The sequence below is a fragment of the Kitasatospora sp. NPDC056446 genome, from assembly GCF_042796115.1.
Classification (GTDB): domain Bacteria; phylum Actinomycetota; class Actinomycetes; order Streptomycetales; family Streptomycetaceae; genus Kitasatospora.
In genome coordinates, this window is record NZ_JBHTRF010000036.1 from 21,359 (window position 1) to 75,679 (window position 54,321).

Here is a 54,321-nt window from a genome sequence, read left to right on the forward strand (position 1 = left end):
GGGGTGGGGGGGGCCCCCGGGGGGGGGGGGGGGGGGGGGGGGGCCGGGGGGGCGCGCGGGGGGGGGGGCGCGCCCCGCCCCGGGAGGAGGCCGCGGACTACTGGGTGACGGTCGGCAGCTTCGCGGTGAGCGCGGTCGGGACGCTGACGACGTCGTTCAGGTCGAGCTTGCCGGGGCCGAAGTCGCTCGCCGCCAGGGCCTTCTTCCCGCCGCCGTTGACGACCTGCCAGACGGTGTTGCTGTCGGGCGACAGCAGCAGGGTGCCGTCGCTCGGCGCGGCCTTCGCGGCGGCCGAGGCCTCCCAGGCGCCGGGGACCGGACGCAGCGGGCGCTTGTCGTAGCCGAAGGCGGTGAAGTCGGTGGCGCTCAGCGGGACGGCCATGCCGCCGGCCATCACGTACACCACCGGGTCGGTGCCGGACACGTTCTTGACGACGGTGCCATTGGCCAGCGGCCGGGCCGCCAGCTTGCCCTCCCAGACCTCGGGGGCTCCCACGATGGCCCGGCCCGCGTAGGGGCCGGTGAGCTCGACGTTGGTCAGCGGCAGCGCGGAGTTGTTCACGACCACGTAAACGCTCGGGTCGGTGCCGGCCTGGCCCTTGATCAGGGTGCCGTCGGCCGGGGCGGCGGCGGCCGCGCGGCCGAGCCAGGTGCCCGGGACGTCGGTCAGCGGCTTCTTGTCGTAGCCGTCGGCGGTCCACTCGGCGCCGGAGATCGCCGCGGCGGCACCGCCGACCATCACGTAGCGGCTCGAGTCGGTGCCGGACACGTTCTTGACGACGGTGCCGTCGGCGAGCGGGCGGGCGGTCAGGCCGGCCTCCCAGGCCTCGGGGACGGTGACGATGTCCCGGCCCGCGTAGGGCCCGGTGAACTCGACGTCGGTCAGCAGCAGCGCGGTGTTCCTGACCACCACGTAGACGCTCGGGTCGGCACCGGACTGCCCCTTGATCAGGGTGCCGTCGGCCGGGGCGGCTGCCGCCGCGCGGCTCAGCCAGGCGCCGGGCACGGCCATGGCGGGCTGGCTGCTGTAGCCCTCGGCGGACCACTCGGAGGCGGCGATGTGCGCCGCCGCACCGCCGGCCGTCACGTAGCGCTCGGCGGAGCCGTTCTGGTCCATCAGGACGGTGCCGTTCGGCAGCGGCTTGGCGGCGGCGGTCCGCAGCCAGTCGCCGGGGACGCCCATCAGCATCCGCTGGTCGTAGCCGTCGGCCGTCCACTCGGCGCCGGAGATCGGCAGCGCCGTGCCGTTGACCATCACGTAGCGGCCGGAGTCGGCGCCGGACTGGTCCATGACCACCCAGCCGGAGGTCAGGGTGCCCTGGACGGCGTTCTTCAGCCAGCTGGTCGGCACGCCCATGTCGGGTCGGCTGCCGTAGCCGCCGGTGTTCCAGTCCGAGGCGGAGATCGGCAGGGCGACGCCGTTGATCACCACGTAGCGGGGCGCGCCGCCGGCCGCGTCGTGCACCACCGTGCCGGTGGGGGGCGAGGTCGGCAGGCCCTTGAACGCGGCGTCGTCGACCTGGACGATCTTGTTCAGGTCGTAGCCGTCGGCCGCGACGTCCGAGGCGGTGATCGGGACGCCGGAGCCCGAGATGATCACCTTGACGTCCGGGCCGCTCGCCGACTTCACCAGGGTGCCGGTCGGCAACGTGGACGGGTTCGGGTTGGCGGCCGGGGTGTCCTTGGGGACCGGGGAGATGTAGCCGCTGATCCGCTGGCCCCACGGGGCGGAGCCGACGGAGTAGTTGCTGGTGGAGGCCTGCTGGACGCGGCCCTCGCTGAAGCCGGAGCTGTGCCCCTCGTTGCCGCCGAGGATGGTGACGGTGCCGTTGCCGACCCCGACCACCAGCGCCACGTGCTGGGCCCAGTCCCTGGAGTAGTCGTAGTTGTAGACGACCGCGTCGCCGACCCGCGGGTCGTTGTGCAGCGTGCCGTGACGGCGCCCGTAGTCGAAGAAGCTCGCGGCGGCGGGGGTGAGCTCGTTCATGTACGCCGCGCCGTTCCGGCCCCAGACCCAGCCGGCGAAGTCCGCGCACCAGGCCTGGGAGGCCCGGTTGTTTCCGGCACAGGAGTTGCTGGAACCGTCGCCGGGGACGTAACCCCCGTGGGCGCAGGGCCCGTTGTAGAGCTCCGCGTTGGCGGTGGCGGCGATGCCGTTGGCGTCGGCGTGAGCGGGCAGGACGGTCAGGCCGGTCATCGCGGTGGCGGCGATGACGGTCGCGATGCCGGTCTTTCCGAGCTTGCGGGCGACGCTGGACATGGAGGTGCTCCTGTCGGTGTGAAGAGTGAGAAGTCGCTGTGATCGGCTGCGCGGTGGGAGCCGGAAGTTCGCGGGCACGCCCCGGTGGCGGACGGCTGCCCTGCAGGAGCAGCGGTCGACGGCGGACACGGGGACGGCGCAGGCGGTGCGAGAGGCGGTACGGAAGCGGGGCGGGAAGAACGGAGGCCGGTCGGCCGGCTCCGGCCGTGGCCGGCTACTCCCAGATGGTGTTGGCCGGGATGATGACGGCGGCCCGGGTCTCCGGCGCGGCGGAGTGGCCGGCGGTCTGGCCGGCGGTCTGGCCGGCGACGGCGGGGAGCAGCGCGGCGAAGGCGAGGGCGGTGACCGCGGCGGCCTTGCGGAGGTTGGTGCGCAGCATGGTTCGGTTCCTTTGCGAGAGCTGGGACGAAGGGTGGTTCCGGTCTCGCGTCCCGCGGTGACGCGTCGTCCGGTCCTGCCCGCCGGGTGTCTCTCCCGGCCGGCATGAACAAGCTTCGTCGCAGCTCAGGGGTATCGGAAGGGCTACCGGCTGGACGGATTCGGTCCTGGACAGTTCCGTCCAGCCTGGCCGGAAGCGGCACCGGGAACGTCCCCGCGGACGGCACCGGGAACGGCCCCGCCGACGGCACCGGGAGCGGCCCCGGCCGAGGGGTCGTAGGAGGACAGCAGCCACTCGTGGAGCGGGGTGATCAGCGGGGCCTCGGCGCGGGTGACGGTCCAGCCGTCCAGGACCGGCATGGACCCGACGGCACGGAGGCAGGCCTCGCCCGCCCGGCGTTCGGCGTCCGCCAGCCGGTCCGCGATCAGGAAGAGACCCAGCACGGTGGTGGAGTCCGCCCGCGGGTGCACCGAGACGTGTTCGACCGGCTCCCGGGGGTCGGCCGTCGCCCGGATGAACTCGGGGACTCCCGAGGGCAGTTCGACACCGGGTGCGGGCGGGCGGAGGACGGCGTGGACGAGGTACATGGACCCGACACTCCCAAACCGCCCGGGTCGGCGCATAGACACCCAAGGAGGGCTGTTCCGTCCCTGGCCGGAACCGTCCAGAGTGGACCCTGGCCGTACGGACACCGTTCGTGTCATGATCGTTTACAACTACTACACGGAGCCCGCACTGGGGGAACAGCTGTGCTCGCCGCTCTCGGACTGGACACCACCACAGAAACGCTCTACCGCACGATGCTCGCGCACCCCCGGGACGGGGTCGACGCGCTGGCGCGACGACTGTCGGTCCCGCCGGACGAGGTCCGGCGCTCGCTGGACGCCCTCAGCGAACTGGCGCTGATCAGGCCGTCGTACGAGCACGAGGGCGAGCTGCGGGCGGTCTCCCCGGACGTCGGCATGGAGCTGCTGATGGCCCGCCAGCGGACCGAGCTGGCCGCCCAGCAGCTCCGCGTCGAGGCCTCCCGGGCGGCGGCGGCCCAGCTGATCGCCGACTTCGCCGACCTCACGCCCCGCGCCGCCTACCCGGGCGTGGAGCAGCTGACCGGCCTCGACGCGATCCGCGACCGGATCGCCGCCCTGGCCCGCGAACTGACCGACCAGATCATGACCTTCGCCCCGGGCGGCGGGCACAACGAATCGAGCATCGAGGCCTCCAAGCCGCACGACGCGGCCCTGCTGGAGCGCGGGATCCGGATGCGCACCGTCTACCTGGACAGCGTGCGCAACAACCAGCCCACGGTGGCCTACGTCAACTGGCTGACCGAGCTGGGCGGCGAGGTGCGCACCGCCCCGGAGCTGGCCACCCGGATGATCATCTTCGACCGCCGGGCCGCCGTCATCCCGGTGAACAGCGAGGACTCCGGCGCGGCCGCCGTCGTGCTGTCCGGCGACGGCACGCTGACCGCGCTCTGCGCGCTGTTCGAGCACGTCTGGGCGTCGGCCCAGCCGTTGAGCAGCACCGCGGCCAAGGACGAGAGCGGGCTGAGCGCCCAGGAGGCGACGGTCGTCCGGCTGCTGGCCCAGGGGCTCACGGACGACGCCATCGGCAAGCGGCTCGGGGTCTCCCCGCGGACCGCCCGCCGTTCGGCGACGGAGCTGATGGAACGGCTGGGCGCCCGCAGCCGGTTCGAGTTCGGGGTGCGCGCGGTCCAGCACGGCTGGCTGCCCGCGAAGGCCTGATCCTCCCCGCCCACCGGGCCCCAGCCTCAGGACTCCGGCAGCCCCCGCGTCGCGAGGGTCTGGTTCTTGTACCCCCGCACACCGGTGATCTCGACGCCGAACCAGTCCGGCGGGGTGAAGGCCTCGGCCTCGGCCACCGAGCCGAACTCCACCTCGGCGGTCAGCAGGCCCGTCAACTCGCCCTGGTAGACGTCGACATGGATGGTGACACCGGCCGAGGCGAAGGTGTACCGGTCCTTGACCAGCCGGGCCCCGGCGGTGGCCGGCCAGAGCTCGGTGAACTCCTGCTCCCCGAGCTCGCGCTCCACCTCGACCCGGACGGACGCCTCTCCCCCGGTCGCGCGCTTGACGCCGAGGACGCGGCTGCCGCCGATCCGCCGCAGCCGCACCTCGGTCCCGTCGTCCTTGATCGCGATGTAGCCCTGCTCGATGTGCTCCCGCACCGCCGTGCCCGGCGGCTCGAAGGAGGCCGGCCGGAACTTGCGCTCGATTTCCAGTGGCATGCCGCACCCTTCCGACGGGCTTCCCGGCCGCCGACACGGCCGGTCCCGTTACCCGCTACCCGCTACCCGCTACCCGCTACCGGTGGGCGACGATACGCCCGGCCGGACGGCTGCGGCCACAGCCACAGCCACAGCCACAGCCACGGTCAGAACGACCGCCCCTCGCCGTGGTACGGCGGCTGCGGCCCGGTCGGGTCGGGCCGGTCCCGCCGGTCGGCGCACAGGGTGGAGCTGAGCCTGGTCAGCAGTTCGGCGAGGTCGGTGTACTGCCGCTCGTCCCAGTCCCCCAGCAGGTCGGCGAGTTGGGTGCGCCGGGCGGCGACCAGCCGCAGCGCCACCGCCTCCCCCGGTTCGGTGAGCCGCAGCGGCAGCCCGCCGGTCCGCGCGGCCAGCCCACGCCCCTCCACCTCCCGGACGGCCTCCTCGACGACGGCGACCGGCACGATCCGCCGTTCGGCCAGTTCGGCCGGCTCGACCGAGCCGTGCTGGTGCATCTGGAGGAGCAGCCAGCTGGAGGCGGGCAGCAGGTCGAGCCCGGCGGTGGCGGTGATCCGCCGGAAGAGGTCGCGCCGGGCTTCGCGGGTGCCGAGCACCGAGAGCGCGCGGGCGATCTCGTCCAGGGAGGTGCGCTCGACCGGGTTGAGCCCGATGGACTCGCTGAGGTCCGGCGCGGTGACGGTGGAACGAAGCTTCTGTTCGCGCAGGAAGAGCGACAGCACGAAGGCGACCACCGCGACGGGCACCGCGTACAGGAAGACGCGGGTGATCGACTCGGCGTACGCGTGGTAGACCCCCGCCTGGACGGCGGCCGGCAGCCGGGGGACGACCCTCGGGTCGGCGGCGATGGCCTCCGGCCGGAAGCCGGGCGGCAGCGGCACCCCCGCGAGGGCGTCGGCGAGCCGGTCCTTCAGTCCGCTCGCGAAGATCGTCCCGAAGATGGAGACGCCGAAGGAGGCCCCGATGGAGCGGAAGAAGGTCGCGCCGGCGGTCGCCACGCCGAGGTCCTCGTACCCGACCGAGTTCTGCACGATCAGCACCAGCACCTGCATCACCAGGCCGAGCCCGAGGCCGAAGACCAGGAAGTAGGCGCTCATCTCGGCCGTGCCGGTGTGCTCGTCCAGCCGGGAGAGCAGCAGCAGCCCGACCGTGGTGACGGCCGTTCCGGCGATCGGGAAGACCCGGTAGTGGCCGGTGCGGGCGACGATCTGGCCGGAGCCGATGGAGGTGAGCAGCATGCCGAGCACCATCGGCAGCATGTGGATGCCGGACATGGTGGGCGAGACCCGCATGACCACCTGGAGGAAGGTCGGCAGGTAGGTGAGCGCGCCGAACATCGCGAAGCCGATCACGAAGGAGATCACCGCGACCAGGCTGAAGGTCCGCGAGCGGAACAGCCGCAGCGGCAGGACCGGCTCCACGGCGGCCCGCTCGACGAGGACGAAGACGAGCAGCAGGACCAGCCCCAGCACGCCGAGGCCGACGATCTGCCAGGAGTTCCAGGCCCAGGTGGTGCCGCCGAGCGAGGTCATCAGCACCAGGCAGGTGGCGACGGCGGCGATCAGGACGGTGCCCGGGTAGTCGATCCGGTGCTCGCGCCGCACCTCCCGGCTGTGCAGCACCGCCGCGATCACCAGCAGGGCGGCGATGCCGATCGGCAGGTTGATGTAGAAGACCCAGCGCCAGCTGAGGTGGTCGACGAACAGCCCGCCGAGCAGCGGTCCGAGCACGCTGGTGACGCCGAACACCGCGCCGAACAGGCCCTGGTAGCGGCCGCGGTCCCGGGGCGGGACGAGGTCGCCGACGATCGCCTGGGAGAGCACCATGAGCCCGCCGCCGCCCAGGCCCTGCAAGGCCCGGAAGGCGATCAGCTCGCCCATGCCCTGCGCGATCCCGCACAGCACCGAGCCGAGCAGGAAGATCACGATGGAGGCCTGGAAGAAGCGCTTCCGGCCGTACATGTCGCCGAGCTTGCCCCAGAGCGGGGTCGCGGCGGTGGCGGCCAGCATGTAGGCGGTGACCACCCAGGAGAGGTGGTCGAGGCCGCCGAGGTCGCTGACGATGGTGGGCAGCGCGGTGGAGACGATGGTCTGGTCGAGGGCGGCGAGCAGCATCGCCAGCAGCAGCGCGCCGATCGTCAGCCAGAGGTTGGGGACGGCGGCCGTCGGCGGGCCGGGCTCGCCCTCCGGGCTCCGGTCGGACGCGGCGGGCGGCTCCGTCATGGCGTCTCCGTGGGCATGGCGCCTCCGTAGGGGGTCGCGGGTCCCGGTCCGTCGGTGCGCGGGTCCCGGCTGGCGGGTCCGTTCGGACGCGGCGAGCGGATGATCACTCCCAGCTCACCATGCTGGCAGATTCGTCCCGTTTTGTTCCGTCGGGTTGAGCCGAACGTAAGCACCGGGGACTTCCCCGGCGTCCCGGGCGTTCCAGGAGGAGCCAACCGGCACCAACCGGCACAACACCCCCGCCGGGAGCCGGACGCCCCTGTCCACCCCCCGGGCCGTCCTGCATAATCAGGCGCGATCGTGCGCCCGGGATCCGCCCGGAGCCGCCGAGACCGCCCGCGAAACCGTTGCGAAACCGAGGAGGACCGGCCGATGCCGGACCAGCACTGCCCGACGTGCGGCACCGCGCGCTCGACCGGGTGCGGCTGCGTCCCGGACCCGAGCCTCACCGAGACCGCCGTCCTCCCGCACATCGAGGGCCCGCCGCTGGTCCGGCCGTACGTGCCGCAGACCGCCGACCAGGTCGCCGACGAGCCGCCGGCGGGCACCCCGGTCGTCGACCCGTTCGCGACCGCCCTGCTGCCGCCGGTCCCCCCGGGGCACCCGGCCCCGCCGAGACACCCGGCCGCGCCCCCGCTGGGGCCGGACGCGGACGCCTACGCCACCACCGTGCTGCCGCCGGTCCCCACCGGCCGGGCCCCGCTCGGACCGGACGCCGACGCCTACGCCACCACCGTGCTGCCGCCGGTCCCGCCCTCCGGGCCGGGCGCGTACGCGGCGGCCCCGCCGCTGGGCCCCGGCGCGCCGGAGAACCGCCCCGGCGGCGGGACCGAGATCGGGCTCTTCCCCATCGCCACCGGCCCGGACGGGCCGGACGCCGGCGGCCGGGCCGCGCGCCGGGCCGCCGAGCAGGCCGCCCGGAACCCGCTCGCCCGGCGCAAGGGGCTGCTCGTCGGCGTCGGCGCCGCGCTGGTGGCGCTCACCATCGGCGTCGCGTACGCGGTGACGCCCTCCTCCGGGCCGGACGCCAAGCAGGCGCTGCCGCTGCCGAGCACCACCCTGGCGCCCGCGCCGGTCGACCCCGCCCCGGCCGCGCCCACCCCGGTCGCCACGACGCCGGCCGACGAGACGCCGAGCCCGACGGCCACCCCCACCCGCAAGCCGAGCCCGACCAGGACCCCCACCCCGACGCCGACCCCCACGCCCACACCGACGCCGACCCCGGTCCAGACGCCCACCCCGACCCCCACCCCGGTCCAGACGCCGACCGCCACCACCCCGACGCCCGCCGCCACCCCGACCCCCCGGGTGCTGCAGTACGGGATGAGCGGACCGGACGTCACCGCCATGCAGCAGAAGCTCGCCCTGGTGATCTGCTGGGCGTCGGTGCCGGTGACCGGCCAGTTCGACGACACCACCGTGAACACCGTCGGCTACTTCCAGTGGATGCAGGGCGTCCAGGGCGACAAGCGGGGCGTGTTCGGCCCCAACACCCGTGCCGCCCTGGACAAACGCACCACCTGCTGACAGCCGGCCCGCCGTCGGCGGGCCGCTCCGGTTCAGCCCGTGATCGCCCCGACGAGGCTGATGCCCGCCAGCACCACCATGATCCCCGCCGCCACCCGGATGATCAGCTTCATCGGCACGTACTTGAGCAGCTTCTGCCCGCCCACGATGGCGACCCCGCCGACCGCGCAGAGCGCCAGCCAGGAGCCGATGCCGACGGCCAGCGGATCGGCGTACTTGGCGGCCAGGTTGGCGGTCATGATCTGGGTCAGGTCGCCGAACTCGGCGATCGCGACGACCACGAAGCTCGCCCCGGCCACCTTCCAGAAGCTGTTCGAGGACGGCTCCTTGGCGGCGTGCCCGTCATCGTCGCCGCCGCCGTGGAACAGCAGCATCGCCGCGCCGGCCAGGAAGAGCAGGCCGGTGACGCCCTCCACCCAGCGGTGCGGCAGCAGCGACAGCAGGTGTCCGGCGACGAGCGCGATGCCCACCTGGAGGGCGAAGGCGGCGGCGATGCCCGCGAACACGTAGCTCGCCCGGTACTTGGTGCCGAGCACCAGACTGGCCAGCGCGGTCTTGTCCGGCAGTTCGGCCAGGAAGATGATGCCGAAGGTCAACGCGGCAACGGTCAGACTCATCAAAGGGATCCTCGGTCGGGCTGCCCGGCCTCCGCAGCTCCGTCAGGGGACGCTTCGGCCCGACAGCACTGGTCATGGTCACAGCACTGCGGCCGAAGGTCTCGCCGGCACCGCTGTGAGCGGTACCCCGGGCGCCGGGCCCCTGGGGGCCAGTATGTCGACGGTCCGGTGGAGGGCTACTCCCCTTCAACGCCCCCAAGGGTACCCGACGCCGCCGGGTGTCCCCGGCGACGGTCGGCCGTCATCGGCCGTCGCCCGGTTCCCCCGCCGTCACCAGGCCCCGGCCGACCAGTTCCAGTACCACCACGATCGCCACCGACTCCACCGCCAGCAACCCGACCAGCACGAACAGCTGCACCGCCCCCGCCTGGACCGGCGAGGCGCCGCCGAGCAGCATCCCGACGAAGGCCCCGGGCAGCGTGACCAGCCCGACCGTACGGGTCTGGTCCAGGGCCGGGACGAGCGAAGTCGCCGCGGCCGTGCGGCAGATCTCCAGCCGCGCCTCCCGCTCCTCGAAGCCGAGCGCCAGCGCCGCCTCCACCTCGCCGCGCCGCTGCCGCAGCTCGTCCAGGGCGCGCCGCCCGGCCAGCGAGGTGGCGGTGAGGCCGCCGCCGATCAGGATGCCCGCGACCGGGATGACGGACAGGCCCTTCGGTGGCAGCAGTCCGACCGCCAGCAGCAGGACGAGCACCGGCAGCACCCCGGCGCCGATCGGGGCGGCGGCCCACACCCAGCCGGGACCGGGGGTCATCCGCCGCCCGGCGGTGCGCACCGCGACCGTGAACATCAGCAGCACGAACAGCGCCGACCACCAGAGCGAGCTCACCACCCAGCTGATCACCGCGGCGACGGCCGCAAGCTGGACCACCGCCCGCAGCCCGGCCCGCAGCACCGCGTGCCCGTGGCCGAGCAGGCCCCGCCCGGCCACCGCGACGGCCGCCAGCAGCAGCACGGCGGCGACCACCCCGAGCACCGGGGTGACCGGCAGCAGCTGGCCGGCGGCGGCCGCAAGGCCCATCAGATCCAGCTGGTGAACCACATCCGGTCCTGCCAGGACGACATCGGGATCACCTCCGCCGTGTACAGCGGGTAGAAGAAGGCGAAGCAGCCGACGATCGCGAGCACGATCGCCCCCGCCCCGATCGCGCCGACCCGGCGGCGCCGGGGGCCGCAGCCGGGCGGGCCGAGCATCGCGCCGAGCATCTGGGCCACGGCCAGGCACAGGAACGGCACCAGCACGACCATGTAGAACGAGAAGATCGTCCGCTCCTGGTACCGGAACCAGGGCAGGTAGACCGCGGCCACCGCGCACAGCACCGCGCCCGAGCGCCAGTCCCGCCGGAAGAACCAGCGCCACAGCAGGTAGACCAGCGCGAAGCAGGCCGCCCACCACAGGAACGGCGTGCCCAGGCCCAGGATCTGCGCCGAGCAGCCGCCGGAGGAGGTGCAGCCGCGCGTCCCGGCCGGGACCTGCTCCCAGTACATGGAGACGGGGCGGCCGTCGACCAGCCAGGCGAAGGGGTTGGACTGGTACGTGTGCGGGGTGCTCAGGCCGGTGTTGAAGTCGTACATCTGCGAGTGGTAGTGCCACAGGCTGCGCAGCGGAGCAGGCACCCAGCCCATCGGCACCTGCGGCAGCGGGACGCCGAGGAAGCTGTCCGGGGAGAGCCCGGCGCGGCCGTCGGCCCAGTGCCGGTCGTACCCGCCGGCGCCGCCCGCACCGCTCGCCAGCCAGCCGCCCCAGGCACCGACGTACACCACCAGGGCGGAGCCGACCATGGCGAGGAAGGCGGGCCCGGCGTCCCGGCGCAGCATGGCGCGCCAGGGGCGGCGGGCGCCCGCGCCTCGGCGGCCGGCCTGGTCCCACAGGACGGTCAGGATGCCGAAGGCGGCGAGGATCGGGGCACCGTTCCACTTGACCGCGCAGGCGGCGCCGACGAACACCCCGGCGGCGATCCGCCAGGGGCGCGGGCCGAGTCGCACCCGGTCGATGTCCCGGCCGGCCCCGGCAGCCTCCGCCAGCCGGGCGCGGGCGTGGTCGCGGTCGATCAGCAGGGCGCCGAAGGAGGCGAGCACGAAGAACATCTGGATGCCGTCGAGCAGGCCGACCCGGCTCATCACCAGCTGCAGGCCGTCCACCGACATCAGCAGCGCGGCGGTGCAGCCGATCAGGGTGGAGCCGAAGAGCCGGCGGCCGATCCGGGCCAGCATCAGCACGGTGACGGTGCCGAGCAGGGCGGTCATGAACCGCCAGCCGAAGGGGTGCAGGCCGAACAGCTGCTCCCCGACCGCCATCACCCACTTGCCCAGCGGCGGGTGCGCGATGAACTCGGGCGCGGAGCCGAGCGGGACGGACTGCGGGACGGCCAGGATGTCGGCGTTGGCGTGGTCGGGCCAGCTGCCCTCGTAGCCCTGCCGGAGCAGTGACCAGGCGTCCTTGGGGTAGTACGTCTCGTCGAAGACGAAGGCGTTGGGGTAGCCGAGGTTCCAGAACCGCAGCAGGCCGGCGAAGAGCGCGACGCCGATCGGCCCGAGCCAGCCGGAGCGGTCGGCCGCCCAGCGGACCAGGCCCGCGCGCGGGGCCGGTGCGGGGGCGGCTGCGGCCGGGGCCGCCGGGGGGTGCGTGAGCGCCGCTTGCGTCATAGCCTCGCCGATTCGCCTGTCTGCTCTGCCCGGGCCCCGCGGCTGCGGCCGGATCCGGGCGGTCAACAGCCACTGACACTATGTGGCGGTGCCCGTGAAGCCAAGCGCGACGGGCGCCGACCAGGTGACCTGGTCGGCGCCCGTTTCGAACGCTTTTGCGCGCACGCCCCTTACGCGGCGGTCTGGAGCTCCCGGACCGGGACGGCGTGGACCACGGCCGGGGCGGCGTTGTCCTGCTCCGCTGTGAGGTACGGGCGCAGCCGCAGCGCCAGGACGACGATCAGCAGCGTCGAGCCCGCCATGGCCGCCAGGTAGAGCGGCCAGGTGCCGGAGCCGACCAGCAGCACGCCGACGGCCGGGCCGACCGCGATCGCGATCTGCTTCACCAGGGCGTACCCGGCGTTGTAGGTGCCGAGCAGCCGGGCCGGGGCGAGCTCGGCCACCATCGGGCCCATGGTGGGCGCGAGCAGCGACTCGCCGACGCCGAAGAGGGCGTAGATCGAGACGATGGCGACCGTGGCGGCCATCGCCTCGGTCCGGATCAGGCCGGCGACCAGGGCCATCGCCCAGGCGCCGAGCCAGACCAGGCCGGCGGCGGCCATCGCGGTGGTGCGGCGGCGGCGCGCGGTGATCCGCACCATGAACATCTGCAGCACCACGATGGTCAGCGCGTTGGCGCCGATCGCGAAGCCCAGGGTGGAGGGCGCGGTGCCGACGGTGTCGGTGGCGAAGGCCGCGACGCCGGACTCGAACTGGCCGTAGCAGGTGAAGAAGATCAGCCCGGCGAGGACGCAGAGCCGCAGCATCGCCTTGTCGGCGACCAGGGCGCGCAGGCCGGTCGGGCCGTCGCTCTTCTCGTGCAGGACGCTCAGCTGGAGGCGGGGCATCCGGGCGGTGCCGGTGACCAGGGCCAGGCCCAGGAAGGTCGCCGCCTCGATGGTGAACAGCCGGGTCAGGCTGGCCGGGTCGGCGACGTTCACGATCTGCCCGCCGACCAGGGCGCCGATGCCCATGCCCAGGTTGACCAGGGTGAACTGGAGCGCGAAGGCGTGCGAGCGGGTCGCCGCCGTCGAGCAGCGGACGACCATCGTGGCGAGGGCCGGCTGGCAGGTGGTGACACCCGCGCCGAACAGGAAGGAGGAGACCAGCAGGGCCGGGGTGCCGGTGGCGTGGCCGAAGGCGAACGCGCCGGTGGCGGCGAGCGCCGCACCGGCCAGCAGCACCGGCCGGGGCCCGTAGCGGTCGATGCCGCGCCCGGTGAACGGGAGGACGGCGAGGGCCGCCAGCGCGAAGACGGTGAACACCATCCCGGCCGCCAGCGAGCCCAGCCCGCGCACCTGGTCCACGTACACGAACATGTACGGCATCGTGAAGCCGCTGCCGAACGCACTGAGTGCGTTGCCGATCTGGACGCGGCGCAGCGGGCTGCCCGCCCCACGTCGCTGCTGCCTCTGCTGCTTCACCGTGCCGGTCACCGTGCACATCCCTTCCTGGATTTCGACTGGATACTCTTAAGTCCAGAAGATTTCAGAGCTAAAGTTTGACAAGATAAAGTCTTAGCACCGGAAGAGTGCGGAGTCAAAGGCTTAAGGAGTGCACGCCCGTGCGACACTGGTCCGCATGACTACGGACAAGCCGGCGCCGGCTGCCGCCAAGCCCGCCCCGGCCACCCCCCTGGAGTTCGCCGTCGCCGAGCAGGTGGCCGTCTACCAGCGGGAGTTCCCCACCGTCGACCCCCAGGTGGAGACGATCGTCCAGACCCTCAACCGGGTCTCCCGGCGGATGGGCGTGGCGTACGACCGGCAGCTGACTGTGCTCGGAATCACCTCCGCCGAGTGGGAGGTGCTGAAGGCACTGGTGGTCTCCGGCAGCCCCTACCGGCTGGGTCCGGGCGAGCTCGCCAAGCGGCTCGGGCTCACCCCGGCGGCGATGACGCACCGGATCGACCGGATGGTCGCCGACGGCCTGGTCACCCGGGACCGGGACGAGTCCAACCGGGTGCGGGTGATCATCGAGCTGACCGAGGCCGGCCGCGACAAGTGGCTGGAGTCGATGCGGATGGCGGCGGTGTTCGAGGAGGGCCTGCTGCAGGACATCACGGGCGAGGAGCGCACCGTGCTCTCCGGGCTGCTGGCCCGGATGCTGCGGCGGATCGAGGAGAGCCGTCCGGACGCGTCCGGACGCCCCGCCGACCAGGGCTGAGCACCGCCGGGGGCGGACCCGGGCCCGGGAACGGCGAAGTCCGGCCCGCCGGGGGTGCTCCCCCGGCGGGCCGGACTCATGACCGCAGGTGCTGCGAGGGTCCGTCAGGCCCTCGGCGACTCAGCGGGTCAGTGGTTCAGCGCTTCAGCGCTTCAGCAGGGACCGTTGTCGGTCCAGACGCCCCACTGGCCGCTCAGGCTCGGGTCGTCGCCCTTGGTCCACCACTTGTTGGTGTAGTAGTGGCCCTTCCAGGAGACCTTGGTGCCGCCGGCCGCGTAGGTGGTGTTGGTGTCCCAGCTCGGGGCGGCCGAGCAGGTGGCCGGGGTGGTCGGGGTACCGGTGGGGGTGCCGGTCGGCGTACCGGTCGGGGTGCCCGTCGGCGTGCCGGTGGGGGTGCCGGTCGGCGTCTGGGTCGGGGTCGGGGTGCCGGTCGGCGGGGCCGGGCAGCCGGCCGCGGAGCCGTTGGTGGCGTTCACCATCGTGTCGAACAGGCTGGTCTTGGTGCCCAGGTCGTACAGCGAGAAGGCGAAGGAGCCGCCGAGCCCGTTGCAGTGCGCGTAGTCGAGCTTGGCCTGGATGGACTTGGCGTCCTCACCGCTCCAGAAGGTGTTGCCGTCGTAGAAGTACGTGGCCTTGGCGTCGTCGTCCCAGAAGGTCCTGGACGGGTTGTCGACGAAGCCCGCGAGCTCCTTGTACATCTGGATGCCGGGGACGTTGCCGGACATCGCCGCACCGGCCGCCGGGCTGGTGGCGGGCTGGAAGAGGCCGTTCTTGCCGTTGTTCTGGACACCGGTCCAGCCGCGGTAGTAGAACGGCACACCCATGTTGATCTTGTTGGCCGGGAAGCCGCCGGGGATGCCGTAGGCCGCGTCGCCGACCGTCCACGCCTTGATGGCGTTGTCGATCGAGTACTTGCCGTTGCCCGGCTTGGCCGGGGACGACGGGTCGTTCGGGCCCGAGTAGATCGGCGCCTGGTGGTTGGTCGGCCCCTGCGGGTCCCAACCGCCGTGCATGTCGTAGGTCATGACGTCGAGGAAGGTCAGGTACTGACCGATCTTGTCGGTCTCGACGTTCATGATCTTGTCCTGGCCGGCGCCGACCGCCGCCGACAGGGCGTAGGTCTTGTTGTCGGCCTTGCCCTGCGCGTCCAGCTGGGTGCGGAACTCCTTCAGCAGCGCGGTGAAGTTCTGCTTGTCGGCCGGGCTGGAGAGGTTGCCGGCGTGGCCGCCGCCGCCCGGGTACTCCCAGTCGATGTCGATGCCGTCGAAGACGCCGGCGCCCGAGCCCGGGCCGCCGAAGCCGGCGTCCGAGGGCAGGTTGCCCTTGATGAACATGTCGATGCAGGACGACACCAGGTGCTTGCGCGAGGCGTCCGTGGCGGCGGCCGGCGAGAAGTACTTGGAGTAGGTCCAACCGCCCAGCGAGAGCAGGACCTTGAGGTTCGGGTTCTTCGCCTTCAGCTTCTTCAGCTGGTTGAAGTTGCCCGCGATCGGCTGGTTCCAGACGTCGCCGACGCCGTCGACCGAGATGTCCGCGCCGAAGCTCTTCTGGTAGTCGGCGAACGCGTCGCCCGCGCCGTCACCCGCGTTGGGGTTGTTGTCGTTGGTGTCGGCGGCCTTGGTGGCCTCGAAACAGCCCAGGTCGGACGGGTGGATGTTGGCGAAGTCGTAGATCAGGTAGTCCAGCTTCCCGGCCACGCCGGTGTCCTGGATCGTCTTCGGGTAGTACCCGTTGGCGTAGACCGACCACTGGTCGTAGTAGGCGACCTTGATGCCGCCGCTGGTGGCGGGCGCGCCGGTGGCGTTGGTGGTCGCGGCGTTGGCCGCGGCGCCGCCGGACAGCGCGAGGCCCGCGCCGAGCAGCAGGGAGGCGGTGGTGCCGGCCGCGACGGCGGCCAGGCTCTTCGGACGGCGTCGGCGGCCGTCCTGCGGGGCCGGGGCCCCGGCCCTTTCGATGCGTGAGCGCAGCATGGGTGCGTGACTCTCCTGGTTGTGGGGGTTCCCGCCGGTCCGGGGGCGCGCGTCCGGGGTGGGGCCGGACGACCGGGACATGACAGGAATGACGGGGGAATCGAGCGGATCAGGCATGACGGACACCGGGATGTGCCGAACCGGCGCCGACGGCACGAGGCCTTCGGCGCCGGTTCAGGGGCTCCCTGCACCTGGGCATAAAAATGGACTAGACCAACTCGCCCGTCAAGGGGTGCTGTTGGGCCTTGAGACCCGCTTAAGGTTCCGCCCCCGCGCTGAGCTGGGCGTCAGTACCTGACGGCGTTGGCGACCTCGGCCTTGACCGTGCCGGACAGATCCCGGTTGCTGTGCGCGGTGGCCTGGGCGCTCTGCCCGGCGGCCACGTCCTGGACGGTCACCGCGGTCGCGTCGAGCACCTTGCCGGACCCGTCGGTGAAGTCCAACTGGACCACGTACCGGTACGACTGCTGACCGTGGTTGGTGACGGTCAGCTGCACCTGCGCCTTGCCGTCCGAGCCGGTGGTCACCTCGCCCAGGGAGACGTCCGCCTTGGCGTCCAGCCCGCCCTTGATCCCCGACACCGCCGAGGAGGCCGCCGACACCGCCGCCGAGGCCTGCGCCTCCGCCGAGGCGATCGCCGCCCCCGCCCCGCCGGCCGCCGAGGCCAGCGCCGAGGCCGCCGAGGCGGCGGCGCTCGCCCCCTTCTCCACGGCGGCGGCCGCCTCGGAGGCGACACTGCTCGCGCTCTTGCCGGAGGAGCAGCCGGCCAGCGCCACCGCGCCGGCCAGGGCCGCGGCCAGCACCCCGGCCACCGCCCGGTACCGGTGGCGCGACGGCGGCGCGGCCAGGTCCCGCGCGGTGGTCCTGGGCGGGGTCGTGGCCCGGGTGGGCGGCTGGCGGTCCATGCGGTCCCTCGTTTCCGGTCGGCCGTCTCCGGTCGGCGCCGGGCTGCCCGGCACGCCTCCCCGCCCACCCTCCGAGGGCCCGGGGGCAGCCGCCAGCAGGGCTGCTGCCTCCGGGTGAACGGCCGCCGGGCCCCTCAGGACAGCCCCGCGCCGTTCTCCTCGTCCGCCTCCACCGCGGCCCGCTCCTCGCGCAGCCGCACCACGTGCCGGCGCCGCGCCACCACCGCGTACGCCCCGGCCGCACTCCCGACGAAGGACAGCAGGCCGACCCACGACCGGTCGAAGACGTGGCCGGTCAGGTGGTCCAGCGAGTACCGCCCGGGCCCGGCCAGACCGATCGCCAGCCCGGCCGCGCCGAGGAAGGCCGGGTACTCGTAGCCGCCGGACATCGCGAAGAAGCCCGCCGGGGCGTGCACCGCCACCGCGCCCGCCATCGTCCCGGCCACCACCGCGCCGGCCGCCGGCGTGGCCAGCCCGGCCACCAGCAGCGCGCCGCCGCCCGCCTCGCCGAGGCCGGCCGCGATCGCGCTCTCCCGCGCCGGGTGGAAGCCCATGTGGTCCATGGCCTGGGTGGTGCCCTCCAGGCCGCCGCCCCCGAACCAGCCGAACAGCTTCTGGGTGCCGTGCGCGATCAGCACTCCGCCGACCGCGCTGCGCAGGGCCAGCAGGCCCAGGTCCTTACGGTTCAGGCACATGTCGCATCCTCGTTTCCGCGGCGGAGTGGTCCCTGCCGGTCGGTCGTTCCGGTGCGGCCCGCCGGCGCGCGGCGGTCCTGCCTCCATGGCACCCGAGACCGGCCGCCCGTTCGAGCCGGGGCCGCCATCCGGGCGAATTCGCCGCCGCCCGGGAATGGACCGCGCACCGGGCGGGACAGGCGGGCCGGGGAGATCCACGCCACCCCCGGCCGCGGGGCGTGGCGGACCGGCCGCCCCGGGGGGCGCGGTCATGCTTGCCCCATGTTCGTCTTCAACCTGAGCAGCGCCTTCATCACCTTCTTCGCCGTGGTCGGCCCGCCGAAGACCCTGCTGGCCTTCGCCCGGCTCGCCCCCACCCGCACCACCCGCGAACTGCGGCGGCTGGCGGCATGGAGCACGCTCATCTCCGCGGTGATCGGCCTGGTGCTCGGCTTCACGGCGGACGAGGTCAGCACGCTCTTCCACATCAGCGACCAGTCGCTGCAGCTCGCCGGCGGACTGATCTTCTTCGTCTACGCGGTCGCGCTGGTCTTCGGCGTCCACCTCGGCGCCGGAGCCGACGAGGAGGACGAGCACCTGCCGAACCCCCTGGTGGACGGCATCCGCGAGCTGCTGCTGCCCTACATCGCCAGCCCGCTCGCGGTGAGCGCCGTCCTGGTCGCCTCGCTCAACCGGGACGACTGGGGCTGGAAGGCCACCGTCGCCGGGGCGTACGTGGCCGTCGTGGTGATCAACTACGTCTGCGTGGCCGTGCTCGCACCGTTGATGCAGCGCACCCACCGGACCTCGCTGGAGGTGCTGTCCCGGCTGCTCGGACTGCTGCTGGCGGCGGTCGGCGTGGAACTGTTCCTGGCGGGCCTGGCCGGGCTCGGGGTGCACCTGCCCGAGGCCCACTGAGCCCGGCCCACGGCCGGCGCACGGCCGGCGCACGGCCGGGCCCGGTCAGGCTGTGGTCAGGCCGCTGCCAGCAGCGCCAGCACCTCGCCGATCCGCCCCCGCACCAGCGGATCGGCGGCCAGCCCGTCCGGGCCCACCGCCCCGCGCTCCAGCGGGATCCGGACGCAGGCCTCGTCCAGCACGGCCGCGCCGGTGTAGCCGAGGACCGTCCGCAGGGCGGCCTCGGCGCCCCCGCCCCGGCCCGGACCGGCGGCGTTGATCCAGGCAGCCGGCTTGTCCGAGATCTCGACCCCGCCGACCGTCCAGTCCAGCAGGTTCTTGAACGAGCCCGGCAGCGTCCCGGCGTACTCGGGGGTGCAGACCAGCAGTGCGTCGGCCGCCCCGATCGCGGCCCGCAGCTCGGCCACCGGCTCCGGCAGCGGGTCGGTGTCGTGGTCCGGGTTGAAGTGCGGCAGCCCGGCCAGCCCGGTGTAGTACGTGGTCCGCAGGCCGGGGGTGGCGGCGGCCACGGCGGCCGCGGTGCGCAGCACGGTCTCGTTGGTGGAGCCGGCCCGCAGGCTCCCCGGCAGCAGCAGGATGTGGCGCTCGTTCGGCATGCCGCAGAACCTACTCCTTGACGTGCGCGTCAAGGCCCGTCCGACCGGGCCCGCCCGCGGGCCCCGCGACCGGTGCCCGCGACCGGCACCCACGACCGGTGCCCGGTCAGTTCGGCGCCAGCGGCCGCCACGGCACCGGGCTGGAGAGGATCATCGAGCTGGACGGCTGCCCGTAGCCGCCGAGCCGGTCGCACAGCGCCTCGAACTCCGCCATCGTCGGCACCGCGACCAGCAGCACGCAGCAGGCCCCGCCGGTGACCCGGTGCAGCTGGAGCACCTCCGGCCAGGTCGCCACCCCGGGGTCGCGCAGCACGCAGCGCGGTCCGTAGCACTGGATCTGAACCAGCGCGGTGATCGGCAGCCCGGCCCGGGTGGGGTCGACATGGGCGTGGTAGCCGCTGATCACCCCCTCCGCCTCCAGGCGCCGGACCCGTTCGGCCACCGCGGGTGCGGACAGGCTCACCCGGCGGGAGAGTTCGTTGTACGAGAGCCGGGCATCGGCCTGCAGCTCGGCCAGCAGGCGGCGGTCGACGGCGTCCATGGCGACTCCCCGGGTGGTCGGGATCAAGGAATTCTCATTCGTAAAGCGAACCGGCCGAACGCCTCGCGAACGACAGCTCAAACCGCGGTTGCGGTGCCCGTCGACCATTCAAGCGGGGGCCCTCACCACCGCACAATGGGCATCCCGGTGGAACCAGGCAGTCCGTCTGGATCACCCGAGCGGGCGATGGAGCCCGAGGGATCAGGAGGGATCGCGATGGGGCACGACACGGTGGAGACACCCAACCTGTCGTTCGGCCGGGGAGCGACGCCGGATCGGAGCACCCCGTACGCCCGCTACGTGCGCCTGGACGAGCTGCACAGCCTCCAGCACCCGCGCAGCAAAGAGCCCGCCGAACTGTCGTTCATCGTCACCACCCAGGTGATGGAGCTGCTCTTCGACCTGCTGCGGCACGAGTGGACGATCGCCCGGCAGGCGCTGCGCGAGGACGACCTGCCCGCCGCGCTCGCCGCGCTGCGCCGGGGCACCCACGCGCAGGACGTGCTGGTGGACTCCTGGGACCTGCTGGCCACCATGACGCCGCAGGAGTTCAACTCCTTCCGCTCGCTGTTCGGTGAGGCCTCCGGCTTCCAGTCCGCGGCCTTCCTGCACCTGGAGTTCCTGCTCGGCAACAAGAACGCCGCGCTGCTGGCGATGTACGACGGCATGCCGGGGACGCAGGCCGGGCTGACCGAGGCGCTGCGCGCCCCCAGCCTGTACGACGAGGCGCTGGCGCTGCTGGCACGGCGCGGCCTGCTGCCGCCGCAGGAGGCCTCCGAGCAGCGCTACCGCCCGTCCGAGGAGGTCGCGGCGGCCTGGCGGCGGGTCTACACCGAGCCGGAGTCCGCCACGCTGCGGCCGCTCGGCGAGGCGCTGCTGGACGTCGCCGAGCGGGTCACCCGCTGGCGCCAGCGGCACCTGTCGGCGGTCAAGCGGACGATGGGCGGCAAGCCCGGCTCGGGCGGCTCCAGCGGGCTGACCTGGCTGCGCAAGTCGGCCGAGCAGGACGTGTTCCCGGAGCTGTGGACGATCCGGGACGGGCTGTGAGCAGGAACGACGGGGCAAGGAAGACGAGGGAGGAACGGGCATGACCACGCGCGAGGAGTGCGCGGCGCTGGACGCCGTCGACCCGCTGGCGGCGTTCCGCAAGGAGTTCGCCCTGCCGGACGGGGTGATCTACCTGGACGGCAACTCACTGGGCGCGCTGCCGGTGCGCACCCCGGAGCGGGTGCGCCGGGTGGTCGAGGAGGAGTGGGGCCGGGAGCTGATCCGCAGCTGGAACGACGCCGGCTGGTTCGAGCAGCCGTACCGGCTGGGCCGGCGGATCGCGCCACTGGTCGGGGCGGATCCGGCGGAGGTGGTCGTCTGTGACACCACCTCGGTGAACCTGTTCAAGGTGCTGTCGGCCGCGCTGCGGCTGCGTCCGGGGCGGGGCACGGTGCTCGGCGACGCCGAGGCCTTCCCGACCGACCTGTACATCGCCGAGGGCGTGACCGCCCTGGTGGAGGGCGCGCGCAGCGTGCTGGTCCGGCCGGAGGAGCTGGACCGGCACCTGGACGGGGACGTCGCCGCGGTGGTCCTCTCCCACGTGGACTACCGCACCGGCGAGCTGCTGGACATGCCCGGGATCACCGCCCGGGTGCAGGCCGCGGGCGCGCTGATGATCTGGGACGTCTGCCACGCGGTGGGCGCGCTGCCGGTCGGGCTCGGCGCCGCGAACGCGGACTTCGCGATCGGCTGCACCTACAAGTACCTGAACGGCGGCCCCGGTTCGCCGGCCTTCCTGTACGTCGCCGAGCGGCACCTGGCGGCCGGTCCGCTCCAGCCGCTGAGCGGCTGGTTCGGGCACGCCCGCCCGTTCGCCTTCGAGCCCGGGTACGACCCGAAGCCCGGCATCGGCCGGTTCCTGACCAGCTCGCCCTCCCTGCTCGGCCAGGCCGCCCTGGAGGCCTCGCTGGACGTCTGGGAACGGGCCGACCTCGCGCAGGTGCGGGCGAAGAGCCTGGCGCTGACCGACCTGTTCATCGGACTGACCGAAGGCCTGGACGGGATCGAGGTGGTGACCCCGCGCGAGCACGCCCGGCGCGGCAGCCAGGTCGCCCTGCGGCACGCCGACGGCTACCCGGTGGTGCAGGCGCTGATCGAGCGCGGGGTGATCGGCGACTTCCGCGCGCCGGACCTGATGCGCTTCGGCTTCACCCCGCTCTACCTCTCGTACACCGAGGTCTGGGACGCGGCCCGGCAGCTGGCCGAGGTCCTGGAAAGCGGCGAGTGGCGGGCGGAACGCTTCTCCCGCCGGGGCGCGGTGACGTAGGGCGGGGCGACGTAGAGCTCGGTGGCGCAGGGCGGGGCCCGGTGGGGCCCTCCCTTTGCCGTTAATAATGCACAGCATTAATATCGGTCACATGGCAAGGACGTCGGCGGGCCACGAGACCCGCGAGAGGCTGCTGCGAGCGGCGGAGGAACTCTTCGCCACCCGCGGCGTGGAAGCCGCCCTGACCAGGGACATCATCCGACTGGCCGGACAGAGCAACCCGTCCGCCGTGCAGTACCACTTCGGCTCCCGCGAGGGCCTGCTCGACGCGATCATGGCCGGACGCCAGGAGCGCGCCGAGCAGGCCCTCGCGCCGCGTCTGCCCACACTCGCGGACGCGGACCTGCCCGGACTGCTCGGCGCCCTGGTCGCGGCCGAGGCCACCGAGCTGCGCACCGAGCGGGGCCGGCACTGCCTGCGGATCTCCGCGCAGGTCAGCCACAGCAGCGGGGTCCGCACCCGGACACCGCACCCCACCCTCGCGGGCGGCGGCTACTGGCGGCTGATCGAGCTCGTCGAGCAGCGGATCTCCGCGCTGCCGGAGCCGATCCGGCTGGAACGGATCGACCTGGTCCTCACCGTGGTCGGCGCGGCCCTGGCCGACCGGGCCCGGCAGTACCTCACCGGGGCCACCCCCCTCACGGACGAGGAGACCTTCCTCGCCGACCTGGTGACGATGTCCACCGCCATGCTCTCCGCCCCCACCCCCCAGAGGAGCACGTCATGAACGACCTGACCGGCAAGACCGTGGTCATCACCGGAGGCGCCCGCGGCCTGGGCGCCGAGGCCGCCCGGCTCGCCGTCGCGGCCGGCGCCGCCGTGGTGGTCACCGACGTCCTGGAGGAGGACGGCAGGGCCACCGCCGCCGCGCTCGGCGAGCGGGCCCGGTTCGTCCGGCACGACGTGACCTCGGAGGAGGACTGGCAGCGCGTGGTGGACTTCGCGGTGGCGGAGTTCGGCGCGGTGCACGGCCTGGTCAACAACGCCGGGATCTCCACCGGGACGCTGCTCGCCGAGGAGAGCGTCGAGCACTTCCGCAGGGTCCTGGACATCAACCTGACCGGTGTGTTCATCGGGATGAAGACCGTCGTCCCGGCGATGCGCGCGGCCGGCGGCGGCTCGATCGTCAACATCTCCTCGGCGGCCGGCCTGATGGGCCTGGCGCTGACCGCCGGCTACGGCGCCTCCAAGTGGGGCGTACGCGGCCTGAGCAAGATCGGCGCGGTCGAGCTGGGCACCGAGCGGATCCGGGTCAACTCGGTGCACCCGGGCATGACCTACACCCCGATGACCGCCTCGGTCGGCATCCTGCCCGGCGAGGGCAACTACCCCAACACCCCGATGGCCCGGGTCGGCGAGGCCCCCGAGATCGCCACCGCCGTGGTCTACCTGCTCTCCGACGACGCCTCCTACGTCACCGGCGCCGAGCTGGCGGTGGACGGCGGCTGGACCACCGGCCCGACCGTCAAGTACGTGATGGGGCAGTGAGGCCCACCGCCGACGGGCCCTGCCGGACGGTCAGTTCGGCCACCAGTCGCCGGTAGGTGTCGAAGGCCGGCTTGCGCGTGTAGTCGTCGCGCAGCAGGCCGAAGCGGTGGAACGGCCCCCCGCCCGCGCTGTCCGCGTCCCGCAGCGCGAAGAACGCGTAGCCGGTGACGGTGAGTTCGGCGGACAGCCCGACGACCGTACGGACCACCTCCTCGACCACCTCGGCCTGCCGGGCCTCGCTCCGCCCGGGGCCGGTGGGCCACCCGTTCTCGCAGATCCGCAGCGGGACGCCGGGCCCGATGCCGGCCGCGGGCAGCGAGTCCCGGCGGAATCCGGTCAGCACCGCCCCGACCGCGTCGGCCAGCCGGTCGGCCGGGACGGGCCGGAAGACGTCCGGGAAGAAGTCCACGCCGACGTAGTCCAGGGCGCGGTGGAAGCGCTCGTCGGCCAGCCGCCCCAGGTCGGACCAGAAGGTGTCGGCGGGGTCGAAGGACGGCACCGCGTTGAAGCCGACGGCCAGGTCCCGGTACCCCCGGGCCAGCGCCTCCTCCTTGGCCGCGACCACACCCTCGACCAGTGCCCGGCGGACGCCCGGGATGCTGCCGTCCACGGGCGGCAGGTCGAGGTTGGGCTCCTCGCAGATCTGGAGGAGGGCGGTGCGGTGGCCCTCGGTCCGGACCGTCCGCCGGACGAAGTCCAGCCAGCCCGCCGTCTCCCCGCCGCGGTCGCGGTACTGGAGCACCAGGTCCAGCTTCCGGCCCTCGACGGCGTACTGCCCGGGCCGCTCGGGGGCCTGCCCGGGATCCCCGTACGAGCGGTAGGCGCGGACCAGGAACTCGTCGGCGCCGCCCTGGAGTTCGCGCAGGGCCTCGGTGATCGGCGCCGGGTCGTCGGGGCGGACGGGGGCGAGCACGCCGGTGTCGTCACCGAGCGCCCCGCCGGGATAGATGCCGAAGGTGAAGGTCATGCCGCCACCGTAGCCGATATTCTTGGTGTCACTGCAAGTTTGGTGTGACACCATGGTCAGGTCGTAGGATCCGGGCATGGGACTTCGCGAACTCAAGAAGCAGCAGACCCGGGAACTCCTGGCCGACACGGCCATGGGCCTGTTCGCCGAGCGCGGGTTCGACCGGGTCACCGTGGTCGAGGTGGCCCGGGCCGCCGGGGTCTCGCCGAACACGGTCTTCAACTACTTCCCGACCAAGGAGGACCTGTTCTTCGACCGACAGGACGCGGTGGTCGCCCACCTGGCCGACGTGGTCCGGCACCGCCCGGCCGGCCGCTCCGCCGTGGACGCCGTCCGGGCCGACCTGCTGGCGGCGGTCGCGGCCGGGGAGCCGACGGTCGGACTCAGCCCGGGGATGGCGGCGTTCTGGCGGATCGTCTCGGACAGCCCGGCCCTGCGGGCCCGGCTGCTGGAACTCGGCGAGCGGGCCGAGGCGGCACTGGCCGCCGTCCTCGCCGAGGAGTCCGGAGCCGCCCCGGACGACCCGCTCCCCCACGTCCTGGCCGGCGCCGTCGCCGGGGCCCACCGGGCGGTGCTCGGCGAGATCCGGCGGGCCATGGTGGCCGGCGAACCGGCCGGGGCCGTGCGCACGCGGGTCGAAGCGGCGGTGGAACGCGCCTTCGGCCTGCTCGCCTCCGGACTCGCGGACTACCCGACGGCGAGGTAGGACACGGGCCCGGGCCGCTGCTCAGCTGTTGAGGTGTTGAGATGTTCAGCTGTTGAGGCGTTCAGGTGCTGAGGTGCTGAGGTGCTCGGATGCTCGGGCGCCCTTCGGCCGTCCCGTCCGGGCCGTCAGCTGTGGCGGCCGCGGCGACGGGCGGCCATCACGGCCAGACCGCCGAGGCCGAGCAGGCCGACGCCCGCCAGACCGAAGACCACCGGGGCGTTGCCCGCGCCGGTGGAGGGCAGCTCACCGCCGGGGCCGGGGTGGTGGCTGGTCGGGTGGTGGCTGGTCGGGCCCGGTCCCGTGCTCGACGACGACGCACTGCCCGACGGCGAGGTGGCGCTCCCGCTCGGCGAGGTCGGCGACGGCGAGGTCGGACTCGGGGAGGTCGGCGCCGGGGACGTCGGGCTGGGGGACGTCGGGGACGGCGAGGTCGGAGTCGGCGAAGTGGGGCTCGGGGATGTCGGCGAGGAGGACGGCGAGGGCGAGGACGAGGTCGGCGACGGGCTGGGCGACACCGTGCACTCCGGCAGGTCCCCGTCGAACGGGTAGCTGTGGATCTCGTAGCCGCCCGTCCCGGTGTGGACCAGGTTGCCCGCCAGGTAGACCCGGCCGTTCATGCCCGGCTGGGCGATGGTCGTGGTGCCGCCCGGGTTGCCGGCCAGGACGGAGCCCTGGAACTGCGCGCTGCCCAGGATCTGGGCCGAGGTCGCGGTCGGGAAGTTGTACATCAGCTTCGACCGCATGTCGGTGGTCTGGTCCCCCGCCAGGCCGGTGCCGGTGTAGGTGTTGATGATCGGGCTGTCCCCGAGCATGTTCACCACGACGGTGGCGCCGGCCGGGATGTTCTGGAAGACCAGGCCGATCTGCCCGCCGCTCGGCGAGGCGAGGTTCTGGGAGACGTTGAAGACCTGCCGCGCGCTGGTGCCGTCGCCGGTGAAGGTCGCCTGGCTGGAGGAGATGTCGACCGTGCCGGTCGCGGTGGCCCGCCCGACGCAGTCGGAGACCTCCTCGATCTGGGTCAGCACGGTCTGGTAGGGCGCGGCCGCGTTCGGGTCCTGGATCGCCTGACCGGTGGGGTCGATGCTGACGGTGCCGGTCACGCTGCCCGCGTGGCGCAGGTTGCCGAAGGCCGGGCCGTGCGAGTCGCTGCCGCCGATCAGGATGCTGTTGCCGGTCCTGACGTCGACGTTGCCGCCGGTGGTCACGAAGTCGCTGCCGTTGGGCGGCACCACGCGCGAGCCGACGCCGACGACGCCCATGTTGTAGATGCCGCCGCCGTTCTTGTCGACGGTCAGGTTCCCCAGCGCGACGATCTTGCCCTCGGCCTCGGCGGCACGGCCGTTCACGGTGTAGTCGCCGCCGGTGAAGACGTTGATGCTGGCGTCCCGCCCGGTGAAGTCGCCGTTGTTCGCCGGCGGCCAGGTCGCCGGGCAGTCCGGTCCGGTGCAGGCGCCCAGCGGCGGGGCCAGCGGCGCGGCCGAACCGACCGTCAGCACCGCGGCCAGCGGCAGCGCGGCGACGACGGTCGCCACCGCGACCCTGACGGCCTGCCGGCCCCGGGTGGCAGGTGTCCTCACGGTGGTCGTTCTGCGATCCGGTGAACCGGTGGCCTGACCCATCGACAACTCCTCCGCGACTGGCGTGACTGGGAAGGGGCAGAGTCGGACGACCTGCCATGTTCTGTGCTGTCTACGGCGAATTCCATAGATCAGGGATATCCAACACCAAATCGGACGATTCATACCCTATAGACCCTCAGATCGGATCGAAAGCCCAGACGGACGGCGCAGCCCCCGTCCCGACACGGTCCCCCGCCGACCGGGGCCCGGGGGGAGCTAGGTTGGAGGCATGACCACCGAGGCCCAGGACCAGAGCGCCCCGCTCGTCGCCGTCGCGTCCGCCGACGCCGTGCTGCGGCACCCCGAGGCGGACGAGCGCCTGCTGACCGCCGTCGAGCGGGAACGCGCCGCGCGCTTCCGGCACGAGTCCGGGCGGCTCGACTTCACCGCCGGGCACCTGCTGGTCCGGCTCTGCGCGGCCCGGCTGCTCGGTGTCCCGGCGGCCGGCCTGGTGCTCGCCCAGGAGTGCCCGGACTGCGGGCTCGCCGACCACGGCAAGCCGTACCTGCCGGACCACCCCGGGGTGCACGTGAGCCTGTCGCACACCCGGGGCGTGGTCGCGGCCGGCGCCGGGTACCAGCCGATCGGCGTGGACGTCGAGCTGTCCGCCCGCGGCGGCTCGCTGCGCGCGGTCGCCCGCCGGGTGCTGACCCCGGCCGAGCTCGCGGCCGTCGAGGCGGACCCGGAGCCGGACCGGGCGTTCCTGCGGCAGTGGGTGCGCAAGGAGTCGCTGATCAAGATCGGGCGGGCCACCCTGGACACCCTCGGCCGGATCGACCTCTCCGCCCTGCCCCTGGCCGTCCCGCCCGGCGCCCCGCTGCGCAGCCGGTACGAGGACCTGCACCTGATCGACTGGACCGACCCGGAGCACGGCGCGGCCGTCGCCGCGGTCGGCGCCGCCCCGCCGCGGATCGTCGGGCTGACGGGTCAGTACAGCTAGGACCGGGGGCAGCCAGTCGGGGCGGGACAGCCCGTCCAGGGCCGGGGGCGCCCGGGGCCTGTGGATAAGCGGTGTTAGCGTGCCTGGTCGTGGGCGCGCCGACCGCGCCCGCCGTCCCAGCTCCCCACCGGATCCAAAGGGTGCCCCGCCATGGCCAAGTTCCTGCTGAGCCTGCACGTCCTCGTCTCGGTCCTGTTCATAGGCCCGGTCGCGGTGGCCGTCAGCATGTTCCCCCGCCGGGCGAAGGCCGCCCTGGCCGGCGGGCCGGACCAGGCCGCCGACGCGGGCGTACTGCGCGTCCTGCACCGGATCACCCAGGTCTACGCGCTGCTGGGGGTCCTGGTCCCGGTGCTGGGCATCGGCCTGGCCCAGGTGATGGACGTGCTCGGGCAGTCCTGGATCATCGTCTCGATGGTGCTGACCGCGCTCGCCGCGCTCGCCCTGCTGCTCTTCGTCCTGCCCGGCCAGCAGGCCGCGGTGGACGCGCTCGCCCTCGACCCGGCCGACGAGCAGCGCGCCAAGGCCGTCGGCGGCCTGCGGCTGCTGCCGATGACGGCCGGCGTGTTCAACCTGCTGTGGGCCGTCGTCGTGGTGCTCATGGTCGTCCGGCCCGGGTCGAGCACCGGCGTCTGACCGGCTCCGCCCCCTCCCGCCGACCGGCTCGTTCGAGTACCGTCCTGGGCCATGACGATCATGGCGGGCATGGGCAGCCCGACGGGAACCGGCGTCGGACCGCTGCTGCGCGGCTGGCGGGAACGGCGGCAGCTCAGCCAGCTGCAGCTGGCCCTGCGGGCGGACTCCTCGGCCCGTCACCTCAGCTTCGTCGAGAACGGCCGCTCCCGCCCCAGCCGGGACCTGGTACTGCGGCTCGCCGAGCAGTTGGACGTCCCGGTGCGCGAGCGCAACACCCTGCTGCTCGCGGCCGGCTACGCCCCGCAGTACCCCGAGACACCGCTGGACGACCCCTCGATGGACGCGCTGCGCGACGGCGTGGAACGGCTGCTGGCCGCCCACGACCCGTACCCGGCGGTCGTCGTCGACGGGAGCTTCCGGGTCCTGGCGGCCAACCGCTCGCTCGGGCTGCTCCTGGACGGGGTCGCCCCGCACCTGCTGCGGCCGCCGCTCAACGCCGTCCGGGTCACCCTCCACCCCGACGGGCTGGCGCCGCGCATCGTCAACCTGCGGCAGTGGCGGCGGCACCTGCTGGAGCGGATGGAACGACAGCTGGAGCTGGTCCGCGCCGAATCGCTGCAACGGCTGTACGAGGAGGTCCTCGGCTACCCCGAGCAGGTGGACGGGCCTGCGGACGGTTCTGCGGATGGCTCTGTGGGCGACCTGGTGGATGGTTCGGTGGACGGCCCGGCCGGGCTCCCGGCCTGGGGCGGCTTCCCGTTGGCGCTGCCGCTGCGGATCCGGCACCAGGGGCGGGTGCTGTCCTTCCTCTCCACCATCGCAACCTTCAACACACCGCTGGACGTGACCGTCTCCGAGCTCGCCATGGAGACCCTCCTCCCGGCCGACCCGGAGACGGCGCGCTTCCTCCGGTCCGCCGTCGGGCCCGAAGACCAGGGCCCGTCCTAGAGCCCGTCTTCAAGCCCCCGTCGTCCGCCCGGAGGGCGGGCGGGGCGGCGTTGGGGTGCGTGCATCGCAAGGCGGAGGATGGGGGCACCTCCCGGCCGAAGGCTGGGGGAGAGTCCATGCGGTGGGGGCACCTCCCGGCCGAAGGCTGGGGGCCATCGGCGACCGACGACAACGCGGCGAGGTGCGTGCCCTGGGGGTACCTCCCGGCCGCCAGGCTGGGGGCGCGTCGCCCCGCAGGCGGGGGCTTGAAGACGGGCCCTAGGTCCTCTCGGACTCGCTAGACCGCCGTGCTCCGGCCGACTCGGTCGGCCCGCCGCAGGGCGGTGAGCTGCAGGGCGGCGAACAGGCCCACCAGCGCGGCCTGGAGGACGGTCCAGACCGAACCGGCGGTGGTCGGCTCCAGCCACTCCCCCATCGCGACCAGGCTGAGCACCACCCAGCCGAGGTTGAGGCCCACCACCGCCCGCACCCCGGGCCGCGGCGGCCGTCGGCGGGCGGCCAGCGCTCCGACCGCGAGCGCGTACCCGGTGAGGAGCAGCCCGAGGCCGGCCAGGGTGGCGCGGCCGGCGCCGAGCAGCCCGCCGAGCGGTCCGGAGAGGGCCAGGTAGGCCAGGCCGTTGCCGCCGGTGGCCAGGGCGTCCAGGGCGAGGGCGCCGCGCACCGTCCACGGTGAGAAGGCGGAGCCCGGCCGGGCGGGGCTGAGGGTGTTCGCGTGGGCGGACATGGCGGATCGCCTCCGGTCAGGGGGGTGGGAGCCCGGGCCGTGGCGGCCTCACCGGGCGGTTCCACCCTGCCCGGCCGGACGGCGGCCGTCGATTACCCCGCAGGTAACGGGCCTCCCCGGTCACGGCCGCCGGGGCGGCCGCTGTGACGGCTGCGGTGACGGCTGCGGTGACGGCTGCCGGACCGGCTGCCGGAGCAGGACGCCCGCCCGCTTCACCGCCCGGGCGGTGATCGTGGTCTCGACGCGGGCGGCGCCGAGCGGGCCGAGGGTGTCGGTGAGGAAGCGGTACAGCTCACCGTGGTCCGCGCAGAACACCGTGGCCAGCAGGTTGGTCGGGCCGCTGGTGGCGAACACGCCGTGCACCTGCGGGTGGCGGGCGAGCGCCGCGCCGACCTCGGCGAGCCGGCCGGGCGGCACGTCCAGCCACAGGTTGGCGTCCACGGCCAGGCCGAGCAGCCGCGGATCGACGGTGGCGTGGGTGCGCAGCAGCCCGAGGCCGTCCAGCCGGTGCAGCCGACGGCGCACGGTCGACTCCGGCGCGCCGACCGCTGCGGCCAGGACGGCGTGCGACTGCCGGGCGTCCTCGCCCAGCCGTGCCAGCAGCGCGCGGTCGAGGTCGTCCGGCGGCGGGGCCGGGGCGGCGGGGTGCGGGGCGGCAGGATCCGGGACGGCGGGGCCCGGGGCGGCAGGATCCGGGGCGGCGGGGTGCGGGGCGGCGGGCCGGGCGAGCGCGGCTGCCTCCGCCTCCGTCAGGTGGCCGGACCGCCACTGCCCGGCGTCGGCGAAGGCGTGCAGCACGGCGTGGGTGGTGGTCTCGGTGACGGCGCCGGTCGCGGGCAGTTGCCCGTACAGCAGCCGGTCGCGGGCCCCGGCGCCGGTCAGCACGACGGCGCCGACCTCCTGGCCGCCGAGCATTACATCGACGAAGGGGACGTCGGGACGGTCGGCGAGCGCCTGCGCGATGGCGTCGACCCGGCCGCTCAGCACCCGGACCCGCAGCAGCAGCGCGCCCACCGCGGCGTCCTCGACGTCGGGCATCCGGACCACCCGCAGCACCCCGGCCGCCCGCATCCGGGCCAGTCGGCGGGTGACCGTACGGGCGGAGACGCCCAGCACCCCGGCGATCCGGCCGGGTTCGGCCCGGCCGTCGACCTGGAGGGCGCAGACCAGGCGGCGGTCGAGCCCGTCCAGCACGGTGTCCGGATCAGTGGTGGAGAGGTCCATGGTGTCCGATCTCCGCCATCCTCGGCGGCTCTGGCGTCCTGTTCGGCAGGCCTGACGGTACTCCTTGTCCCGGGAGGCCGGAGCACACCGGCCCGGAGCAGGGAGGAACCGGCGTGATGAACGAGCTCTGGAGGACGGCGGAGGGCGTGGAGGCCGCGGTGCGCGAGGTCGGCGCGGAACTGGCCGCCCGCCGGTCCACCGAACCCGTCACGGCGCGGACCCTCGACGAGGCCGCGGCCCGGTTCGCCGAACTGGACGGCCCGGCCGCCGCCGGACTGCGGGAACGGCTCACCGCGCTGCGCCCGCAGGCCGGCTGGATCCCGGAGGAGGAGGCGGACGGCCCGGTGCCCGCCGAGGGCGAGTGGTGGCTGTGCGACGCCACCGACGGCGCGGTGCAGTACCTGCTCGGCCACCCGCACTGGGCGGTCACCGCCACCCTCGTCCGGGACGGCGCCGCCGTCCTGGCCGTGGTGCACGCCCCCCAGCTGGACGGCGGACGGACCTACCGGGCGGTGCTCGGCGGCGGGGCCACCCTGGACGGGCGGCCGATCGCCCCGCTGGAGCGCGAGCCGGCGGCCGCCGTCGCCGCCACCAGCCAGCCGCCACGGGTGGCCGCGGACCCGGTGGCGCTGCGCCGGGCCGGCGAGTCGCTGTCCGCGATGGCGGGAGCCGTCCTGGCGGTGCGCAACCTCGGCCCGACCGCGCTGCAGGTGGCGCAGGTCGGCTCCGGGCACCTCGCGCTGTTCTGGGAGTACGGGTCGGACTCGGGCAACCTGCTGCCCGGCGCCCTGATCGCGAGCGAGGCGGGCGCGGCGGTCACGGACGCCGCCGGAGCGGCCTGGACGGCCGGCTCGGACAGCTTCCTCGTCGCCGCGCCCGGGCTGCACGCGCGGGCGGTGGGCGTGCTGCGCGCCGTCAGGTGAGGCCGAACAGGGCGGCCGCGTTGTCGTGGCAGACCGCCCGCAGCCACTCCTCCCCCAGCCCCAACCCGGCCAGCGCCTCCAGCTGGTGGACGTACCGGTACGGGATGTTGGGGAAGTCGCTGCCCAGCAGGACGCGCTCCCCCAGCCCGCGCAGGCGCGGCAGTTCGTCGCGCGGGAACGGGACGTCGGCCTCGGCGAAGTCGGTGAACGCGATGGTGGTGTCCAGCCGGACGGCCGGGTGGCGCTCGGCCAGGTCGAGGAAGTCGCGGTACTCGGGCATGCCGAGGTGGGCGACCACCAGGACCAGGCCGGGGTGCCGGTCCAGCACCGCGCCGATCGGGCCGGGGCCGGTGTACTTGCCCGGGACCGGCCCGGATCCGCAGTGGGCGACCACCGGGGTGCCGGTCTCCGCGAGCAGCCCCCAGACGGCATCCAGCCGCGGGTCCGCCGGGTCGTAACCGCCCACCTGGAGGTGCGCCTTGAACACCCGGGCGCCGTCCTCGACCGCCCGGGCCACGTAACCGGCCGCCCCGGGCTCGGGGAAGAAGGTCGCGGTGTGCAGGCAGTCCGGGGTGCGGGCGGCGAAGTCGGCGGCCCAGGCGTTCAGCCAGGGCGCCATCCCCGGCTTGTGCGGGTAGAGCATGGACGTGAACGCCCGGACGCCGAAGTCCCGCAGCCGCCGGACGCGGTGCTCCTCGGCCTCGCGGTAGGTGATCGGCCAGGGGCGGTTCACCAGCGGGCCGGCCGCGTCGAAGTACGCCCACACCTTGTCGAGGACGCTCTTCGGCATGAAGTGGGTGTGCACGTCGATCAGCCCGGGCAGGCCCAGGGCCTGCCAGAACTCCCGTACGCCGGCGGCCTCCAGGCCGTCAGCCGCCTCCCGGTCTTCGGCCGCCTCCTGGCCTTCGGCAGCCTGTCGGCCGTCAGCCGCTTCCCGGCCGTCCTGCTGCGGCGCGCTCACGCGGGCACCGGGCGGGCCCGGTCGATGATCGCCCCGGTGTCGACCCCGGCCGGCAGGGTGCCGAAGGCCGTGCCGTGGTCGCCGCCCAGACGGCTCGCGCAGAACGCGTCGGCCACCGCCGGGTCGCCGAAGCGGACCAGCAGCGAGCCCTGGAAGGCCAGGGCCATCGACTCGACCAGCCGCCGGGTGCGGTACTCCAGGTCGCTCGCGTCGCCGAGCTGCTTGCGCAGTCCGGCGACGGCCGCGTCCAGCCGGCGGTCCGCGCCGGCGGCGGCGTCGAGCTCGCCGAGGAAGGCCTCGACGCTCTCCGGGCGCCTGGCCATGGCGCGCAGCGCGTCCAGGGCCGCGACGTTCCCGGAGCCCTCCCAGATCGACACCAGCGGCGCCTCCCGGTAGAGCCGGGGCATCCCGGACTCCTCCACGTAGCCGTTGCCGCCCAGGCACTCCAGCGCCTCCGCCGCGTGCGCCGGACCGCGCTTGCACACCCAGTACTTGGCCACCGCCAGGCCCAGCCGCCGGACCAGCGCCTCGCCCTCGTCCCCGGCCAGGGCGAGGTCGGTCGACTGGGCGAGCCGCATCGCCACGGTCGTGGCCGCCTCGGACTCCACCACCAGGTCGGCGAGCACGTTGCGCATCAGCGGCTGGTCGACCAGCGCCTTGCCGAACACCCTCCGGTGCAGGGCGTGCTGGACCGCCCGGGTGGCGCCGTAGCGCATGCCGGAGGCGGCACCGACGGTGCAGTCCAGCCGGGTCATGTTGACCATCTCGATGATGGTCGGCACCCCGCGCCCCTCCTCGCCGACCAGCCACCCGACCGCACCGTCGTACTCCAGCTCGGCGGAGGCGTTGGACTTGTTGCCGAGCTTGTCCTTCAGCCGCATCAGGTGCAGCCGGTTGCGGCTGCCGTCCGGGAGGACGCGCGGCAGCACGAAGCAGCTCAGCCCGCCCGGGGCCTGGGCGAGCGTCAGGAAGAGGTCGGACATCGGCGCCGAGGTGAACCACTTGTGGCCGGTGAGCCGGTAGGTGCCGTCCGGCTGCGGGGACGCGGTGGTGGTGTTGGTGCGGACGTCCGAGCCGCCCTGCTTCTCGGTCATCGACATGCCGGCGATCAGCCCGCGCTTGGTGTGCGGCTCCCGCAGCCCGTAGTCGTACTCCCGCGCCGCCAGCAGCGGCTCCAGCTCCGCCGCCAGGGAGGGGTTCGCGCGCAGCGCCGGGACGGCGGCGTAGGTCATCGAGATCGGGCAGGTGTGACCGGCCTCGACCTGGCTCCAGACGAAGAACTTGGCGGCGCGGGCGGTGTGGGCCCCCGGCCGGCCGTCCCGCCAGGGCGCGGCGTGCAGACCGTACGAGACGGCGGTGCGCATCAGCTCGTGCCAGTACGGGTGGAACTCGACCTCGTCGATACGGTGGCCGAAGCGGTCGTGGGTGCGCAGGACCGGCGGGTTCTCGTTGGCCAGCCGACCCCACTCGGCGGCCTGCTCGGACCCGGCCAGGCGGCCCAGCTCGCGCAGCTCCGGCTCGGCCCAGCCGGCGCCGGCCCGTCGCAGGGCGGCGAGCAGGGCGGGGTCGGCGGCGGTGTCGTGTCCGTACGGCAGGGGCACCTGGTTGGTGACCTCATGCGTCGCTGTCATCGCGTCCTCCCAGGGCACGCAGGGTGAAGGAGACCAGGGCGGGGACCACCTCGGTGGTGCTCCCCTCGCTTTCGGGGGCGCCGGGCGCCTCGGGTGCGGCGGCTTCGGGCGTCGCAGGGGTTTCGGCGGCTTCGGGCGTCGCAGGGGTTTCGGCGGCTTCGGCGGATTCGGGGGCTTTTGCGGAAGCTCGTACGGGGAGTCGTGCGGGAAGTCGTGCGGGGGCCGTCGAGAGCGGGCCGGCCAGGGCCTCGCCGACCGCGCCGACCAGGGCGGCGGCCGTCAGCACCGGGTCCTGGGGCGGCAGTTCGCCGCCCGCCACGGCGGTGGCGATCTCGGCGGCGATCACGTCCCGGAAGGCCCGCCGGAACACCAGCCGCTCACCGTCCACCACCGCGTCGGCCGGCTCGACCAGCAGCGCGTACGCCAGCCTGGGCACGCGCAGGGCGCGGGTCGCGAAGGTCTCGACCACGGCGGCGATCCGCTGCCGCGGAGTGTCGCGGAGGGCGACGGCCGCGTTGACCGCGTCGATCTCGCGGGTGACCACCCGCCGGAACAGCTCCACCGACAACTCGGCCTTGTTGGCGAAGTGCTGGTAGAGGCTGCCGGTGGCGATCCCGGCGCGGTCCGCCACGGCCGCCATCGTGCAGCCCCCGTAGCCGCGCTCGGCGAGCAGCAGCACGGCCGACTGGAGCACCGCCTCGCGCTGGGCGTCCAGGCGGGCTTGCACGGCGGGCGTGCGTCGGTAGGCCATGGAAGCATTGAAGCACCGATTCACTGCTTCGGGGAGGGGGCGGGCGGGACCGGGTCCGCCGCGCCGGGCAGGCCTGCCGGGCCGTACCGGACCCGCCTCGCCGTACCGGATCCGCCGGGGCGGGACCGGGTCCGCCGGGCAGGACCTGGCCCGCCCCTACCCCGGGGAAACCGAAAGGAGGCCGCCCCGGGCAGCGGGGCGGCCTCCTCGTCTCTACGGTGCCGTCGATCGGCCGGGCGCGCTACAGCGGGCGGCGCTCCTGCTCCAGCCGCTGGCCCTCGACGTCCAGCGGGCCGAAGTCCGGGACCAGGTGCGGCGACTTGGCGAGCGAGCGGGCGGCGTCCTGGTCGCCCAGGCCGGCCCACTCCAGCACCTTGGCGGTGGCCTCCGCCGACTGCTCGGCGGGCAGCTTGCCGATGTTGGAGCCGTGGTTGCCACCGGGCACGGTGTAGACGTAGCTGTCCTCACTGCCCCGGCCGAGGTGGAACGGCTTGGCGCCCCACGGGTCGTTGCCGCCGTAGACGAACATGATCCGCTCGCCCTCGCGCTTCACCCAGCGGTCGATGTCGGGCATCGCGTACGGGTTGAAGACGGTCGGGATGCCCTTCGCCACGTAGGTGCGGGCCGAGTAGAGCTCCTTGTAGTCGTAGTGCAGGACGTCCTTCAGGTACGAGACGTCGAAGAACGGCGCACCCAGCTCGGTGGCCGCCTGGTAGTAGTACGCGGTGTACTTCGCCAGCGACTGGTCGCTGTTGCCGGTGATGCCGGACTGCGAGTCGAACCAGGCGTACAGCTCGTCGTCGGTCGCGGTGGCGGCCACCGGGACCTTGGCGCAGTCCGCCTCCAGGCTGTACTGCCAGAACGCCCAGACCACGTCCAGCACGCCCGCCTCGTACGCGCGGTCCGGGGTGCCGAGGGTGTCGAAGGTCGAGCCGGCCGCCTTGTTGTCGGCGACGTAGCGGGCCTCCAGGCGGTCACGGCGCACCAGCAGCTCGCGCTGCGCGGCACTCAGCCGGGCCCGGCACTCGGGGGTGCCGACGGTGCGGAAGAACTGGCTGTAGGCCGCGTAGTCGTTGACGTCGGTGTTGTTCGGCGCGACGTACGCGATCGTGCCCGCCACGTCGTCCGGGTAGAAGCGGCGGAAGAAGGTGGAGGACATGCCGCCCTTGCTGGCGCCCGTGGAGAGCCACTCCTGCTGGTAGATCCGCTTGAGCGCGGTCACCAGCCGGTGCGAGTCGGCGGCACCCTGGCGGATGCCCGCCTTGGACCAGTCCGCCGGCTCCGGGCGGGAGGGGGTGAAGTAGCGGTACTCGATGGAGACCTGGTTGCCGTCCACCAGCCGGGTCGGCTCGGTGCGGGACGGGCTGGTGCCCAGCGTGTAGCCGTTGGTGTAGAAGACGGTCGGGCGGTCGTAGCCGCGGTGCAGCAGGCTGAAGCGCTGCTGGAAGGTGCCCAGCCAGGGCCGGAAGTGGTCGATCGGCTGGGTGTAGGTGGCGATGAAGTAGCGGTGGCCGGTGGTGGTCGGCTTCTCCTCGGTGATGGTGACCCCGGGGATCGCCGCCAGGCGGTCCTTGATGTCGGCGTTCGGGTCGTCGGCGGGGCTCCGGCCGTGGGCCCCCGCCCCCCGGGCGCCCTGGGCGTCGGCGGCCATCGCCGGGGACGCCAGGCCGCCGAGCGCGAGCAGCGGTATCAGCAGGACGGAAACCAGCAGCCTCTTCAGCGTGGTGGTCATCAACTCTCCATCTGGTCAACGGACATGAATACCGCCTCGTCAGTACGACTCTGCGGCACGGGTGGTGCGACGGCCGCCCGGTGGACGGCCGAATGGGCCACCCGCCGTCGGCGGATGGCCCATCGGGGAAAGGTGCTGGTCACTGGGGTCGCGCTGCCCTACCGGTCGGGTGCCTGTCTGTGGACTTGCCTTCGGACGTGCCTGCGGACGTGCCCGCGGATTTGCCTGCGGACTTGCCCGCGGATTTGCCTGCGGACTTGCCCGCGGACCGGCCTGCGGACCGGCCCGTGGATGCCCACCGCGGCCGACCGTGGGCGCCCGGCTACGGGCGGGGCAGGACGCAGCCCGGGAGGGTGAGGTCGAACCGGTTGCCGGCCGCGAAACAGGCCGGGATGCCGTACGTCTCCTGGGCGTAGCCGATGCCCTGGCGGACCGTCACGGCGCCGTTCTGGTCGACCTCGCAGGGGTTGTCCAGGGTGCAGCGCTCGCCGCTCTCGTTGACCGTGTTGTTCACGGCGACCACGAGGCCGGAGGAGGCATCGACCACCGGGGAGCCGGAGGTACCGCCGATCACGTCACAGCTCGACGTGTAGCGGAGCGAGTCCTTGAAGGTCCAGTCGGATTCCTTCAACCGGTAGGCGAAGCCGTCGACCGAGCAGGAGTAGATCTTCTTCCAGTAACTGGAGACGACCCGGATCGAGCTGCCCTGGACGGGGTGGGTGGCGGCCACGGTCAACGGGGCGATCCCGTACCGGGACTGGATCGAGGAGTAACTGGTGTTCAGCTGGTAGATCGACACGTCGGTGTCGGTCATCGCGCCGTAGACCACCTTGGTCGCGCGCAGGGTGGCGAGTCGGCCGCCGGTGGCGCTGAGCAGGGTGAAGGACCGGCTGGAGGGCTGGTTGAGGACGACCTGGCCGGGGCCCGGCATCCCGCTCTCCAGGCAGTGGCCGTTGGAGAGGACGAGGGCCGGGTCGCTCGCGGCCGAGCCGGGCATCCGCACCAGCGAGCCGGAGCAGTTGCTGAGCGCGACCGTCCCGGCGAGGCTGACGGTGGCCGTGGGGGCGGCCTGGACCGTGGGGGCGGCCTGGACCGTGGGGGCGGCCTGGACCGGGGAGGCGGCCTGGACCGGGGAGGCTCCGGCAAGGGCGGTGGCCCCGGCCATCAGGACCGTGGCGAGCATGCCTATGAGCGGTTTCTTCATGAGAGACCTCTCGGTGTGGGGGTCCCCCAAAACTGTCGCGGACATGACTCACTGTCAAGAGTCAAGACGTGACCAAGAAACCATCCCGATCGCTATGGCCAATTACCACCCCCGACGCCACCGGGGCACCCCGGCGGCCCTCGCCGCCCAGGGTCAACTTCCCTGCCAGTGACGCCGGCCCAGGCTGATCAGGCGCAGCTGCATCCGCGCGGTGTCGGCGATCCGCCGCTCCCGGTCCGGGCCGGCCTCCTGTGCCTCCAGGAAGGCGGAGGCCGTCGACACCATGTGATCGACGTACAGCTCGGCGAGCATCCGCAGATCCGGCTCACTCCACCCCAGGGACACCGGCTGCGACGCCAGCGCGGCCCCCACCTCGGCGGCGAAGCGGCCGAGTTCGGCGTCGATCGCCTCGCGCACCTGCCGGACCCCGCCGTGCCGCTCGCGCGCCAGGAAGCGGACGTGCGGACGGTGTTCGCGGACGTGCCGCTCGATCACGTCCACCGCGCGGTCGATCAGCTCCTCGGCGCCGCCGGCCTCGGCGAGCACCGAGCGGATCATGACGTGCAGGCTGGCCAGCGACTCCTCGACCAGCGCGACCCCGAGGGCGGCGAGGTCGGGGAAGTGCCGGTAGAACGCCGCCGGGGAGAGCCCGGCCTCGCGGGTGACCTCGCGGACGCCCAGGCTCGCCAGGTTCTGATCGGCCAGCAGGTGCAGCCCCGCGTCCAGCAACGCCCGCCGACTCTGCTGCTTCTGGGCCTGTCTGGCCCCAACGGTGTGACTCACGCCATTCAGTAAACAGTTGTTTGCCGAACTTCGCCAGCCGGAGTACAGTGCTGTCGAAGTCAGTGAACACTTGTCAACCGAAACTCGGCGCGCCCACCGCCGCAGCCGAAGGAGTCAGCCGTGATCCTGTTCTCCGCCCTGGTCGCCATGGCCGTCCTGATCGGCACCGCCGCCCACACCTCGCTCCCCGTCTTCCTCGGCGCCTCCGCCGCCATCACCGCCTGGCTGCTCGCCTTCGGCGCCCGCGAGGGCATCGCCCGCCTGCGGCACCGCTGACCCCGACGCTCCCGGACCGCACCCGCGTCCACTCCCGGAGAGGACCCGCACAGCCATGAGCACCGTCACGAGCACCGCCGCAAGCACCGCCATGAGCACCGTCACCGACCACCAGGGCGGCACCCGTCAGGGCAACGTCCGCCAGGACGGCGCCCGTCAGGACAGCGCCCGTCAGGACACCGCCGAGGCCGACAACCTGGCCGTCGCCTCCTTCCTCCTCGGCCTCCCCGGCCTGCTGCTGTTCAACATCGTGCTCGGACCGATCGCCATCACCCTCGCCACCCTCGCCCTGGTCCGCGGCACCAGCCGCCGCGGCCGTGCCATCCTCGGCCTCGTGCTCGGCATCGCCTCGCTGGCGATCCTCGCCGTCACCGCCGCCACCTCCCACGGTGTGCTCATGGACTTCAGCTCCTGAGCCGACCCGGCTCCCCGCCGGAAGCCAGGAACCCCGAAGCCCTCGAAACCCTCGAACGCCTGATCCGGCCAACCCGCCCCCACTCGCCCGGCCCGCCCCGTAGGGTGGCCGCATCGACCGGGCGAACCTCAGGGGGCAGGAGTGACTACGGAGAACCGCAGCGACGCACAGCCGGCGCGACCCGCCCCGACGGGCGGACGGCTGCTGGCGGTGAGCGACCTGCACATCTCCTACCAGGAGAACCGCGACCTGGTGGAGAAGCTCCGGCCCACCCACCCCGACGACTGGCTGCTCGTCGCCGGTGACGTCGCCGAGCTCACCACCAGCATCGAGTGGGCCCTCGGCCTGCTCGCCGAGCGCTTCGCCCGCGTGGTGTGGGCGCCCGGCAACCACGAGCTGTGGACCCACCCCGAGGACCCCGTCCAACTGCGCGGCGTGGCCCGCTACGAGCACCTGGTGGAACGCTGCCGCAGCCTCGGCGTGCTGACCCCCGAGGACCCCTACCCGGTCTGGGAAGGCGCCGACGGACCAGTCCGCATCGCCCCGCTCTTCCTCCTCTACGACTACTCCTTCCGTGCACCGGGCACGACCACCAAGGAGGAGTCCCTGGCAGCCGCCTACGAGAGCGGCATCGTCTGCGCGGACGAACGGATGCTCCACCCGGACCCGTTCCCCGACCGCGACTCCTGGTGCCGCGAGCGCGTCCGGCTGACCGAGCAGCGGCTCGCGGCCTGCGACCCGGACGTCCCGCTCGTCCTGGTCAACCACTACCCGCTGGTCCGCCACCCCACCGAGATCCTCTGGTACCCCGAGTTCGCGCAGTGGTGCGGCACCGAGCTGACCGCCGACTGGCACCGCCGCTTCAACACCGCGGCGATGATCTACGGCCATCTGCACATCCCCCGCAAGACCAGCTACGACGGCGTCCCGTTCGAGGAGGTCTCGCTGGGCTACCCGCGCGAGTGGCGAAAGCGCGGGCTGCCGGACCCGTTGCTGCGCGAGGTCTTCCCGCGGCCCGCGCACTGACCCGCCGGGGCCAGGCGCCTCCGGGACCCGGAGGCGCCGTGGTCGAGGTGGTCACCCGGCGCCGCCTCCCCGTCCGTCGTCCCTGGGCGGCTCGCTGAGCACCGCCCGCTTGGCCCGGTACTCCTCGGCGTCGATGTCGCCCTCGGCGTAGCGACGCCCCAGGACGGCCAGCGGGTGCTCCGCCGCGGATCCGGCCCCGTACCCGAACCCGCAGCCGCGCCGCCGCCAGACCGTACGGCGCAGCACCAGGACGACCAGGAACACCGCCGCGATCCAGAACAGCGGGATCAGCAGGATCCACGGTCCGGGGCCGTGCCAGTCGGCCAGTTGCGTATACATGATGGTTCAACTCCTCGGCTGTGGGCCTCCAGGACCTCGGGCGGTTCCCGAGGTGCCTGAAGCGTCCCTCCGAGGGGTCTCATCCCGCGTCCTCCCAGCAGCGGCAGTCGGGATACTCCCGGGAGAGTACGAACGGCCCGTGACACGCCGGGCCCGGAGTAGGCACAGGCCGGCGTAGGCCCGACGGCGCGCTGGACGCCGCCCCCGCCCTCGCCGCCGCCTCGCTCAGCCCAACCAGCCCGGCCGCACCAGCCCCGACTCGTAGGCCAGCACCACCAGTTGCGCCCGGTCCCGCGCCCCGAGCTTCACCATCGCCCGGCTCACGTGCGTCTTCGCCGTCAACGGGCTGACCACCAGCCGCCGGGCGATCTCCTCGTTGGACAGCCCCATCCCCACCAGCGCCAGCACCTCGCGCTCCCGCTCGGTGAGCGCCGAGACGTCCGAGAGCCCTTCCGGCCCGGCCTCGGGCGCCTTCGACCGGGCCGCGAACTCGCCGATCAGCCGCCTCGTCACCCCCGGCGAGAGCAGCGCGTCCCCCGCGACCGCGACCCGGATCGCCCGCAGCAGGTCGGCCGGCTCGGTGTCCTTGACCAGGAAGCCCGCCGCCCCCGAACGCAGCGCCTCGAAGACGTACTCGTCCAGCTCGAAGGTGGTCAGCACGACCACCCGTACGGAGGACAGCGCCGGGTCCTCGGCGATCCTCCTGGTCGCCTCCAGCCCGTCCATCCGCGGCATCCGGACGTCCATCAGCACCACGTCCGGCACGAGTTCGCGGGCGAGCTGCAGCGCCGCCTCCCCGTCGTCCGCCTCACCGACCACCGCGAGGTCGTCCTCCAGGTCGAGCAGGGCCCGGAAGCCCGCCCGGACCAGCAGTTGGTCATCCGCCAGCAGTACCCGAATCACTCACTCTCCGCCTTCGGTGTCGGCAGTTCCGCCCGGACCCGGAAGCCGCCGCCGGGCACCGGCCCCGCCGTGATGGTGCCACCGAACGCGCCCGCCCGTTCCCGCATCCCGACCAGCCCGCTGCCGGACCCGCCGGCGTCCGCGAGCACGGCCGGCCCCGGGTCCTCGACCCGGACCACCAGCACGGCCGGGTCCCGCCAGTCCAGCACCACGACCGCCTGCCGGGCCGCCGAGTGCCGCACGACGTTGGTGAGCGCCTCCTGGACGATCCGGAACGCGGTGAGGTCGACGGTCGCGGACAGCGCGCGCCGCTCCCCGCGCTCCTGCACCTCGGCCTCCAGGCCCACCCGGTCGGCCTGCTCGGTGAGTTCGTCCAGCCGGTCCAGCCCCGGGGCGGGGCCGCGCGGGGCCGCCCCCGGCCCGCGCAGCGTCGCGAGCACCTGGCGGACCTCGCCGAGCGCCTCCTTGCTGGTCGACTTGATGGTGACCAGCGCGGTGCGGGCCTCCTCCGGCCGCCGGTCGAGCAGCGCGAGCGCGACCCCCGCCTGGATGTTGATCAGCGACAGGCTGTGCGCCAGGATGTCGTGCAACTCCCGGGCCATCCTGAGCCGTTCCTCGTTGGCCCGGCGCTCCTCCAGCTGCTGGCGGTAAGCCCGGCGGGCGGCGAACCGCTCGCGCCGGAACCGGACCAGCTCGGCGATCGCCATCGCCAGCAGGAGCCAGGCCAGCAGCCCGAGTTCGTAGAGCCAGGCGGAGCCGGACGGCGGCGCGGTGCGCTGCCAGCGCGCGGGCAGCGCGAAGGTGGCCAGGACGTGCGCCAGGTAGACCCCGCCCACGCCCGCCCAGGCCGCCCGGCGGTGCCCGGAGCCGACCGCCGTGAAGCAGGCGACCAGCCAGCTCAGGAACACCGGCCCGTACGGGTACCCGGCGGCGAGGTACCCGGCCGTGACCGCCGAGGTGCCGGCCACCACCGCGACCGGACGGCGGCAGCGCAGCACCAGCAGGGCCGGGCCGAGCAGCAGCAGGAGGTAACCGAAGGCGTCCAACGGGGCCCGCCCGGGCGCGTTGTGCCCGGCGATGGTCGAACCGACCACCTGGACCACCGCGACCACCGCCGCCGACCCCAGCGGGAAGCCCGCCCCGGCCGCGCGCACCCACGGCGGGCGCCACGGCTCGGGCGGCTCCGGCGACGACAGCGACGACGACGGCTCCGAGGAACCCGGCGACTCCGGCGGCTCCGGCGACTGGGAGGTGGGCGGCATCATGCCCACAAGCTAGACCCGCGCTCCGCCCGCTCGCGTCCTCCACCAGTGGCGTTCGGGCGTACTCCCGCTGGAGTACGCCCGAAGACGTCAGCCCTCGACGCCCCCCGTCACTCCTCGGTGCCGGCGCCGCCGCTGTCGCCGGCAGCGGCCCGCGCCTTCTCCTCCGCCTCCTGGAAGGTCGCCGAGGGCTCCGGCCGCGCCAGCGTGACCACCAGCTCCCCGTCGCTCACGTCCGCGATCAGCGTGTCCCCCTCCCGCACGGAGCCGTCCAGCAGCAGGTTGGAGATCCGGTTGTCCAGCTCGGACTGGATCGTCCGGCGCAGCGGCCGGGCCCCGAACTCCGGCTGGTACCCCCGGTTGACCAGGTACTCCTTGGCCTCCTGGGTGACGTCCAGCCCGATGTCCTGGGCCCGCAGCCGGCGCCGGCTGCGCTCCAGCATCAGGTCGACCACCGACAGCAGGTCCTTCCGGGTGAGCGCGTGGAAGACGATCACCTCGTCGATCCGGTTGAGGAACTCCGGCCGGAACTGCTGCCGCAGGTCGCGCATGAGGTCCTCGCGGATCCCGTCGACGTCCCCCACCCGGTCCAGGATCCGCTGCGAACCGATGTTGCTGGTCATGATCACCACGGTGTTGCGGAAGTCGACCGTACGCCCCTGGGAGTCGGTCAGCCGCCCGTCGTCCAACACCTGGAGCAGCAGGTTGAAGACGTCCGGATGCGCCTTCTCCACCTCGTCGAAGAGCAGCACGCTGTACGGCTTGCGGCGCACCGCCTCGGTGAGCTGGCCCGCCTCGTCGTAGCCGACGTACCCGGGCGGGGAGCCGACCAGCCGGGAGACGGTGTGCTTCTCCTGGAACTCGCTCATGTCGAAGCGGATCATCCGGTCCGGGTCGCCGAACAGCAGCGCCGCCAGCGCCTTCGCCAGCTCGGTCTTGCCGACACCGGTCGGTCCGAGGAAGAGGAAGGAGCCGGTCGGCCGGTCCGGGTCGCCCATGCCGGCCCGGCCCCGGCGCACCGCCTGGGCGACGGCGGTGACCGCCTCGTCCTGGCCGATCACCTTCTCGTGCAGGTGCTCCTCCAGTCTGAGCAGCCGCTCCTTCTCGGTCGCGTTCAGCTCCGCGACCGGGATGCCGGTCCGGGAGGACAGCACCTGCGCGATGTCGTCGGCCGTCACGTCGACGACCTCCTCCCGGGACTCGGCGATCGCCGCCAGTTCGTCCTCGGTCCGCCGCAGCTCGGTCTTCAGGTTGGCGGCCCGGACGAACTCCTCGTCCGCGACGGCCTCGTCCAGCTCCCGCTTCAGCTTGGTGATCCGGTCCTGCACCCCGGACGCCTCGGTGGACCCGCTCAGGCTGCGCAGCCGCACCCGCGCGCCGGCCTGGTCCAGCAGGTCGATCGCCTTGTCGGGCAGGAAGCGGTCGCTGACGTACCGGTCGGAGAGCGTCGCCGCCGCGTCCAGCGCCTCGTCGGTGAACCGCACCTGGTGGTGCGCCTCGTACGCGTCACGCAGCCCCAGCAGGATCTCCACGGTCTCCTCGACGCTCGGCTCGGGCACCAGCACCGGCTGGAACCGGCGCTCCAGCGCGGCGTCCTTCTCCACGTGCCTGCGGTACTCGTCCAGCGTCGTCGCGCCGACCACGCTCAACTCGCCGCGCGCGAGCGCCGGTTTGAGGATGTTGCCGGCGTCCATCGAGCCCTCGCCGCCACCGCCCGCGCCGACCACGGTGTGCAGCTCGTCCAGGAAGAGGATCACGCTCTTCTCGGCCGCCGTGACCTCGTCGATCACGCTCTTCAGCCGCTCCTCGAACTCGCCCCGGTACTTGGAGCCGGCCACCAGCGCGGTCAGGTCGAGGGTGACGACCCGCTTCTCCCTGAGGCTCTGCGGCACGTCCCCGGAGACGATCCGCTGGGCCAGGCCCTCCACGATCGCGGTCTTGCCGACGCCCGGTTCGCCGATCAGCACCGGGTTGTTCTTGGTCCGCCGGGAGAGGATCTCCACGGTCTGCTCGATCTCCTCCGCGCGCCCCACCACCGGGTCCAGCCGGCCCGCGCGCGCCTCCTCGGTGAGGTCCCGCCCGTACTCGTCCAGCGTCGGCGTCTCGCTCGGGTGCGCGCCCGTGCTGCCGCGCTCGCCGCCGGTGCCGCGCCCGTCCAGCACCGACTTCAGCGCCTCCTGCGAGGGCGCCGCGTTGCGCAGCGCCACCCCCGCGCCCGAACGCTCCTGGTCCAGCAGCGCGCCGAGGATGTGCTCCGGCCCGATGTACGAGGCGCCGGCCTCCTGCGAGCGGGCGTGCGCGGCGAGCAGCGCGCGCTTGGCCGAGGGGGTGAGCGCCGGCCGGCCGTCCAGTTCCTCCGGGTCGCCGGACGGCAGGGTGTGCTCCAGGTCGCCGGACAGCCGGTCCGGATCGATGCCCGCCCGCTCCAGCATCCGGCGCGACGGGTCCACCCGGGTGGCCGCCCAGGCCAGGTGCGCGGTGTCGAGGTCACTGGAGCCGTCCTCGGCCGCCCGCTGCGCGGCCAGCGCGAGCAGTTCCTGCGAGGACTCGCTGAGCAGCCGCCCGATCGGCACCCGCTGCACGGCGGGCGGGGACGCCAGCGGGCTCATCCCGAAGAACCGGCTGAGCAGGTCGGAGAACGGATCGTTCGATCCGAACGGGGGCATGGTCACGGCAGTTCACCTCTCCCAAGCGGTTTGCAGCCACACAAACACAGGCCGCACGGCCCCGCCTGTCGAGCCGGACGCCGACGACGACCCCGACAACACCGCCCGTAGGCCGTCACCCGGTGAAGTGGTCCAGCAGCACGCCGCCGCTGTACGTCACCACCATCGCCAGCAGCCCGCCCGCGACGTTGCGCCCCACCGCCCGCGCCGGACCGGCCCCGCCCATCCGGGCACTCGCCCACCCCGACAGCGTGAGCGCGGCCACCACCGCCACCACCGTGACCGCCAGCCGCCACGACTCCGGCGGCAGCAGCACCGCCAGCAGCGGCACCAGCGCACCCAGCGTGAACGCGGCCGCACTGGCCAGCGCCGCCTCCCACGGATTGGTCAACACCTCGGGGTCGAGGCCGAGTTCGGTCTGCGCATGGGCCGCGAGCGCGTCCCGCTCGGTCAGCGCCACCGCCACCTCCCGGGCCAGGCCGTCCGCCAGCCCGCTGCCCCGGTAGTAGTCGGTCAGCTCGTCGAGCTCCCCCTCCGGGTCCTCCGCCAGCTCCCGCCGCTCCTTCGCCAACGCGGCCTTCTCGGTGTCCCGTTGGGTGCTCACCGACACGTACTCGCCGGCCGCCATCGACATCGCGCCCGCCAGCAACCCGGCCACCCCCGCCGCGAGCAGCGCCGACCGCGAACCGGTCGCGCCCGCGACACCGGTCACGATGCCCGCCGTCGACACCACGCCGTCATTGGCCCCCAGCACCGCCGCCCGCAGCCGGTTCAGGCGCGCCGACAACTCCGCCCGCGACTCCCCGACCTGCTCAGCCATCGTCCACCACTCCCAGGCGCCGACCGATCCCCCCGATCCTCGCCCGCCCACCACACCCCCGCCACCCCGCACCGGCCCGGCCGTACTCTCCCGGCCGCCCGGCCACTCGGCCACTCGGCCACCGATTTCCGGCCCGACCCGGCATCGACCCCGGCATCGACCCCGGAGGAACCCGGTGTGCCCGACCGTCCCGGTCGGGGGCACCGGACTCCTCCCGTGTGCGGTGTGCCGTACGCCATGGCGCACCCCCACCCGACCAGGTGATCATGTGGTGACTTCATGTCACATCCGAATACCGAAAGGCTGTTCAAGATGCTGGTCGACTGGCCCACCGAGACCTTCGTGTTACGCCTGCACCGCATTCCCGGCCTGGTCGCGGGCGCCCCGGCGGGAAGCCCGGAGGGCACCCCCGTGGTGCTCGCACCCGAGACCGGCACCGACGGCGAGCAGTGGGCGGCCGAGCGGTTCCGGGTGATCAACCACCGGATCCGGCACACCGCCACCGGCCTCTACCTGACCGCCGAGGGAACGGGCAAGGGCGCCGCCGTCACCCTGCGGCCCAAGTTCTCCGACACCGGCAACGACCCCTCGTACTGGCGGCAGGCGTGGCGGGCCTTCGTCCAGCGCGACACCGGCCGGCTGATGGCCCTCAACGACTCCTCCAACTGCCTCATCGGCCTGGCCGACCCGACCGCCGAACGGCCGGGCGGACCGCTGATCCTGGAGAAGGGCGCCGGGGCCGAGGACCGGTCCTGCACCGCATGGGCGCCCACACCCGTCCCACCGCCGAAGCCCGCACCCGCCCCGGCACCGAAGGCCACCGACCTCCCGGTGGGGACGGGACGGGTCCGGGTGCCGGCCCGCCGCTACGAGAAGCACGTGCGGACCATCGAGCAGATCTTCGATGAGACCAGCTTCCGGGAGGTCCCCGGCGAGCTCCTCACCCCGGACACCCGCATCGGCGCCTTCGACTTCGACCAGTACTCCCAGCGCGACTGGTACCAGGAAGGGCGGGAGGGAAGCCTCACGGCCTTCACGGACAGCTACGACACGGCGGGCGCCGTACGCAAGGCCTTCCACCGCCTGCCGGGCGAACCCGCCCGCTACGTGGACGCCGACGAGGTGGACGTCCACTACGTCCCGCCCAAGCTCGTCGCCCGCACCAACTTCCCCGCCGCCCTCTTCGACCGCATCGGCGGCAGCGGCGCCCTCTTCCGCACCCCGCACCGGCTGGCCAACGGCCACGGTTTCTACAACCAGCCCGAGCGCCGCGAAGGCCTCTACTTCCCCAAGCGCGACGGCGCCGGCACCGTCATCCAGTGGAACAAGACCTGGATCGCGGACAACGACACCACGTCCAAGGTCTTCCTCTGCTTCGACGGCCGCTACTTCATCGACCAGATGGACATCACCTGGGCCGAGGACGAAAAGCGCTGACCCACCCACCCGCACAAACAAGGCCGGGGCCCACACCACCAACGGTGCAAGCCCCGGCCTTCCTCGACCCGAAGGCCCCCTGTGGGCGCGGACGGTTTCGAACCGCCGACATCTGCTTTGTAAGAGCAGCGCTCTACCACTGAGCTACGCGCCCCCCGTCGCGGCCCGGAGGGCGCAACGACGAGAGCCTAGGGTACCTGGTCCCGGGGGGTCGCGGTGCCAGGTGCCCGGGTGGGGCGCGGGGGCGGGAGTGGTGGGAGGGGGTGACGGGCCGGTGGGGTGATCGGGGAGAATGGGGGCCGGATCAGCGGGTCGGAGCAGGGAGCGCGCAGTGACGGTGGCCGGCGGGAGCGGGCGGGGGCGGCGGCGGGCTGGGAGTGCGCTGGCGGACGCGTTGGTGCTGCCGGTGGTGCTGGCGGGTGCGTTGGGGGCGGTCGGGCTGGCCTCGGCCGGGACGGGCGGCTGGTGGGGGCGGCGCGGCGGCGGCGAGGGCGTGCGGGCGGAGGCCCGGGAGGCGCGGGCCGCGGCGCAGGAGGCGTTCTACGAGCTGGAGGAGACGCAGCGCGACGTGCAGCTCGCGGTGGAGACGGTCCGGGCCGCCTCCGACGGGGCGACCGCGCAGCGGGCGCTGGCCGATCTTGCCGCCATCTCCGGGCGGGTGGAGCAGGTCACCGTGAACTACCTGGGTGCCCTGGACGCGCACAACCTGGACAGCGAGTCGCTGGACGCGGGCGCGGCCGCGCAGGCCAAGCGCCGGCTGGAGGACGTGAAGGGCCAGCTCGGCTCGGCGCGCGCCGAGTTGAACGACTTCCTGCGCCGGCTGCAGCCGACCGTCCAGCACGCCGAGCAGCAGCTGATGCGGGTCACCCCGGCGGTCGAGCAGGCCAAGCGGGCGCTGCTCGCGGCCTCCGACGCGCTGGACGCGGTGCGCGGCGCCGGTCTGCGGGCGGACGATCTGGCGGCCCGGCTGGCCGAGTTGGCGCCGGAGCTGGGGCGGCTGAACGAGGGCCCGGCCCGGCACGGGGTGGCCGACACCCTGCGGCGCGCGGACGAGGTGAAGCAGCACGCCGAGTCGATCGCCGCCGACGCCGGGCAGCTGCCGGAACGGGCGCGGGAGATCGACCGTCGGGTGGCGAGCCTGCGGACCAGGATCCAGGCGCTGGAGACCAAGGCCGAGACGGTCGAGCCCGCCCTGAGCGAGCTGCGCCGCCGGTTCAGCACGGCCTGCTGGCAGGACCTGCAGCGGGTGCCGGACCAGGTCGCGGAGACCGGCCGGGCCGCCGAGCGCAAGCTCGCCGAGGCCGCCCGCGCCCGGGACGAGCAGCGCTGGGCGGACGCCACCGCCGCGATCGGTACGGTCCGCGCGCTGCTGGACACCGCGGACGGCTCGGTGGTGGCGGTGAACGACCGGCTGCGCCGGCTGAACGAGGTGCAGCACGACCCGTCCCGGGAGGTCGAGAGCGCCCGTTTCGCCGTACGGGACGCGCAACGGCTGGCGATGGCCGGGCGCAGCGCGCCGGACCCGCGGCACGCCGCCCCGCTGGACGAGGCGGTGGCCCGGCTGGACCGGGCGGTGGCCGCGCTGGAGGCGGCCGGCCGGCACCCCGACTACTGGCACTTCCTCACCGAGCTCGCGGCGGTGCGGGAGTCTGCGGCGCGGGTGATCGGGCTGATCCGCGGCGACCTCGGCCACCGGTAGGCATCGGTAGGAGTCGGTAGGCAGCGGTAGGTGTCGGAAGGCAGCGGCAAAGCACGGCGGCCGCCGGAAGGCACCCGGCGGGCACCGGCACGGGACGCCCCCGCTCGGTACGCTGCCGGTATGCCACGCTACGACTTCCGCTGCCGCTCCTGCGACGCCACCTTCGAGCTCCGCCGCCCGATGGCGCAGGCCAACGACCCCGCCGTCTGCCCGCAGGGCCACGAGGACACCGTGAAGATGCTGTCCACCGTCGCCGTCACCGGTGCGGCCGCCGCCGGCCCCTCCGCCGGAGGTGGAGGTGGGGGCGGGGGCGGGGGCGGGGGCTGCTGCGGCGGCGGTTGCTGCGGCGGCTAACCGGCCGTAGCCGGAGCCCCGGCCGGAGCCACACCACCGGCCGCACCACCGTCACCGGCCCCGGCCCCGCCACCGGCCCCCGTGAGGAACCGCCGGACGATCTCCTCCCCCGCCGCCACCCCCACCTCGTCGAGGGCGGTGACGCCGGGGGCCGTCCAGCCGCTGTCCGCGAGTTCGCCGTGCCCCGGCCGCCACCCCGCGTCCGCCGCGAGCAGCAGGTCCGCGTCGAGCAGCGAGTCCCCGGCGGCGAGCACGGTGGTCGGGCCGGTGCGCCGGACGACTTCGGCCAGGGCGGCGCTCTTGGTGAGCGGGGCCGGGACGGCGTACACCTTGCGGCCCTGGAGGGACACCGCCCAGCCGTGCTCGGCGCACCAGCCGGTCAGCTCCGCCAGCCAGCCGGCGGGCAGTGCGGCGCGGTCGACGACCAGGTAGGCGAACAGTTCATCGGCGACGCGCCGCTTGTGGGTCCACTCCGGGTCGGCGCACAGCGCGAGCCGCCGGACCACTTCCTCCAGCGGGGCCGAGCCGGCGGCGATCCGGGCGGTGATCTCGGCCCGCCAGTCCCCGTCCGGGACGCCGTCCACCAGCAGTTGCCCGCCGTTGGCGCAGATCGCGTACTCGGGGGCCCGGCCCGGCGCCGGGCCGGGCAGTCCGACCCGCTCGTACTGCTCCCGGGTGCGGGTGGTGGAGGGGACGAAGCGGGCCTGCCGGGCGAGGTCGGCGAGCAGGGCGGCGGCGCGTTCGGTCATGAACGACAGCGGGCGCCCCTGGTAGACCTCGACGCAGAGCAGCCGGGGGGCGAGCCGGTCGGGGCCGGCCAGGGCGAGGGCCCGGTCGGAGTAGATCAACGTCCGGTCGAGGTCGCTGGCCACCAGGACGTCCATCACTGCTTCTCCTCCGCCGCTGTCGTCACGGACCGCCCGTCGGCCCCGGTCGCTCCGCGGCTGTAGCGGGGGTGGATCAGGCCGACGCAGGTGTACGGCAGGCCGTCGACCTCCTCGACCTCCACGCCGCGCTGGGCGGCGAGCAGCCGGACGTGGTCCAGGTCGGCGCCGGCGCCGCGGCGGGCGAGGATCCGCCAGGGGACGCGGCGCAGCAGCACCCGGGTGGTCTCGCCGACGCCGGGCTTGACCAGGTTGACGCTGTCGATGCCGTACTCGGCGCTGATCCGCTCGACGGCGGCCCAGCCGGCCCAGTCGGGCGCCCGGTCCTGGTCGGCGGACAGCCGGTCGGCGCCTTGGAGGGCGCCCGCGCGGACCGCGTCGAAGTGCGCGGCCACGGCGTCCAGGAAGGCCTCCGAGACGTCGCTCCCGGCCAGTTCGGCGTAGTGCTTGGCGCCGTGGAAGTCGTCCGGCCCGATCAGCCCGGGTCGGAGCACGGTGCGCGAGACCAGCCCGGACACGGTGGAGTTGAGGCAGGCGGACGGGATCAGGAAGTCGTCCCGGGTGCCGTACGTCCGCACGCAGCGGCCCGGGTCGGCGAGCACCGCGAGGTCCGGGTCGAAGGCGGTGCCGGCCAGCGCGTCGGCGAGTTCGCGGGTGATCGCGCCCTTGCCCGTCCAGCCGTCGACGAAGACGACGTCCCCGGCGCGGTGGTGGGCGGCCAGGTAGCGCAGCGCGACCGGGTCGATGCCGCGGCCCCGCACGATCGAGACGGCGTAGTGCGGGACGGACAGGCCGTGGGCGAAGGCCAGCCAGCGGCGGATCAGGATGCCGACGGGCGTGCCGGCCCGGGCGAGCGAGGCGAGTACCAGCCCGGGGCCGCGTTCGCGCAGCAGCGTCTCGGCGACGGTGCCGACGGCGAGCGCGATCCGGCGGGCGGAGCCGTGCAGCGCCTGCTGGAACAGGTCCTGGTACTCGGGGCTGGGCTGGTACTCCACGGGCAGCGACTCGGCGTAGTGCGCGCCGCCGTTCTGGACGGCCTCCTCGCGCTCCTCGGTGGGCGCCTCCAGGGCGACCCCGGAGAGGTCCTTGAGCAGCCAGGCCACCTCGTCGGCCCGGTAGGAGGAGAACCCGGGCCCGTACAACGGGACGCCCGTCGCACCGCCGGCCGTCGCACCACTGCCCGTCGCACCGCCGGCCGCCGGATCACCGCCCTCCGGCCCGGCACCGCCCGCCGCCACCGGCTGGTACGAGGGCAGTACCGCGAGCACCACCCGGTCGGTGACCTGCCGCAGCCGGCCGAGCAGCGCCCGCTCGCCCCGGTGCAGCGCCGGGGTGTCCGCGACGTCGTCCACGACCAGCACCACGGCGTCGAAGCGCCGCGACGGGTCGCTGCCGGGGGCGACGTTGTAGGCGTAGCGCTCGCGCGAGGACGGGTCCTGCGGGTCGTCGTGGGCGGGGAAGGCGAGCCGGGTGCGGATGGGGTAGCCGGGGTCGTCCACCGCGAGGACGGGCGAGCGCGTGGTGGTGGAGTACCGGACGCGGTCGCCGCCGAGCCGCTCGGCGAGGGCGCCGGCCAGCCGCAGCGGCGCGTACATCAGCTCCTCGAAGCCGAGCACCAGGACCCGCCGGGCGTCGGCGGGCAGGGCTTCGGCCGTCTGCCGGGCCAGCCGGGGCAGTGCGGCGTCGAGGCGGGCGCGGTCGTGGACGGTGAAGCCGTGCCGGCCGCCGTCGGGGAGCCCGGCGGGCCAGTCGAGCGCGACCCGGACCAGGGGCGCGGGGGTGGCCGACGGGGGCAGGTCGGGGGTCTCCGTCGCGGCGGTCAGCCGCTCGGCCCGGGCGATGACGTCCTCGGGCAGTTCGACGCCGCCGTCCGCGGTGGCCACCACGTCCAGTCGGACGCCGAGGCCGGCGGCGGCGTCGGCGAGCCGGTCCCGGTCGGCCGGGGTGCGCAGGTCGACCAGGGCGACCACGACGTAGTGGCCGCGCGGGTGGCGGGCGTGCAGGTCGCGGATGGTGTTGAGGATCGTCCGGCCGGTGGAGAGCTCGTCGTCCACCAGCACCAAGGGCCCGTCCCCGGTGAGGAGTTCGGGGTCGGCGGGGAGCAGCAGGTGCGAGGTGGCGTGGGAGTGCTCCTCCTCGAAGCCGCCGAGCGGGGCGACGCCGGGGACGGGGCGGCGGGTGGAGTGCAGGTAGGGGGCGTCGAGGCCGTCGGCGACGCTGTGGCCGAGGCCGGTGGCCGTCTCCGCGTAGCCGAGCACGACGGCCCGGGCGGCGGCTTCCTCGCCGAGCAGTCCGCGGACCCGGCGGCCGAGTTCGAGCCCGGCGCCGTGGACGACGGCGGGCCGCTGCGGCACGTGCTTGCCGAGCACGGTGGAGACCAGCAGGTGGGCGCGCTTGGAGTTGCCGGAGCGCAGTGCCAGGCCGACGAGTTCGGGGAGGCGTTCGGAGCCGGTCAGCGCGATCCCCACCCGGTCGGCGACCCAGCGGCCGGTCCAGGTCGGCGCCGTCGTCGATGTCGGCGCCGTCGTCGATGCCTGCGGTTCCGTCCACGTCTGCGGTGTTGCTGTCACTGCCGGCCCTGCCTTCGATGGTGCGCGCCGTCGCGCGGTCGTACGTTCGTCATGTCCGCCGTGTCCGTCGTTTCCGTCGTTTCCGTCCGGGAACGGCACCGGCCCCCGCCCCCGACCCCGCCACCCGCGCGAACCCCGCCCCCATCACCCGCACAGGCTGGCCCAGAGCAGTTCCGCGAAGCTCACGTCCGCCCGGGCCACCCCGAACACCTCCGCCCGCAGGAGCACCCGCTCCGCCCAGGCCCGGTGCGGCCGGGCCTCGTTCATCTTGTTGGTGTACGCCGAGCGCAGTACTCCGCCGCCGTCCTGCTCCTGCCGGAGGATGTCCTGGGCGTCGCAGTACTCCTCGTGCGTGACCACGGAGAGGGCGTGCACGGCGGGCACATGGCTGGGGTGGATGCAGGTCTTGCCGAGCAGGCCGTT

52 protein-coding genes and 1 tRNA gene (1 of these 53 running past the window's edge) are annotated in these 54,321 nt (G+C 73.8%); 20 read left to right on the top strand and 33 right to left on the bottom strand.

Annotated features, from left to right (window positions below; genetic code table 11):
* Positions 1-97 precede the first annotated feature (97 nt).
* The 3 genes from ACFQ6N_RS22505 to ACFQ6N_RS22515 form a co-directional block, all read right to left on the bottom strand.
* Positions 98-2,260, bottom strand: coding sequence for a CHAP domain-containing protein (locus tag ACFQ6N_RS22505; protein WP_380651717.1), 2,163 nt, complete (start codon positions 2,258-2,260; stop codon positions 98-100).
* Positions 2,261-2,474: 214 nt separating this feature from the next.
* Positions 2,475-2,639 carry a hypothetical protein gene (locus tag ACFQ6N_RS22510; RefSeq protein WP_380651720.1) on the bottom strand — a complete coding sequence of 55 codons (165 nt, stop codon included), beginning with the start codon at positions 2,637-2,639 and terminating at the stop codon, positions 2,475-2,477.
* Between the two features lie 143 nt (positions 2,640-2,782).
* A complete protein-coding gene (locus ACFQ6N_RS22515; protein WP_380651723.1) occupies positions 2,783-3,226 on the bottom strand; it encodes a hypothetical protein in 444 nt (147 codons plus the stop codon).
* A gap of 162 nt (positions 3,227-3,388) precedes the next feature.
* Between ACFQ6N_RS22515 and ACFQ6N_RS22520 the strand changes: the two genes are divergently transcribed.
* Positions 3,389-4,384: a LuxR C-terminal-related transcriptional regulator gene (locus tag ACFQ6N_RS22520; protein WP_380651726.1), complete on the top strand. Its 996-nt coding sequence runs from the start codon at positions 3,389-3,391 to the stop codon at positions 4,382-4,384.
* A gap of 26 nt (positions 4,385-4,410) precedes the next feature.
* Here ACFQ6N_RS22520 and ACFQ6N_RS22525 read toward each other — a convergent pair whose 3' ends face one another.
* Positions 4,411-4,887, bottom strand: coding sequence for an adenylate cyclase (locus tag ACFQ6N_RS22525; RefSeq protein WP_380651729.1), 477 nt, complete (start codon positions 4,885-4,887; stop codon positions 4,411-4,413).
* A 146-nt stretch (positions 4,888-5,033) separates the two neighbouring features.
* The gene (locus ACFQ6N_RS22530) at positions 5,034-7,106 is read right to left on the bottom strand and encodes an MDR family MFS transporter (RefSeq protein ID WP_380651732.1); all 2,073 of its coding nucleotides are present in this window, start codon (positions 7,104-7,106) and stop codon (positions 5,034-5,036) included.
* Between the two features lie 372 nt (positions 7,107-7,478).
* On the opposite strand from ACFQ6N_RS22530, the gene ACFQ6N_RS22535 reads away from it, so the two are divergent.
* Positions 7,479-8,633, top strand: a complete 1,155-nt coding sequence (locus ACFQ6N_RS22535; protein WP_380651735.1) for a peptidoglycan-binding domain-containing protein — start codon at positions 7,479-7,481, stop codon at positions 8,631-8,633.
* Positions 8,634-8,665: 32 nt separating this feature from the next.
* Here ACFQ6N_RS22535 and ACFQ6N_RS22540 read toward each other — a convergent pair whose 3' ends face one another.
* The 4 genes from ACFQ6N_RS22540 to ACFQ6N_RS22555 form a co-directional block, all read right to left on the bottom strand.
* A complete protein-coding gene (locus ACFQ6N_RS22540; protein WP_380651737.1) occupies positions 8,666-9,253 on the bottom strand; it encodes a TMEM165/GDT1 family protein in 588 nt (195 codons plus the stop codon).
* 238 nt (positions 9,254-9,491) lie between these two features.
* On the bottom strand, positions 9,492-10,268 hold the full coding sequence (locus tag ACFQ6N_RS22545; RefSeq protein ID WP_380651867.1) for an ABC transporter permease: 777 nt from the start codon (positions 10,266-10,268) through the stop codon (positions 9,492-9,494).
* Positions 10,268-11,893 (bottom strand): dolichyl-phosphate-mannose--protein mannosyltransferase, encoded by a 1,626-nt coding sequence (locus tag ACFQ6N_RS22550; protein WP_380651740.1) that lies wholly within the window; start codon positions 11,891-11,893, stop codon positions 10,268-10,270. The genes ACFQ6N_RS22545 and ACFQ6N_RS22550 overlap by 1 nt, the downstream gene beginning before the upstream one ends.
* A gap of 170 nt (positions 11,894-12,063) precedes the next feature.
* Positions 12,064-13,368 carry an MFS transporter gene (locus ACFQ6N_RS22555; RefSeq protein WP_380651743.1) on the bottom strand — a complete coding sequence of 435 codons (1,305 nt, stop codon included), beginning with the start codon at positions 13,366-13,368 and terminating at the stop codon, positions 12,064-12,066.
* 145 nt (positions 13,369-13,513) lie between these two features.
* Between ACFQ6N_RS22555 and ACFQ6N_RS22560 the strand changes: the two genes are divergently transcribed.
* Entirely contained in the window at positions 13,514-14,095 is a 582-nt protein-coding gene (locus tag ACFQ6N_RS22560; RefSeq protein WP_380651745.1) for a MarR family winged helix-turn-helix transcriptional regulator, read from the top strand.
* A gap of 152 nt (positions 14,096-14,247) precedes the next feature.
* Here the strand turns inward: ACFQ6N_RS22560 and ACFQ6N_RS22565 are convergent, their stop codons facing one another.
* The 3 genes from ACFQ6N_RS22565 to ACFQ6N_RS22575 all read right to left on the bottom strand — a co-directional run bounded on the left by ACFQ6N_RS22565 (position 14,248) and on the right by ACFQ6N_RS22575 (position 17,665).
* Positions 14,248-16,065 (bottom strand): glycosyl hydrolase family 18 protein, encoded by a 1,818-nt coding sequence (locus ACFQ6N_RS22565; protein ID WP_380651748.1) that lies wholly within the window; start codon positions 16,063-16,065, stop codon positions 14,248-14,250.
* 287 nt (positions 16,066-16,352) lie between these two features.
* A complete protein-coding gene (locus ACFQ6N_RS22570; RefSeq protein ID WP_380651751.1) occupies positions 16,353-16,970 on the bottom strand; it encodes an FxLYD domain-containing protein in 618 nt (205 codons plus the stop codon).
* A gap of 134 nt (positions 16,971-17,104) precedes the next feature.
* Entirely contained in the window at positions 17,105-17,665 is a 561-nt protein-coding gene (locus ACFQ6N_RS22575; protein ID WP_380651754.1) for a DoxX family protein, read from the bottom strand.
* Between the two features lie 261 nt (positions 17,666-17,926).
* Here ACFQ6N_RS22575 and ACFQ6N_RS22580 point away from each other — a divergent pair, with 261 nt between their 5' ends.
* Entirely contained in the window at positions 17,927-18,562 is a 636-nt protein-coding gene (locus tag ACFQ6N_RS22580) for a MarC family protein (RefSeq protein ID WP_380651756.1), read from the top strand.
* 56 nt (positions 18,563-18,618) lie between these two features.
* Here the strand turns inward: ACFQ6N_RS22580 and ACFQ6N_RS22585 are convergent, their stop codons facing one another.
* Positions 18,619-19,158, bottom strand: coding sequence for an NADPH-dependent FMN reductase (locus ACFQ6N_RS22585; RefSeq protein ID WP_380651759.1), 540 nt, complete (start codon positions 19,156-19,158; stop codon positions 18,619-18,621).
* Between the two features lie 106 nt (positions 19,159-19,264).
* Positions 19,265-19,726 (bottom strand): Lrp/AsnC family transcriptional regulator, encoded by a 462-nt coding sequence (locus ACFQ6N_RS22590; RefSeq protein WP_380651761.1) that lies wholly within the window; start codon positions 19,724-19,726, stop codon positions 19,265-19,267.
* A 189-nt stretch (positions 19,727-19,915) separates the two neighbouring features.
* Between ACFQ6N_RS22590 and ACFQ6N_RS22595 the strand changes: the two genes are divergently transcribed.
* From ACFQ6N_RS22595 to ACFQ6N_RS22610, 4 genes are all read left to right on the top strand, one after another.
* Complete coding sequence (locus ACFQ6N_RS22595) at positions 19,916-20,746, top strand: tryptophan 2,3-dioxygenase (protein WP_380651763.1); 831 nt, start codon at positions 19,916-19,918, stop codon at positions 20,744-20,746.
* A 40-nt stretch (positions 20,747-20,786) separates the two neighbouring features.
* Positions 20,787-22,013 (top strand): kynureninase, encoded by a 1,227-nt coding sequence (gene kynU / locus ACFQ6N_RS22600; RefSeq protein WP_380651766.1) that lies wholly within the window; start codon positions 20,787-20,789, stop codon positions 22,011-22,013.
* Positions 22,014-22,104: 91 nt separating this feature from the next.
* On the top strand, positions 22,105-22,740 hold the full coding sequence (locus ACFQ6N_RS22605; protein WP_380651769.1) for a TetR family transcriptional regulator: 636 nt from the start codon (positions 22,105-22,107) through the stop codon (positions 22,738-22,740).
* A complete protein-coding gene (locus ACFQ6N_RS22610) occupies positions 22,737-23,501 on the top strand; it encodes a glucose 1-dehydrogenase (RefSeq protein ID WP_380651771.1) in 765 nt (254 codons plus the stop codon). Before ACFQ6N_RS22605 ends, ACFQ6N_RS22610 begins: the two co-directional genes overlap by 4 nt.
* On the opposite strand, the gene ACFQ6N_RS22615 is transcribed toward ACFQ6N_RS22610, so the two are convergent.
* Positions 23,479-24,468, bottom strand: a complete 990-nt coding sequence (locus tag ACFQ6N_RS22615) for a hypothetical protein (RefSeq protein WP_380651773.1) — start codon at positions 24,466-24,468, stop codon at positions 23,479-23,481. The genes ACFQ6N_RS22610 and ACFQ6N_RS22615 overlap by 23 nt on opposite strands.
* Positions 24,469-24,544: 76 nt before the next feature.
* On the opposite strand from ACFQ6N_RS22615, the gene ACFQ6N_RS22620 reads away from it, so the two are divergent.
* Positions 24,545-25,174 (top strand): TetR/AcrR family transcriptional regulator, encoded by a 630-nt coding sequence (locus ACFQ6N_RS22620; RefSeq protein WP_380651776.1) that lies wholly within the window; start codon positions 24,545-24,547, stop codon positions 25,172-25,174.
* Between the two features lie 125 nt (positions 25,175-25,299).
* Here ACFQ6N_RS22620 and ACFQ6N_RS22625 read toward each other — a convergent pair whose 3' ends face one another.
* Positions 25,300-26,751, bottom strand: coding sequence for a choice-of-anchor A family protein (locus tag ACFQ6N_RS22625; protein ID WP_380651779.1), 1,452 nt, complete (start codon positions 26,749-26,751; stop codon positions 25,300-25,302).
* A gap of 271 nt (positions 26,752-27,022) precedes the next feature.
* Here ACFQ6N_RS22625 and ACFQ6N_RS22630 point away from each other — a divergent pair, with 271 nt between their 5' ends.
* The 3 genes from ACFQ6N_RS22630 (at position 27,023) to ACFQ6N_RS22640 (ending at position 29,314) form a co-directional block, all read left to right on the top strand.
* Positions 27,023-27,733 (top strand): 4'-phosphopantetheinyl transferase family protein, encoded by a 711-nt coding sequence (locus ACFQ6N_RS22630; RefSeq protein WP_380651781.1) that lies wholly within the window; start codon positions 27,023-27,025, stop codon positions 27,731-27,733.
* A gap of 150 nt (positions 27,734-27,883) precedes the next feature.
* Complete coding sequence (locus tag ACFQ6N_RS22635; RefSeq protein ID WP_380651783.1) at positions 27,884-28,366, top strand: DUF2269 family protein; 483 nt, start codon at positions 27,884-27,886, stop codon at positions 28,364-28,366.
* Positions 28,367-28,417: 51 nt separating this feature from the next.
* Entirely contained in the window at positions 28,418-29,314 is an 897-nt protein-coding gene (locus tag ACFQ6N_RS22640; protein WP_380651786.1) for a helix-turn-helix domain-containing protein, read from the top strand.
* Positions 29,315-29,591: 277 nt separating this feature from the next.
* Here ACFQ6N_RS22640 and ACFQ6N_RS22645 read toward each other — a convergent pair whose 3' ends face one another.
* Together ACFQ6N_RS22645 and ACFQ6N_RS22650 are read right to left on the bottom strand one after the other, a co-directional pair.
* A complete protein-coding gene (locus tag ACFQ6N_RS22645) occupies positions 29,592-30,038 on the bottom strand; it encodes a hypothetical protein (RefSeq protein ID WP_380651788.1) in 447 nt (148 codons plus the stop codon).
* A gap of 120 nt (positions 30,039-30,158) precedes the next feature.
* Positions 30,159-31,262: an Lrp/AsnC family transcriptional regulator gene (locus ACFQ6N_RS22650; RefSeq protein WP_380651790.1), complete on the bottom strand. Its 1,104-nt coding sequence runs from the start codon at positions 31,260-31,262 to the stop codon at positions 30,159-30,161.
* Between the two features lie 116 nt (positions 31,263-31,378).
* Here ACFQ6N_RS22650 and ACFQ6N_RS22655 point away from each other — a divergent pair, with 116 nt between their 5' ends.
* Entirely contained in the window at positions 31,379-32,185 is an 807-nt protein-coding gene (locus tag ACFQ6N_RS22655) for an inositol monophosphatase family protein (protein WP_380651793.1), read from the top strand.
* On the opposite strand, the gene ACFQ6N_RS22660 is transcribed toward ACFQ6N_RS22655, so the two are convergent.
* The 6 genes from ACFQ6N_RS22660 to ACFQ6N_RS22685 all read right to left on the bottom strand — a co-directional run bounded on the left by ACFQ6N_RS22660 (position 32,178) and on the right by ACFQ6N_RS22685 (position 39,247).
* Complete coding sequence (locus ACFQ6N_RS22660; protein WP_380651870.1) at positions 32,178-33,050, bottom strand: amidohydrolase family protein; 873 nt, start codon at positions 33,048-33,050, stop codon at positions 32,178-32,180. The genes ACFQ6N_RS22655 and ACFQ6N_RS22660 overlap by 8 nt on opposite strands.
* 92 nt (positions 33,051-33,142) lie before the next feature.
* Positions 33,143-34,777 carry an acyl-CoA dehydrogenase family protein gene (locus ACFQ6N_RS22665; protein ID WP_380651795.1) on the bottom strand — a complete coding sequence of 545 codons (1,635 nt, stop codon included), beginning with the start codon at positions 34,775-34,777 and terminating at the stop codon, positions 33,143-33,145.
* Positions 34,761-35,528, bottom strand: coding sequence for a TetR/AcrR family transcriptional regulator (locus tag ACFQ6N_RS22670; protein WP_380651798.1), 768 nt, complete (start codon positions 35,526-35,528; stop codon positions 34,761-34,763). The genes ACFQ6N_RS22665 and ACFQ6N_RS22670 overlap by 17 nt, the downstream gene beginning before the upstream one ends.
* Before the next feature lie 241 nt (positions 35,529-35,769).
* A complete protein-coding gene (locus ACFQ6N_RS22675; protein ID WP_380651801.1) occupies positions 35,770-37,260 on the bottom strand; it encodes a S28 family serine protease in 1,491 nt (496 codons plus the stop codon).
* A gap of 322 nt (positions 37,261-37,582) precedes the next feature.
* Entirely contained in the window at positions 37,583-38,464 is an 882-nt protein-coding gene (locus tag ACFQ6N_RS22680) for a serine protease (RefSeq protein ID WP_380651805.1), read from the bottom strand.
* A 153-nt stretch (positions 38,465-38,617) separates the two neighbouring features.
* On the bottom strand, positions 38,618-39,247 hold the full coding sequence (locus ACFQ6N_RS22685) for a TetR family transcriptional regulator (protein ID WP_380651808.1): 630 nt from the start codon (positions 39,245-39,247) through the stop codon (positions 38,618-38,620).
* A gap of 120 nt (positions 39,248-39,367) precedes the next feature.
* On the opposite strand from ACFQ6N_RS22685, the gene ACFQ6N_RS22690 reads away from it, so the two are divergent.
* The 3 genes from ACFQ6N_RS22690 (at position 39,368) to ACFQ6N_RS22700 (ending at position 40,964) form a co-directional block, all read left to right on the top strand.
* Entirely contained in the window at positions 39,368-39,523 is a 156-nt protein-coding gene (locus ACFQ6N_RS22690) for a hypothetical protein (RefSeq protein WP_380651811.1), read from the top strand.
* 55 nt (positions 39,524-39,578) lie between these two features.
* Positions 39,579-39,938 carry a DUF4190 domain-containing protein gene (locus tag ACFQ6N_RS22695; protein WP_380651814.1) on the top strand — a complete coding sequence of 120 codons (360 nt, stop codon included), beginning with the start codon at positions 39,579-39,581 and terminating at the stop codon, positions 39,936-39,938.
* 141 nt (positions 39,939-40,079) lie between these two features.
* On the top strand, positions 40,080-40,964 hold the full coding sequence (locus tag ACFQ6N_RS22700; protein ID WP_380651817.1) for a metallophosphoesterase family protein: 885 nt from the start codon (positions 40,080-40,082) through the stop codon (positions 40,962-40,964).
* Positions 40,965-41,015: 51 nt separating this feature from the next.
* Here ACFQ6N_RS22700 and ACFQ6N_RS22705 read toward each other — a convergent pair whose 3' ends face one another.
* From ACFQ6N_RS22705 to ACFQ6N_RS22715, 3 genes are all read right to left on the bottom strand, one after another.
* A complete protein-coding gene (locus tag ACFQ6N_RS22705; RefSeq protein WP_380651820.1) occupies positions 41,016-41,303 on the bottom strand; it encodes an SHOCT domain-containing protein in 288 nt (95 codons plus the stop codon).
* Between the two features lie 225 nt (positions 41,304-41,528).
* Entirely contained in the window at positions 41,529-42,206 is a 678-nt protein-coding gene (locus ACFQ6N_RS22710; protein ID WP_380651823.1) for a response regulator, read from the bottom strand.
* Entirely contained in the window at positions 42,203-43,300 is a 1,098-nt protein-coding gene (locus ACFQ6N_RS22715; protein WP_380651826.1) for a sensor histidine kinase, read from the bottom strand. The genes ACFQ6N_RS22710 and ACFQ6N_RS22715 overlap by 4 nt, the downstream gene beginning before the upstream one ends.
* On the opposite strand from ACFQ6N_RS22715, the gene ACFQ6N_RS22720 reads away from it, so the two are divergent.
* Positions 43,284-43,484: a hypothetical protein gene (locus tag ACFQ6N_RS22720; protein ID WP_380651829.1), complete on the top strand. Its 201-nt coding sequence runs from the start codon at positions 43,284-43,286 to the stop codon at positions 43,482-43,484. The genes ACFQ6N_RS22715 and ACFQ6N_RS22720 overlap by 17 nt on opposite strands.
* Positions 43,485-43,578: 94 nt before the next feature.
* On the opposite strand, the gene ACFQ6N_RS22725 is transcribed toward ACFQ6N_RS22720, so the two are convergent.
* Positions 43,579-46,140 carry an ATP-dependent Clp protease ATP-binding subunit gene (locus tag ACFQ6N_RS22725; RefSeq protein WP_380651832.1) on the bottom strand — a complete coding sequence of 854 codons (2,562 nt, stop codon included), beginning with the start codon at positions 46,138-46,140 and terminating at the stop codon, positions 43,579-43,581.
* Between the two features lie 109 nt (positions 46,141-46,249).
* Entirely contained in the window at positions 46,250-46,954 is a 705-nt protein-coding gene (locus ACFQ6N_RS22730) for a VIT family protein (RefSeq protein WP_380651835.1), read from the bottom strand.
* Positions 46,955-47,233: 279 nt separating this feature from the next.
* Here ACFQ6N_RS22730 and ACFQ6N_RS22735 point away from each other — a divergent pair, with 279 nt between their 5' ends.
* Positions 47,234-48,391 carry an RICIN domain-containing protein gene (locus tag ACFQ6N_RS22735; RefSeq protein ID WP_380651838.1) on the top strand — a complete coding sequence of 386 codons (1,158 nt, stop codon included), beginning with the start codon at positions 47,234-47,236 and terminating at the stop codon, positions 48,389-48,391.
* Between the two features lie 82 nt (positions 48,392-48,473).
* On the opposite strand, the gene ACFQ6N_RS22740 is transcribed toward ACFQ6N_RS22735, so the two are convergent.
* Positions 48,474-48,545: transfer RNA gene (locus ACFQ6N_RS22740), tRNA-Val, on the bottom strand.
* 177 nt (positions 48,546-48,722) lie between these two features.
* On the opposite strand from ACFQ6N_RS22740, the gene ACFQ6N_RS22745 reads away from it, so the two are divergent.
* The gene (locus ACFQ6N_RS22745; protein ID WP_380651841.1) at positions 48,723-50,090 is read left to right on the top strand and encodes a hypothetical protein; all 1,368 of its coding nucleotides are present in this window, start codon (positions 48,723-48,725) and stop codon (positions 50,088-50,090) included.
* 120 nt (positions 50,091-50,210) lie between these two features.
* Positions 50,211-50,444 carry a zinc ribbon domain-containing protein gene (locus ACFQ6N_RS22750; protein WP_380651843.1) on the top strand — a complete coding sequence of 78 codons (234 nt, stop codon included), beginning with the start codon at positions 50,211-50,213 and terminating at the stop codon, positions 50,442-50,444.
* Here the strand turns inward: ACFQ6N_RS22750 and ACFQ6N_RS22755 are convergent.
* The 3 genes from ACFQ6N_RS22755 to ACFQ6N_RS22765 all read right to left on the bottom strand — a co-directional run.
* Positions 50,441-51,328, bottom strand: a complete 888-nt coding sequence (locus tag ACFQ6N_RS22755; protein WP_380651846.1) for an HAD family hydrolase — start codon at positions 51,326-51,328, stop codon at positions 50,441-50,443. The genes ACFQ6N_RS22750 and ACFQ6N_RS22755 overlap by 4 nt on opposite strands.
* Positions 51,328-53,796, bottom strand: a complete 2,469-nt coding sequence (locus tag ACFQ6N_RS22760) for a phosphoribosyltransferase (protein WP_380651873.1) — start codon at positions 53,794-53,796, stop codon at positions 51,328-51,330. Before ACFQ6N_RS22760 ends, ACFQ6N_RS22755 begins: the two co-directional genes overlap by 1 nt.
* Before the next feature lie 246 nt (positions 53,797-54,042).
* On the bottom strand, positions 54,043-54,321 hold the 3' portion of the coding sequence (locus ACFQ6N_RS22765) for an HpcH/HpaI aldolase/citrate lyase family protein (RefSeq protein ID WP_380651849.1). 942 nt of this gene lie beyond the right edge of the window; only the last 279 of its 1,221 coding nucleotides appear in the window; the start codon falls outside the window, past its right edge; it ends in the stop codon at positions 54,043-54,045.

What these genes read in the sequence shown, in the direction of transcription:
- ACFQ6N_RS22530 (WP_380651732.1), bottom strand. Translation starts at nt 7,106, where the DNA reads ATGACGGAGCCGCCCGCCGCGTCCGACCGGAGCCCGGAGGGCGAGCCC.
- ACFQ6N_RS22565 (WP_380651748.1), bottom strand. Translation starts at nt 16,065, where the DNA reads ATGCTGCGCTCACGCATCGAAAGGGCCGGGGCCCCGGCCCCGCAGGAC.
- ACFQ6N_RS22680 (WP_380651805.1), bottom strand. Translation starts at nt 38,464, where the DNA reads ATGAAGAAACCGCTCATAGGCATGCTCGCCACGGTCCTGATGGCCGGG.
- ACFQ6N_RS22655 (WP_380651793.1), top strand. Translation starts at nt 31,379, where the DNA reads ATGAACGAGCTCTGGAGGACGGCGGAGGGCGTGGAGGCCGCGGTGCGC.
- ACFQ6N_RS22505 (WP_380651717.1), bottom strand. Translation starts at nt 2,260, where the DNA reads ATGTCCAGCGTCGCCCGCAAGCTCGGAAAGACCGGCATCGCGACCGTC.
- ACFQ6N_RS22675 (WP_380651801.1), bottom strand. Translation starts at nt 37,260, where the DNA reads ATGACCACCACGCTGAAGAGGCTGCTGGTTTCCGTCCTGCTGATACCG.
- ACFQ6N_RS22560 (WP_380651745.1), top strand. Translation starts at nt 13,514, where the DNA reads ATGACTACGGACAAGCCGGCGCCGGCTGCCGCCAAGCCCGCCCCGGCC.
- ACFQ6N_RS22755 (WP_380651846.1), bottom strand. Translation starts at nt 51,328, where the DNA reads ATGGACGTCCTGGTGGCCAGCGACCTCGACCGGACGTTGATCTACTCC.
- ACFQ6N_RS22635 (WP_380651783.1), top strand. Translation starts at nt 27,884, where the DNA reads ATGGCCAAGTTCCTGCTGAGCCTGCACGTCCTCGTCTCGGTCCTGTTC.
- ACFQ6N_RS22720 (WP_380651829.1), top strand. Translation starts at nt 43,284, where the DNA reads ATGGTCGAACCGACCACCTGGACCACCGCGACCACCGCCGCCGACCCC.
- ACFQ6N_RS22615 (WP_380651773.1), bottom strand. Translation starts at nt 24,468, where the DNA reads ATGACCTTCACCTTCGGCATCTATCCCGGCGGGGCGCTCGGTGACGAC.
- ACFQ6N_RS22695 (WP_380651814.1), top strand. Translation starts at nt 39,579, where the DNA reads ATGAGCACCGTCACGAGCACCGCCGCAAGCACCGCCATGAGCACCGTC.
- ACFQ6N_RS22580 (WP_380651756.1), top strand. Translation starts at nt 17,927, where the DNA reads ATGTTCGTCTTCAACCTGAGCAGCGCCTTCATCACCTTCTTCGCCGTG.
- ACFQ6N_RS22670 (WP_380651798.1), bottom strand. Translation starts at nt 35,528, where the DNA reads ATGGCCTACCGACGCACGCCCGCCGTGCAAGCCCGCCTGGACGCCCAG.
- ACFQ6N_RS22645 (WP_380651788.1), bottom strand. Translation starts at nt 30,038, where the DNA reads ATGTCCGCCCACGCGAACACCCTCAGCCCCGCCCGGCCGGGCTCCGCC.
- ACFQ6N_RS22545 (WP_380651867.1), bottom strand. Translation starts at nt 10,268, where the DNA reads ATGGGCCTTGCGGCCGCCGCCGGCCAGCTGCTGCCGGTCACCCCGGTG.
- ACFQ6N_RS22630 (WP_380651781.1), top strand. Translation starts at nt 27,023, where the DNA reads ATGACCACCGAGGCCCAGGACCAGAGCGCCCCGCTCGTCGCCGTCGCG.
- ACFQ6N_RS22510 (WP_380651720.1), bottom strand. Translation starts at nt 2,639, where the DNA reads ATGCTGCGCACCAACCTCCGCAAGGCCGCCGCGGTCACCGCCCTCGCC.
- ACFQ6N_RS22665 (WP_380651795.1), bottom strand. Translation starts at nt 34,777, where the DNA reads ATGACAGCGACGCATGAGGTCACCAACCAGGTGCCCCTGCCGTACGGA.
- ACFQ6N_RS22535 (WP_380651735.1), top strand. Translation starts at nt 7,479, where the DNA reads ATGCCGGACCAGCACTGCCCGACGTGCGGCACCGCGCGCTCGACCGGG.
- ACFQ6N_RS22735 (WP_380651838.1), top strand. Translation starts at nt 47,234, where the DNA reads ATGTCACATCCGAATACCGAAAGGCTGTTCAAGATGCTGGTCGACTGG.
- ACFQ6N_RS22610 (WP_380651771.1), top strand. Translation starts at nt 22,737, where the DNA reads ATGAACGACCTGACCGGCAAGACCGTGGTCATCACCGGAGGCGCCCGC.
- ACFQ6N_RS22570 (WP_380651751.1), bottom strand. Translation starts at nt 16,970, where the DNA reads ATGGACCGCCAGCCGCCCACCCGGGCCACGACCCCGCCCAGGACCACC.
- ACFQ6N_RS22550 (WP_380651740.1), bottom strand. Translation starts at nt 11,893, where the DNA reads ATGACGCAAGCGGCGCTCACGCACCCCCCGGCGGCCCCGGCCGCAGCC.
- ACFQ6N_RS22650 (WP_380651790.1), bottom strand. Translation starts at nt 31,262, where the DNA reads ATGGACCTCTCCACCACTGATCCGGACACCGTGCTGGACGGGCTCGAC.
- ACFQ6N_RS22605 (WP_380651769.1), top strand. Translation starts at nt 22,105, where the DNA reads ATGGCAAGGACGTCGGCGGGCCACGAGACCCGCGAGAGGCTGCTGCGA.
- ACFQ6N_RS22585 (WP_380651759.1), bottom strand. Translation starts at nt 19,158, where the DNA reads ATGCCGAACGAGCGCCACATCCTGCTGCTGCCGGGGAGCCTGCGGGCC.
- ACFQ6N_RS22515 (WP_380651723.1), bottom strand. Translation starts at nt 3,226, where the DNA reads ATGTACCTCGTCCACGCCGTCCTCCGCCCGCCCGCACCCGGTGTCGAA.
- ACFQ6N_RS22705 (WP_380651820.1), bottom strand. Translation starts at nt 41,303, where the DNA reads ATGTATACGCAACTGGCCGACTGGCACGGCCCCGGACCGTGGATCCTG.
- kynU (WP_380651766.1), top strand. Translation starts at nt 20,787, where the DNA reads ATGACCACGCGCGAGGAGTGCGCGGCGCTGGACGCCGTCGACCCGCTG.
- ACFQ6N_RS22640 (WP_380651786.1), top strand. Translation starts at nt 28,418, where the DNA reads ATGACGATCATGGCGGGCATGGGCAGCCCGACGGGAACCGGCGTCGGA.
- ACFQ6N_RS22730 (WP_380651835.1), bottom strand. Translation starts at nt 46,954, where the DNA reads ATGGCTGAGCAGGTCGGGGAGTCGCGGGCGGAGTTGTCGGCGCGCCTG.
- ACFQ6N_RS22575 (WP_380651754.1), bottom strand. Translation starts at nt 17,665, where the DNA reads ATGTGCCTGAACCGTAAGGACCTGGGCCTGCTGGCCCTGCGCAGCGCG.
- ACFQ6N_RS22620 (WP_380651776.1), top strand. Translation starts at nt 24,545, where the DNA reads ATGGGACTTCGCGAACTCAAGAAGCAGCAGACCCGGGAACTCCTGGCC.
- ACFQ6N_RS22525 (WP_380651729.1), bottom strand. Translation starts at nt 4,887, where the DNA reads ATGCCACTGGAAATCGAGCGCAAGTTCCGGCCGGCCTCCTTCGAGCCG.
- ACFQ6N_RS22750 (WP_380651843.1), top strand. Translation starts at nt 50,211, where the DNA reads ATGCCACGCTACGACTTCCGCTGCCGCTCCTGCGACGCCACCTTCGAG.
- ACFQ6N_RS22595 (WP_380651763.1), top strand. Translation starts at nt 19,916, where the DNA reads ATGGGGCACGACACGGTGGAGACACCCAACCTGTCGTTCGGCCGGGGA.